The sequence below is a fragment of the Nonomuraea sp. SYSU D8015 genome, assembly GCF_008065375.1.
Taxonomy (GTDB): domain Bacteria; phylum Actinomycetota; class Actinomycetes; order Streptosporangiales; family Streptosporangiaceae; genus Nonomuraea.
This window is the reverse complement of sequence record NZ_VJYI01000034.1, coordinates 1-57,105: the sequence shown is the minus strand read 5'-3', so window position 1 is coordinate 57,105 and position 57,105 is coordinate 1. Positions and strand designations below refer to the sequence as shown.

General features: G+C 70.3%; 52 protein-coding genes (1 of these 52 only partly in view). 32 read left to right on the top strand and 20 right to left on the bottom strand.

The annotated features are described in order from the left end of the window. Positions 1-377 carry the beginning of an adenylyl cyclase gene (locus ID574_RS54325; protein WP_223168073.1) on the bottom strand. The gene continues 1,510 nt to the left of window position 1, outside the view, so the window shows 377 of its 1,887 coding nt (coding positions 1-377); the start codon lies at positions 375-377; the stop codon falls past the left edge of the window. Positions 378-626: 249 nt separating this feature from the next. On the opposite strand from ID574_RS54325, the gene ID574_RS54320 reads away from it, so the two are divergent. The 6 genes from ID574_RS54320 (at position 627) to ID574_RS54295 (ending at position 5,776) form a co-directional block, all read left to right on the top strand. Then, positions 627-1,211, top strand: coding sequence for a mycothiol transferase (locus ID574_RS54320; RefSeq protein ID WP_188196946.1), 585 nt, complete (start codon positions 627-629; stop codon positions 1,209-1,211). Positions 1,212-1,375: 164 nt separating this feature from the next. Continuing rightward, a complete protein-coding gene (locus ID574_RS54315; protein WP_188196945.1) occupies positions 1,376-1,726 on the top strand; it encodes a bifunctional 3-phenylpropionate/cinnamic acid dioxygenase ferredoxin subunit in 351 nt (116 codons plus the stop codon). Continuing rightward, on the top strand, positions 1,723-2,910 hold the full coding sequence (locus tag ID574_RS54310; protein ID WP_188196944.1) for an NAD(P)/FAD-dependent oxidoreductase: 1,188 nt from the start codon (positions 1,723-1,725) through the stop codon (positions 2,908-2,910). The genes ID574_RS54315 and ID574_RS54310 overlap by 4 nt, the downstream gene beginning before the upstream one ends. A gap of 14 nt (positions 2,911-2,924) precedes the next feature. After that, positions 2,925-4,010 carry an S-(hydroxymethyl)mycothiol dehydrogenase gene (locus ID574_RS54305; protein WP_188196943.1) on the top strand — a complete coding sequence of 362 codons (1,086 nt, stop codon included), beginning with the start codon at positions 2,925-2,927 and terminating at the stop codon, positions 4,008-4,010. Beyond that, entirely contained in the window at positions 4,010-4,633 is a 624-nt protein-coding gene (locus ID574_RS54300; RefSeq protein ID WP_188196942.1) for an MBL fold metallo-hydrolase, read from the top strand. The genes ID574_RS54305 and ID574_RS54300 overlap by 1 nt, the downstream gene beginning before the upstream one ends. 27 nt (positions 4,634-4,660) lie before the next feature. Continuing rightward, positions 4,661-5,776: an aromatic ring-hydroxylating oxygenase subunit alpha gene (locus ID574_RS54295; protein ID WP_223168072.1), complete on the top strand. Its 1,116-nt coding sequence runs from the start codon at positions 4,661-4,663 to the stop codon at positions 5,774-5,776. Here the strand turns inward: ID574_RS54295 and ID574_RS54290 are convergent. Then, positions 5,773-6,546 carry an IclR family transcriptional regulator gene (locus tag ID574_RS54290; protein ID WP_223168071.1) on the bottom strand — a complete coding sequence of 258 codons (774 nt, stop codon included), beginning with the start codon at positions 6,544-6,546 and terminating at the stop codon, positions 5,773-5,775. The two genes, ID574_RS54295 and ID574_RS54290, sit on opposite strands and share 4 nt — an antisense overlap. Before the next feature lie 127 nt (positions 6,547-6,673). On the opposite strand from ID574_RS54290, the gene betA reads away from it, so the two are divergent. Beyond that, positions 6,674-8,314, top strand: a complete 1,641-nt coding sequence (gene betA / locus ID574_RS54285; protein ID WP_188196941.1) for a choline dehydrogenase — start codon at positions 6,674-6,676, stop codon at positions 8,312-8,314. Positions 8,315-8,363: 49 nt separating this feature from the next. Here betA and purU read toward each other — a convergent pair whose 3' ends face one another. After that, on the bottom strand, positions 8,364-9,227 hold the full coding sequence (purU, locus tag ID574_RS54280) for a formyltetrahydrofolate deformylase (RefSeq protein WP_188196940.1): 864 nt from the start codon (positions 9,225-9,227) through the stop codon (positions 8,364-8,366). Positions 9,228-9,452: 225 nt separating this feature from the next. Here purU and ID574_RS54275 point away from each other — a divergent pair, with 225 nt between their 5' ends. The 11 genes from ID574_RS54275 to ID574_RS54225 all read left to right on the top strand — a co-directional run bounded on the left by ID574_RS54275 (position 9,453) and on the right by ID574_RS54225 (position 25,125). Continuing rightward, positions 9,453-10,913, top strand: a complete 1,461-nt coding sequence (locus ID574_RS54275) for an aldehyde dehydrogenase family protein (RefSeq protein WP_188196939.1) — start codon at positions 9,453-9,455, stop codon at positions 10,911-10,913. 24 nt (positions 10,914-10,937) lie between these two features. Next, positions 10,938-11,999, top strand: coding sequence for a quaternary amine ABC transporter ATP-binding protein (locus ID574_RS54270; RefSeq protein ID WP_188196938.1), 1,062 nt, complete (start codon positions 10,938-10,940; stop codon positions 11,997-11,999). Continuing rightward, positions 11,996-13,993, top strand: coding sequence for an ABC transporter permease subunit (locus ID574_RS54265; protein WP_188196937.1), 1,998 nt, complete (start codon positions 11,996-11,998; stop codon positions 13,991-13,993). The genes ID574_RS54270 and ID574_RS54265 overlap by 4 nt, the downstream gene beginning before the upstream one ends. Before the next feature lie 42 nt (positions 13,994-14,035). Further along, a complete protein-coding gene (locus ID574_RS54260) occupies positions 14,036-15,016 on the top strand; it encodes an ABC transporter substrate-binding protein (protein ID WP_188196936.1) in 981 nt (326 codons plus the stop codon). Between the two features lie 180 nt (positions 15,017-15,196). Beyond that, on the top strand, positions 15,197-17,599 hold the full coding sequence (locus ID574_RS54255; RefSeq protein WP_188196935.1) for a GcvT family protein: 2,403 nt from the start codon (positions 15,197-15,199) through the stop codon (positions 17,597-17,599). A gap of 13 nt (positions 17,600-17,612) precedes the next feature. Continuing rightward, a complete protein-coding gene (gene glyA, locus ID574_RS54250; RefSeq protein ID WP_188196934.1) occupies positions 17,613-18,869 on the top strand; it encodes a serine hydroxymethyltransferase in 1,257 nt (418 codons plus the stop codon). After that, on the top strand, positions 18,866-20,098 hold the full coding sequence (locus tag ID574_RS54245; protein ID WP_188196933.1) for a sarcosine oxidase subunit beta family protein: 1,233 nt from the start codon (positions 18,866-18,868) through the stop codon (positions 20,096-20,098). Before glyA ends, ID574_RS54245 begins: the two co-directional genes overlap by 4 nt. Before the next feature lie 9 nt (positions 20,099-20,107). Continuing rightward, a complete protein-coding gene (locus tag ID574_RS54240) occupies positions 20,108-20,386 on the top strand; it encodes a sarcosine oxidase subunit delta (protein WP_188196932.1) in 279 nt (92 codons plus the stop codon). After that, on the top strand, positions 20,383-23,193 hold the full coding sequence (locus ID574_RS54235; RefSeq protein ID WP_188196931.1) for a sarcosine oxidase subunit alpha family protein: 2,811 nt from the start codon (positions 20,383-20,385) through the stop codon (positions 23,191-23,193). The genes ID574_RS54240 and ID574_RS54235 overlap by 4 nt, the downstream gene beginning before the upstream one ends. Further along, the gene (locus tag ID574_RS54230; RefSeq protein WP_188196930.1) at positions 23,186-23,752 is read left to right on the top strand and encodes a sarcosine oxidase subunit gamma; all 567 of its coding nucleotides are present in this window, start codon (positions 23,186-23,188) and stop codon (positions 23,750-23,752) included. The genes ID574_RS54235 and ID574_RS54230 overlap by 8 nt, the downstream gene beginning before the upstream one ends. Next, positions 23,749-25,125: an L-serine ammonia-lyase gene (locus ID574_RS54225; RefSeq protein WP_188196929.1), complete on the top strand. Its 1,377-nt coding sequence runs from the start codon at positions 23,749-23,751 to the stop codon at positions 25,123-25,125. The genes ID574_RS54230 and ID574_RS54225 overlap by 4 nt, the downstream gene beginning before the upstream one ends. A 102-nt stretch (positions 25,126-25,227) precedes the next feature. Here ID574_RS54225 and ID574_RS54220 read toward each other — a convergent pair whose 3' ends face one another. The 8 genes from ID574_RS54220 to ID574_RS54185 all read right to left on the bottom strand — a co-directional run bounded on the left by ID574_RS54220 (position 25,228) and on the right by ID574_RS54185 (position 35,092). Next, positions 25,228-27,084, bottom strand: coding sequence for a PA domain-containing protein (locus ID574_RS54220; protein ID WP_188196928.1), 1,857 nt, complete (start codon positions 27,082-27,084; stop codon positions 25,228-25,230). Positions 27,085-27,216: 132 nt separating this feature from the next. Continuing rightward, the gene (locus ID574_RS54215) at positions 27,217-28,653 is read right to left on the bottom strand and encodes a class I SAM-dependent methyltransferase (protein WP_188196927.1); all 1,437 of its coding nucleotides are present in this window, start codon (positions 28,651-28,653) and stop codon (positions 27,217-27,219) included. A gap of 83 nt (positions 28,654-28,736) precedes the next feature. Beyond that, complete coding sequence (locus ID574_RS54210) at positions 28,737-29,699, bottom strand: glycoside hydrolase family protein (RefSeq protein WP_188196926.1); 963 nt, start codon at positions 29,697-29,699, stop codon at positions 28,737-28,739. Positions 29,700-29,702: 3 nt separating this feature from the next. After that, positions 29,703-30,602 (bottom strand): carbohydrate ABC transporter permease, encoded by a 900-nt coding sequence (locus ID574_RS54205; protein WP_188196925.1) that lies wholly within the window; start codon positions 30,600-30,602, stop codon positions 29,703-29,705. After that, positions 30,599-31,741 carry a carbohydrate ABC transporter permease gene (locus ID574_RS54200; protein WP_223168070.1) on the bottom strand — a complete coding sequence of 381 codons (1,143 nt, stop codon included), beginning with the start codon at positions 31,739-31,741 and terminating at the stop codon, positions 30,599-30,601. Before ID574_RS54200 ends, ID574_RS54205 begins: the two co-directional genes overlap by 4 nt. 60 nt (positions 31,742-31,801) lie before the next feature. After that, positions 31,802-33,109, bottom strand: a complete 1,308-nt coding sequence (locus tag ID574_RS54195) for an ABC transporter substrate-binding protein (RefSeq protein WP_188196924.1) — start codon at positions 33,107-33,109, stop codon at positions 31,802-31,804. A gap of 47 nt (positions 33,110-33,156) precedes the next feature. Continuing rightward, positions 33,157-34,218 carry a LacI family DNA-binding transcriptional regulator gene (locus tag ID574_RS54190; RefSeq protein WP_188196923.1) on the bottom strand — a complete coding sequence of 354 codons (1,062 nt, stop codon included), beginning with the start codon at positions 34,216-34,218 and terminating at the stop codon, positions 33,157-33,159. Positions 34,219-34,408: 190 nt separating this feature from the next. Continuing rightward, positions 34,409-35,092 (bottom strand): TetR/AcrR family transcriptional regulator, encoded by a 684-nt coding sequence (locus ID574_RS54185; RefSeq protein ID WP_223168069.1) that lies wholly within the window; start codon positions 35,090-35,092, stop codon positions 34,409-34,411. 104 nt (positions 35,093-35,196) lie between these two features. On the opposite strand from ID574_RS54185, the gene ID574_RS54180 reads away from it, so the two are divergent. The 4 genes from ID574_RS54180 (at position 35,197) to ID574_RS54165 (ending at position 38,042) form a co-directional block, all read left to right on the top strand. Next, a complete protein-coding gene (locus tag ID574_RS54180; protein WP_223168068.1) occupies positions 35,197-35,937 on the top strand; it encodes a CPBP family intramembrane glutamic endopeptidase in 741 nt (246 codons plus the stop codon). A gap of 49 nt (positions 35,938-35,986) precedes the next feature. Further along, the gene (locus ID574_RS54175) at positions 35,987-36,169 is read left to right on the top strand and encodes a hypothetical protein (RefSeq protein ID WP_188196921.1); all 183 of its coding nucleotides are present in this window, start codon (positions 35,987-35,989) and stop codon (positions 36,167-36,169) included. 94 nt (positions 36,170-36,263) lie between these two features. Continuing rightward, complete coding sequence (locus ID574_RS54170) at positions 36,264-37,679, top strand: hemolysin family protein (RefSeq protein ID WP_188196920.1); 1,416 nt, start codon at positions 36,264-36,266, stop codon at positions 37,677-37,679. A 72-nt stretch (positions 37,680-37,751) separates the two neighbouring features. Next, positions 37,752-38,042: a hypothetical protein gene (locus ID574_RS54165; protein ID WP_188196919.1), complete on the top strand. Its 291-nt coding sequence runs from the start codon at positions 37,752-37,754 to the stop codon at positions 38,040-38,042. 102 nt (positions 38,043-38,144) lie between these two features. Here the strand turns inward: ID574_RS54165 and ID574_RS54160 are convergent, their stop codons facing one another. From ID574_RS54160 to ID574_RS54145, 4 genes are all read right to left on the bottom strand, one after another. Next, complete coding sequence (locus ID574_RS54160) at positions 38,145-39,362, bottom strand: acyltransferase family protein (RefSeq protein WP_223168067.1); 1,218 nt, start codon at positions 39,360-39,362, stop codon at positions 38,145-38,147. Continuing rightward, positions 39,343-39,552, bottom strand: a complete 210-nt coding sequence (locus ID574_RS54155; protein WP_188196918.1) for a hypothetical protein — start codon at positions 39,550-39,552, stop codon at positions 39,343-39,345. Before ID574_RS54155 ends, ID574_RS54160 begins: the two co-directional genes overlap by 20 nt. Before the next feature lie 219 nt (positions 39,553-39,771). Continuing rightward, a complete protein-coding gene (locus ID574_RS54150) occupies positions 39,772-41,070 on the bottom strand; it encodes a family 43 glycosylhydrolase (RefSeq protein WP_188196917.1) in 1,299 nt (432 codons plus the stop codon). 167 nt (positions 41,071-41,237) lie between these two features. After that, positions 41,238-42,155: an endonuclease/exonuclease/phosphatase family protein gene (locus ID574_RS54145; protein ID WP_188196916.1), complete on the bottom strand. Its 918-nt coding sequence runs from the start codon at positions 42,153-42,155 to the stop codon at positions 41,238-41,240. Positions 42,156-42,256: 101 nt separating this feature from the next. Here ID574_RS54145 and ID574_RS54140 point away from each other — a divergent pair, with 101 nt between their 5' ends. Then, complete coding sequence (locus ID574_RS54140) at positions 42,257-42,904, top strand: hypothetical protein (RefSeq protein WP_188196915.1); 648 nt, start codon at positions 42,257-42,259, stop codon at positions 42,902-42,904. A gap of 37 nt (positions 42,905-42,941) precedes the next feature. Here the strand turns inward: ID574_RS54140 and ID574_RS54135 are convergent, their stop codons facing one another. Continuing rightward, positions 42,942-43,346 carry an MFS transporter gene (locus ID574_RS54135; protein WP_223168066.1) on the bottom strand — a complete coding sequence of 135 codons (405 nt, stop codon included), beginning with the start codon at positions 43,344-43,346 and terminating at the stop codon, positions 42,942-42,944. 179 nt (positions 43,347-43,525) lie between these two features. Between ID574_RS54135 and ID574_RS54130 the strand changes: the two genes are divergently transcribed. After that, on the top strand, positions 43,526-43,936 hold the full coding sequence (locus ID574_RS54130; RefSeq protein WP_188196914.1) for a hypothetical protein: 411 nt from the start codon (positions 43,526-43,528) through the stop codon (positions 43,934-43,936). A 99-nt stretch (positions 43,937-44,035) separates the two neighbouring features. On the opposite strand, the gene ID574_RS54125 is transcribed toward ID574_RS54130, so the two are convergent. Beyond that, complete coding sequence (locus ID574_RS54125; protein WP_188196913.1) at positions 44,036-45,307, bottom strand: cytochrome P450 family protein; 1,272 nt, start codon at positions 45,305-45,307, stop codon at positions 44,036-44,038. 191 nt (positions 45,308-45,498) lie between these two features. Here ID574_RS54125 and ID574_RS54120 point away from each other — a divergent pair, with 191 nt between their 5' ends. From ID574_RS54120 to chrA, 6 genes are all read left to right on the top strand, one after another. Next, entirely contained in the window at positions 45,499-45,936 is a 438-nt protein-coding gene (locus tag ID574_RS54120; protein ID WP_188196912.1) for a nuclear transport factor 2 family protein, read from the top strand. 333 nt (positions 45,937-46,269) lie between these two features. Beyond that, positions 46,270-47,568 (top strand): MFS transporter, encoded by a 1,299-nt coding sequence (locus ID574_RS54115; protein ID WP_223168078.1) that lies wholly within the window; start codon positions 46,270-46,272, stop codon positions 47,566-47,568. Between the two features lie 454 nt (positions 47,569-48,022). Next, complete coding sequence (locus tag ID574_RS54110) at positions 48,023-48,277, top strand: hypothetical protein (RefSeq protein ID WP_223168065.1); 255 nt, start codon at positions 48,023-48,025, stop codon at positions 48,275-48,277. A gap of 237 nt (positions 48,278-48,514) precedes the next feature. Continuing rightward, positions 48,515-49,000 carry a Chromate resistance protein ChrB gene (locus tag ID574_RS54105; RefSeq protein WP_188196910.1) on the top strand — a complete coding sequence of 162 codons (486 nt, stop codon included), beginning with the start codon at positions 48,515-48,517 and terminating at the stop codon, positions 48,998-49,000. After that, positions 48,997-49,428, top strand: a complete 432-nt coding sequence (locus tag ID574_RS54100) for a chromate resistance protein ChrB domain-containing protein (protein ID WP_188196909.1) — start codon at positions 48,997-48,999, stop codon at positions 49,426-49,428. Before ID574_RS54105 ends, ID574_RS54100 begins: the two co-directional genes overlap by 4 nt. Continuing rightward, positions 49,425-50,834, top strand: coding sequence for a chromate efflux transporter (gene chrA / locus ID574_RS54095; RefSeq protein WP_188196908.1), 1,410 nt, complete (start codon positions 49,425-49,427; stop codon positions 50,832-50,834). The genes ID574_RS54100 and chrA overlap by 4 nt, the downstream gene beginning before the upstream one ends. A gap of 3 nt (positions 50,835-50,837) precedes the next feature. Here the strand turns inward: chrA and ID574_RS54090 are convergent, their stop codons facing one another. Genes ID574_RS54090 through ID574_RS54080 form a run of 3 tightly spaced genes read right to left on the bottom strand, consistent with a single transcriptional unit; the run spans position 50,838 to position 53,280 of the window. After that, positions 50,838-51,749, bottom strand: coding sequence for a M56 family metallopeptidase (locus ID574_RS54090; protein ID WP_223168064.1), 912 nt, complete (start codon positions 51,747-51,749; stop codon positions 50,838-50,840). Further along, entirely contained in the window at positions 51,746-52,111 is a 366-nt protein-coding gene (locus tag ID574_RS54085) for a BlaI/MecI/CopY family transcriptional regulator (protein WP_188196907.1), read from the bottom strand. The genes ID574_RS54090 and ID574_RS54085 overlap by 4 nt, the downstream gene beginning before the upstream one ends. Continuing rightward, positions 52,108-53,280 (bottom strand): MFS transporter, encoded by a 1,173-nt coding sequence (locus ID574_RS54080; protein WP_188196906.1) that lies wholly within the window; start codon positions 53,278-53,280, stop codon positions 52,108-52,110. Before ID574_RS54080 ends, ID574_RS54085 begins: the two co-directional genes overlap by 4 nt. Positions 53,281-53,523: 243 nt before the next feature. Between ID574_RS54080 and ID574_RS54075 the strand changes: the two genes are divergently transcribed. Further along, positions 53,524-56,430: an ATP-binding protein gene (locus ID574_RS54075; RefSeq protein ID WP_188196905.1), complete on the top strand. Its 2,907-nt coding sequence runs from the start codon at positions 53,524-53,526 to the stop codon at positions 56,428-56,430. Positions 56,431-56,664: 234 nt separating this feature from the next. Further along, positions 56,665-56,979 (top strand): helix-turn-helix domain-containing protein, encoded by a 315-nt coding sequence (locus ID574_RS54070; protein ID WP_223168063.1) that lies wholly within the window; start codon positions 56,665-56,667, stop codon positions 56,977-56,979. Positions 56,980-57,105 lie beyond the last annotated feature (126 nt).

Below are 57,105 nucleotides of genomic sequence, written 5' to 3'. Positions count from 1 at the left end.
TCGGTCGGCGAGGCGCCCAGGCCGGCGATCTCGGTGTAGTAGCCCACCTTGATCTGGAGCGGCTGCTCGGCGGTGCCGTACGTGCCGGGTTTGAAGAGGTACGCATGGCGCGCGCTGCCCATCTCGTCGTCGACCCGGGCGGCGTGCGCCGCGTCGAGGGTCGCCTGGATCTCGCCGACCGGCATGCTCGGGTCGAAGACGGTGACGTTCGGCCCGAGATCGGGGACGCCGGGGGTCGTCGATGCGGCGGTGGCGGGCGTTCCCGCCGTCATGACGGCGGTCGCCAGTACGAGACCGAACGTCAATGCCCGGCCGATGGGCAGGCGGCCGGGGCGCCGCCTCGTGAGACTCCCGTCCCCGGGAGGCTGGGTCGTCATACGGTCCGTCCTTTCCGCTGCCTCTGCAGCGCTCGGCCGAGGGGGTTCTCAGACGGGCGGCCGGACACCGCCGGACCCGCGAGAGAGCGCTCTCTCACATACGGTCGGACGTTTCTACCGCGCGGACCGCTTGTATCACAAGAGCACGGCCGCTCCATCTCGGTGCCCGCGCGCAGTTGCTGGAGCGGTCTCTGGAGCTCTGACGGGCTCCGGACGCAGAACGTCCGGAATGGGCTCTACGGTTGCGGCATGGCTGACGACGATTACTGGTGGGAGCCGCCCCTCGCGGGCACCGAGGCCGAGCACCTCGTCGGCGCCCTCGAGCGCCTGCGCACAACCTTCCGCTGGAAGACCGACGACCTCGACGCGACCGGGCTGCGGACCCGCGTCGGCGCCTCCTCGCTGACGCTGGGCGGGCTGCTCAAGCACCTCGCGCGTGCCGAGGACGCGATGTTCGGCCCCAAGCTCAGCGGCGCGCCGCTCGGCACGCCGTGGGACACCGCGGACTGGGACGCCGACCCCGACTGGGACTTCACCTCGGCCGCCGACGACAGCCCCGAAGACCTCTACGCACTCTGGGACGCCACCGTCGAACGGTCCCGGGCGAAGCTCGACGCGGCCCTGGCCGCCGGCGGGCTCGACCAGCTCGTCCACCTCGCCTACTCCGACGGGCGCCGTGTCAGCCTGCGCCGGCTGGTCTGCGACCTGATCGAGGAGTACGGGCGGCACACCGGCCATGCCGACCTGCTCCGCGAGGCCGTGGACGGGCTGGTGGGGGAGGATCCTCCGGCCGGATGGCAGCCGAAGTCGAGCTGGCCACGCCTGCGCAGCTGACCGGCGTACCGGCCTCCCCGTGACCTGCGGGTAGCGGGTGGGAAGCCCAATCAGAAACCATGCACCAAGTCCCCGCAAACCGGTCTTGACATCCGCATTCCGCACCCTCAGTCTGTTGCGTATAGCGCTAGACGTTTCTCTTTGTGAAACCGGGGTGTGACACGATGATCCCTGCGTGCCCTCTCGCGTCACTGCCGCGAGGAGAGGCCCTCCGCCTCGACGTCGATCCGCCCATCGCGGTCTTCCACACCGACGACGGTGACCTCTTCGCGATCGACGACACCTGCACTCACCAGGATGCCTCGCTGGCGGACGGATGGCTGGAGGGCTGCGAGGTCGAATGCCCGCTGCACGCCTCGCGCTTCGACCTGCGCACCGGGATGGTGGACGCCCCGCCCGCGAAGCGGCCGGTCCGCACGCATCAGGTCGTCGTGGAGGACGACGTCATCTACGTCGTGCCGTCGGACGCGCCGCCCAACCTGCCGCCGGGTGTCACCGTGAAGGGCCAGGCGTGAACACGGTCTGCGTGGTCGGCGCCTCGCTCGCCGGGTTGCTGACGGCCCGCGCCCTTCGCGATCAGGGCTACGAGGGACGGCTCGTCGTCATCGGGGAGGAGCGGCACCGGCCCTACGACCGCCCCCCTCTCTCCAAGGACTTCCTCAAGGGCGTGATCGGCGAGGCCGACCTGGCCCTGGAGGACGACGGCGAGGATCCCCGCATCGAATGGCGGCTCGGCGTGGCCGCGACCGGCCTGGACGCGGTCTCCCGCCGGATCACGTTGAGCGACGGCACCTCCCTGGTGGTCGACGGCATCGTGATCGCCACCGGCGCGGCCGCGCGGACGCTCCCGCGCACCGAGGGTCTGCGCGGCGTGCACACGCTGCGCACCCTCGACGACGCCCACGCCCTGCGCGCCGAGTTGGAGAGCGCCGGGCGACTGGTGGTGATCGGCGGCGGTTTCATCGGCGCCGAGGTCGCCGCCACGGCCCGCGAGCTCGGCCTCGGCGTCACCCTCGTGGAGTCGGGACCGGCGCCGCTGGCCGGCGTCGTCGGTCTCACGATGGCTCAGGCCATCGCCGCCCTGCACGAGCAGCGCGGCGTCCGCCTGATCGCCGGCGCCCGCGTGACCGAGGTGACGGCCACGGAGCGCGCGGGCTCGCTCCGCGCCGACGGCGTACGGCTGGAAGACGGCACGCATCTGCCTGCCGACGTCGTGGTGGTCGGCATCGGAGCGGTGCCCAACACCGCCTGGTTGCGGGGGAGCGGCGTCGAACTGGGCGACGGCGTGCTCTGCGACGAGGGAGGCGGCACCTCCGTCCCGGGGATCGTCGCCGTCGGCGACTGCGCGGCCTGGTGGGACCCCGCGCAGGGCCGTCACCACCGGATCGAGCACTGGACCGGCGCCCGGCAGCGGGCCGCCGTCGCGGCGGCGACACTGTTGTCCGGCGGCACCGCCCGCCCGGCGCCCCCGCGCCCGGCCTACATCTGGTCCGACCAGTTCGACATGAAGATCCAGTTCATCGGGCGCGCCGACGAGGCGGACACCGTGACCGTGGAGGAAGGCGATCCGGCCGACGGCAGGTTCCTCGCCGTCTACCGGCAGGCCGATCGGCCGGTGGCGGTGCTGGGCGTCAACCAGGTCCGGCTGTTCACCCGTTGGCGTCGCCAACTCGAGACCATGCCGGTGCAGGCCGGCTAGCACAGGAGTAAGACATGGCTCATGAAGTACGCGGCGTGGTCGCGACGGGCAAGGGCAAGCCGGTCAGCCTGGAGACGATCCTCGTGCCGGATCCGGGCCCGGGCGAAGCGCTGGTGAAGGTGCAGACCTGCGGCGTCTGCCACACCGACCTGCACTACCGTGAAGGCGGCATCAGCGACGACTACCCGTTCCTGCTCGGCCACGAGGCCGCCGGTGTGGTGGAGGCCGTCGGCCCCGGCGTCGCCGACGTCGCGCCCGGCGACTTCGTCATCCTCAACTGGCGCGCCGTGTGCGGGTCCTGCCGTTCCTGTCTCAGGGGCCGCCCGCAGTACTGCTTCAACACCCACAACGCCACCCAGAAGATGACGCTGGCGGACGGCACGCCGCTCAGCCCCGCCCTGGGCATCGGCGCGTTCGCCGAGAAGACGCTGGTGGCCGCGGGCCAGTGCACGAAGGTCGACCCGGCCGCCTCCCCGGCCGCCGCCGGACTCCTCGGGTGCGGCGTGATGGCCGGCCTCGGCGCGGCAGTGAACACCGGCGGCGTCGGCCGCGGCGACTCGGTCGCGGTCATCGGCTGCGGCGGCGTCGGCAACGCGGCGATCGCCGGGGCCCGGCTGGTCGGCGCCACCACGATCATCGCCGTCGACGTGGACGACCGGAAGCTCGACTGGGCTCGCGGCTTCGGCGCGACGCACACCGTCAACGCCAAGGAGAGCGACCCGGTCGAACGGATCAGGGAGCTCACCGGCGGTTTCGGCGCGGACGTGGTGATCGACGCGGTCGGCCGGCCGGAAACGTACAAGCAGGCGTTCTACGCCCGCGACCTGGCCGGGACCGTGGTGCTCGTGGGCGTCCCCACTCCCGAGATGACGCTCGATTTGCCGCTCCTCGACGTCTTCGGCCGCGGCGGCGCGCTCAAGTCCAGCTGGTACGGCGACTGCCTGCCGAGCCGCGACTTCCCCATGCTGATCTCCCTCTACCTGCAGGGCCGCTTCGACCTCGACGCGTTCGTCACCGAGACCATCGGCCTGGGCGACGTCGAGGAGGCCTTCACCAAGATGCACCACGGCGAGGTGCTGCGCTCCGTGGTGGTGCTGTGATGCGGATCGAGCGCCTGGTCACCTCCGGCACCTTCAGCCTGGACGGCGGCACGTGGGACGTCGACAACAACGTCTGGCTGCTGGGTGACGACGACCAGGTCCTCGTCGTCGACGCGGCCCACGACGCCGCGGCGATCGCACGTGCCGTGGGCGACCGCCGGGTCACCGGGATCGTCTGCACGCACGCCCACAACGACCACGTCGACGCCGCGCCCGAGCTGGCCGCGCGCACGGGGGCGCCGGTGCTGCTGCACCCGGACGACGAGGTGCTCTGGAAGCTCGCGCACCCCTCCGCGTCGCCGGACCGGCCGCTGGTGAACGGGCAGATCCTGCGCCTCGGGGACTGCGCCGTCCACGTCCTGCACACCCCCGGGCACGCCCCGGGAGCCGTGTGCCTGTACGTGCCCGAGCTCGGCGCGCTGTTCTCCGGCGACACCCTCTTCCAGGGTGGACCGGGAGCCACGGGCAGGTCGTACAGCGACTTCCCCACGATCATCTCGTCCATCAGCCAGACCCTGCTCACGCTCCCCGCCGAGACGGTGGTGCACACCGGGCACGGCGACGACACCACCATCGGAGCCGAGGCTCCGCAGCTAGAGGACTGGATCCGCCGAGGGCACTGACCCGGCCCGTACCCAGAGGAGACTTCCGTGACCACCGCAACGACCTCCAGCGTGATCCCCACCCTGCCGGGCCGCTACTACACCGATCCGGAGATCTTCGCGCTGGAGCAGAAGGAAATCTTCGAGGCGATGTGGTTCTGCGCGGTACGCTCGTCCGACGTGCCCAAGCCGGGGTCGTTCAGGACGGTGCAGGTCGGCACCGAGAATCTGATCATCAGCCGGGCGCGTGACGGGTCGATCCGGGCCTTCTACAACGTCTGCCGGCACCGCGGCGCGACCCTGTGCACGGAGGAGTCCGGCGAGGTCAAGCGGGCCTTCCAGTGCCCCTACCACGCGTGGACGTACGACCTGGACGGCAAGCTGATCGCGGCGCCCAACCTGACCAAGATGGCCGACCTGGACCGGGTGAAGTACGGGCTGGTGAAGGTGCACGTCCGGGAATGGCTCGGCTACGTGTGGGTCTGCCTGGCCGACGACCCGCCGTCGTTCGAGCAGGACGTGCACGGCGCGGTGGCCGAGCGGCTGGGCGCGCTCGAGCTGATCGACAACTACGACGTGGCGAACCTGGAGGTCGGCCGGCGGATCGTCTACGACGTCAAGGCCAACTGGAAGCTCATCGTCGAGAACTTCATGGAGTGCTACCACTGCGCCACGATCCACCCTGAGCTGACCGAGGTGCTGCCGGAGTTCGCCGACGGGTACGCCGCTCAATACTTCGTCGGCCACGGCGCGGAGTTCGGCGAGCAGATCGAGGGCTTCACCGTGGACGGCTCGGAGGGGCTCGACCGCATCCCGACGCTGAGAGATGACCAGGACCGGCGCTACTACGCGATCACCATCAAGCCGCAGGTCTTCGTCAACCTGGTGCCCGACCACGTCATCCTGCACCGCATGTTCCCCCTCGCCGTCGACCGCACGGTGGTCGAGTGCGACTGGCTCTACCTGCCGGAGGTCGTGGCCAGTGGCAAGGATCTGAACAAGTCGGTCGAGCTCTTCCACCGGGTCAACGAACAGGACTTCGACGCCTGCGAGCGCTGCCAGCCCGCGATGAGCTCGCGCACGTACCGCGACGGCGGCGTCCTGGTGCCCAGCGAGCACCACATCGGCGCCTTCCACGAATGGGTCCAGGACCGGGTCGGCTAACCCGCGTAGCCGAGCCGCCGGCTGATCTCGTCGGCCCCGCCGATGAGGAGGGGCGCGAACTCCTGGATGCGCTCGAGGCTGAAGCGGTAGGCGGGCCCGGAGGCGCTGACCGCGGCGACGACCTCGCCGTGGTAGGCGCGGATGGGCGCCGCCATGGTGTTGAGCCCGTCCTCCAGCTCCTCCAGGCAGAAGGCGAAGCCCGCCTGGCGCGCCTCGGCGAGCTGCTTCTCCAGCGCGTCGACGTCGATGATCGTCCGGGCCGTGAGGCCGTCCAGCGTCACCTCCGACAGCAGCCGGGCGCGCTCTTGGTCGTCGAGGTGGGCGAGCAGCACCTTGCCGCTGGAGGTGGCGTGCAGCGGGGTGATCTGGCCGACCCAGTTGTAGGCGGTGACCGCCGACGGGCCGCGGACCTGGTCGAGGTTGACCGCGTACGTGGAGCGGAGCACGGCGATGTTCACCGTCTCGCCGATCTCCTCGGCCAGCCGGTGGCAGACCGGCCGGGCCCGCTGGATGATGTCCATCTGCGTGCTGACCCCGCCCGCCAGCCGGATGATGCCGAAGCCGAGGCGATATTTGCCGCGGTCCTCGGCCTGCTCCACCAGGCCGCGCGCCTCCAGCGCGCCGAGCAGCCGGAAGGCGGTCGACTTGTGGACGTCGATCTCCGCGGCGACCTCGCTCACGCCGGCCTCGCCCCGGCGGGACAGGATCTCCAGCACACTGATCGCCCTGTCGACGGACTGCACGCCCCCGCTGCCCGAGTCGTTGCTCATAGCGAAACTGTAAGTGCTACGGGGAACCTGCGTCGAACGTACGACCAAAAGATCTCATGTTGCATCTAGTGAAACACGGTGCGTATAGCGATACGATTCGGTGAAACGTGCGATGAGACGAGGCACTATGACGTCACACCAGTACGACTTCGTCATCGTCGGAGGCGGCTCGGCGGGCTGCGCCCTGGCCAACCGGCTCTCCGCGGACCCTGCCACGCGCGTGCTGGTCCTGGAGGCCGGCCGCCCGGACTATCCGTGGGACGTGTTCATCCACATGCCCGCGGCCCTGCCGTTCCCCATCGGCAACCGCTTCTACGACTGGCAGTACGAGTCCGAGCCCGAGCCTCACATGCACGGCAGGCGGATCTACCACGCCCGGGGGAAGGTGCTCGGCGGCTCCAGCAGCATCAACGGCATGATCTTCCAGCGGGGCAACCCGATGGACTACGAGCGCTGGGGCGCCGACCCCGGGATGAAGAACTGGGACTACGCCCACTGCCTGCCCTACTTCAAGCGGATGGAGAACTGCCTGGCCGACCCGGGCACCCCCTTCCGCGGCCATGACGGGCCCCTGGCGCTGGAGCGCGGGCCCGCGACCACGCCGCTCTACACGGCGTTCTTCGAGGCCGTCCAGCAGGCAGGCTACCCGCTCACCGACGACGTCAACGGCTACCGTCAGGAGGGCTTCGCCCGCTTCGACCGCAACATCCGCCGCGGCCGGCGGCTCAGCGCCGCCCGCGCCTACCTGCACCCGGTGCTCAAGCGCCCGAACCTCACGGTCAAGACCCGCGCGTTCGTGTCGAGGGTTCTCTTCGAGGGCACGCGGGCGGTCGGCGTGGAGTACGACGGCGGCACCGTACGCGCCAAAGAGGTCATCCTGTGCGGCGGCGCCATCAACTCGCCGCAGCTGCTGCAGCTGTCGGGCGTCGGCAACGCGCGTGAGCTGTCCGCGCTGGGCATCGGCGTGGTGCACGACCTGCCGGGCGTCGGCGAGAACCTGCAGGACCACCTGGAGGTCTACATCCAGCACGGCTGCTCCGAACCGGTCTCGATGCAGCCCAACCTGCAGAAGTGGCGCCATCCGTGGATCGGCGCGCAGTGGCTCTTCCTGCGCAAGGGGCCAGGGGCGACCAACCACTTCGAGGCCGGCGGCTTCGTCCGCAGCAACGACGACGTCGACTATCCCAACCTGATGTTCCACTTCCTGCCCATCGCGGTCCGCTACGACGGCTCGGCGCCCGCGGGCGGGCATGGCTACCAGGTGCACGTCGGGCCGATGTACTCCGATGCCCGCGGCTCGGTGAAGATCAAGAGCGCCGACCCCCGGCAGCACCCCGCCCTGCGGTTCAACTATCTGTCCACCGCGCAGGACCGCCGGGAGTGGGTGGAGGCCGTCCGGGTGGCCAGGAGCATCCTCGGGCAGCCCGCGCTGGCCGAGTTCAGCACCGGGGAGCTGTCGCCGGGGCCGTCCGTCGAGACCGACGAGGAGATCCTCGACTGGGTCGCGAAGGACGGCGAGACGGCCCTGCACCCGTCCTGCACGGCCAGGATGGGGATCGACGAGATGTCCGTGGTGGACCCGGAGACCATGCGCGTGCACGGCGTCGACGGGCTGCGCGTGGTGGACGCCTCGGTCATGCCGTACGTCACCAACGGCAACATCTACGCGCCGGTCATGATGCTGGCGGAGAAGGCGGCCGACCTGATCCTCGGCAACACCCCGCTCCCGCCCGAGACCGTCGAGTTCTACCGGCACCAGAAGAAGTGAAAAGGAGGCGGTGCGGGACGCCCCCCACCGCCTCCTGCTCGTGCGTCGGTCAGCGGAAGACGACCGTGCGGTCGCCGTTGAGCAGCACCCGGTGCTCGCTGTGCCACTTCACGGCACGGGCCAGCACGTGGGCCTCGACGTCCCGGCCGGCCGCGATCAGGTCGTCGGGGTCGAGTTCGTGGTCCACCCTGGCGACGTCCTGCTCGATGATCGGACCCTCGTCGAGGTCGGCCGTGACGTAGTGCGCGGTCGCGCCGATGAGCTTCACCCCGCGCTCGTGGGCCTGGTGGTACGGCTTGGCGCCCTTGAACCCCGGCAGGAAGGAGTGGTGGATGTTGATGGCCCGGCCTTCCAGGCGCTTGCATGTCTCGTCCGACAGGATCTGCATGTAGCGGGCGAGCACCACGAGGTCCACGTCGTACTTCTCGACCAGCTCCAGCACCCTGGCCTCCGCCTCGGCCTTGGTCTCGGGCGTCACCGGCACGTGGTGGAACGGCACGCCGTAGGAGGCCGCGAGCGGCTCCAGGTCGGGATGGTTGGAGACGATCGCGGGGATCTCGATGTTCAGCCCGCCCACCTGGCGGCGGAAGAGCAGGTCGTTCATGCAGTGGCCGAACTTCGACACCATGATGAGCGACCTGGTGGGGGTCGCGGCGTCGTTGAGCCGCCAGGTCATCTGGAAGGAGTCGGCGACGTAGGTGAAGCCGGCGCGCAGCTCCTCCAGCCCGTGCTGGGCCGTGAAGTGCACGCGCATGAAGAAGCCGCCGCCCCTGCGGTCGTTGAACTGCTTGCTCTGCAGCATGTTGCCGCCGTGCTGCACCAGGAAGCTGGTCACGGCGTACACGATGCCTGGCTTGTCGGTACAGGAGACCGTGAGGATGAACTCGCGTCCAGGATCGGGCCGAGGAGACATCGCACCCCCTAGTGTTGCGTATGGCGCAAAATGGTGACGTATACGCAACAGGGTCCATCTCCGGGGCCGCCTCAGTCAAGAGGGCATGCTGTGGCGCAGCGGAAATAACGGCGAGCGATTCGTCAAGTGATTTCTGCTAGCTCTTGACGAATGCCGGGAGAGCGGTCAATCCTGTTCCTCAATCAGCATTGACTTGCGCCATACGCAACGATCAAAGGTGTGCCGATGACCGATCTCTATATCGGCGGCACGTGGACCAAGCCGGCCGAAGGCGGACAGCGGGCCATTCACTCGCCTGCCGACGGCAGTCTCGTTACCACGGTCGCAGAAGCCACCGCGACCGACACCGTGGCGGCGATCCAGTCTGCCAGGCAGGCCTTCGACCGGGGCCCGTGGCCCGCCACCCCGGCCCGTGAGCGCGGCGCCCTGCTGTTCAGGGTGGCTGACCTGCTCGAGCGCGACCGCGCGGAGTTCGCCCGCGCCGAGTCAGGCGACACCGGCAAGCGCCTGGTGGAGAGCGAGTACGACGTCGACGACTCCGTCGCGTGCCTGCGCTACTTCGCCGGCGTGGCCGGCACCGACGCGGGCCGCGTGGTCGACACGGGGCGCGATGACGCGATCAGCCGCATCGTTTACGAGCCGGTCGGGGTGTGCGGCCTGATCACGCCGTGGAACTACCCGCTGCTGCAGGCCACCTGGAAGGTGGCGCCCGCACTCGCCGCCGGCGACACCTTCGTGCTGAAGCCCAGCGAGCTGACCCCGAGCACCGCGATCCTGCTGATGCGCGCGCTGGAGGAGGCCGGCCTGCCGGCGGGCGTCGCCAACCTGGTCCTGGGCGCCGGGCCGGCGGCGGGCGCGCCGCTCGCCGAGCACCCGGACGTGGACCTGGTGTCGTTCACCGGCGGTGTCGACACCGGACGGCGGATCATGGCGGCGGCCTCCGCCACGGTCAAGCGCGTGGCGCTGGAGCTGGGCGGCAAGAACCCGAACATCGTCTTCGCCGACGCGGACTTCGAGACCGCGGTCGACTTCGCGCTCACCGCCGTGTTCCTGCACTCCGGCCAGGTCTGCTCGGCCGGGGCCCGGCTGCTGGTGGAGGACTCGCTGCACGACGCGTTCGTCGACGAGGTCGTCCGGCGCGCGGAGCTGATCCGGCTGGGCGGGCCGTTCGACCCCGAGGCCCACACCGGCCCGCTCATCTCCGCCGCGCACCTGGCCAAGGTCGAGGAGTACGTGGCGGCGGGGGTCGCCGAGGGCGCCGTCCTGCGCTGCGGGGGACACCGGCTCGACGGCCCCGGCTTCTTCTACCGGCCCACCGTGCTGGACGAGTGCAAGCAGGGCATGCGCGTGGTCCGCGAGGAGTCGTTCGGCCCGGTGCTCACCGTGGAGCGCTTCACCACCGAGGACGAGGCCGTCGGCCTGGCCAACGACACCGAGTACGGCCTGGCGGGCGCCGTATGGACCCAGGACGCCGGCAAGGCGCAGCGGGTGGCGGGCCGGCTGCGGCACGGCACGGTGTGGATCAACGATTACCACCCTTACGTACCCCAGGCCGAGTGGGGTGGCTTCAAGCAGTCGGGCATCGGCCGCGAGCTCGGACCGACCGGCCTGGACGAATATCGCGAGATCAAGCATGTGTGGCAGAACACCCGCCCGCGCCCCCAGCGGTGGTTCCCAGCGAACTGACGCTCCGACGACCAAGAGGTAGTCATGACCGTGCCGTCAGTGGCCGAACGTAGTGGACTCGACATCGACGCCCCTCCCGTCCTGTCCGTGCGCGGACTGTGGAAGGTGTTCGGCCCCAAGGCCGAGAGCGTCGTCGGCAGCTCGCTCACGCGTAAGGAGCTCAAGGAGCAGACCGGCTGCGTCGCCGCCGTCCGCGACGTCTCGTTCGAGGTGCGCCGGGGCGAGGTCTTCGTCGTCATGGGCCTGTCCGGCTCGGGCAAGTCCACCCTCGTTCGCTGTCTGACCCGGCTGATCGAGCCCACGGCCGGCGAGGTCCTGCTCGACGGCGAGGACGTGCGCAAGGCCGACCACCGCCGGCTGCGCGAGCTGCGCAGGCACCGCATGGCCATGGTCTTCCAGCACTTCGGCCTGCTGCCGCATCGGTGCGTGCTCGACAACGTCGCCTTCGGGCTCGAGATCCGCGGGGTCGCCAAACAGGACCGGTACGCGCGCGCCCGCGAGGTGGTCGCCCTGGTCGGACTCAATGGCTTCGAGAACTCCTACCCCGACCAGCTCTCCGGCGGCATGCAGCAGCGCGTCGGCCTGGCGCGGGCGCTCGCGGCCGACCCCGAGGTGCTGCTGTTCGACGAGCCGTTCTCGGCGCTGGACCCGCTGATCCGGCGCGAGATGCAGAACGAGGTCATCCGGCTGCACCACGAGGTGGGCAAGACGATGGTCTTCATCACCCACGACCTCGCCGAGGCGCTCAAACTCGGCGACCGGATCCTCATCATGCGCGACGGCGAGCTCGTCCAGGTGGGCACGCCCGACCAGGTGGTGGGAGCGCCGGCCGACGACTACGTCAGGGACTTCGTCAGCGACGTCCCACGCTCGCACGTGCTGACGCTCCGGTGGATCATGCGCCCGCCGCAGTCCGGTGAGCCGCTCGACGGGCCCGAGCTCGGCCCCGACGTGGTCATCCGGGACGCCGTCCACGCCGTGCTGTCCGCCGATCGGCCGGTGCGCGTCACGGACGGAGGGAGCCTGCTCGGCGTGGTCACCAGCGCGGAGATGCTCGAGGTGATCGCCGGGGGTCAGGACCGATGACGGCCGCCTCCGCCACGACCTCGTTCGCCGCCCGGCTGCCCGCCCGCCGGTACCTGGTCGCCCTGGTGATCGCCTTCTGGGCGGCGGGCTGGGTGCTGCTGCGCGGGCGCGACACGCTGGCGCTCGGCGGAGCCGAGCTGACGCCGCTCCACTCCTGGCTCAACGCGGCGATGGACGCCATCGACGACAGCCGCAACAGCAATCCGATCTTCCTTTACTTCATCAACTACATCCGGCTCTTCCTCGACGAGGCCGTGACGTTCGTCCAGGCCCTCATCAGCCAGCCGGCCATGGACCGGCCGCTCCCCGTGCTCGGCTGGCTCGGCGTGGTCGGCCTGGCCACCGCGATCGCCCTGCTCTACGGCAACGTGCGGGTGGCGCTGCTGACCGCCGCAGGCTTCCTCTCCTTCGGCGTGCTCGGCCTCTGGCAGGAGAGCATGGACACGCTGGCGCTCACGCTGACCGCGGTGGCGTTGTCGCTGGCCGTCGGTGTCCCGCTCGGGGTGTGGGCGGGCCTGAGCGACCGGTTCCACCGGCTGGTCACCCCCGTGCTCGACTTCATGCAGACCATGCCGACGTTCGTCTATCTGGCGCCGCTCACCCTGTTCTTCCTCATCGGCCCCGCCAGCGCGACGGTCGCCACGATGATCTACGCGATCCCGCCGGCCATCCGGATCACCGCGCACGGCATCCGGCAGGTCTCGCCCGACACGCTGGAGGCAGGCGCCTCGCTCGGCGCCACCTCCGCCCAGGCGCTGCGGCACGTGCGGCTGCCGATGGCCAGGCAGACGATCATCGTCGGCGTCAACCAGACCATCATGGCCGCCCTGTCCATGGCGACCATCGCGGCGCTCATCGACGCGCCTGGCCTGGGCCAGACGGTCCTGAAGGCGCTGCAGACGCTCGACGTCGGCACCGCGTTCAACGCCGGGCTGGCCATCGTCATCATGGCGGTGGTGCTCGACCGGGTGACCTCGGCGGCCAGCCGCCGCGTGGAGGCCGCACGCCGGGCCGGGCGGTTGCGCACGGTGCGGGGCCGCCGCCTGGAGGTGGCGGGCGTCCTCGGCGTCGCCGCCGTGCTGGGCTACCTGTCCTACACCTACGTCTGGGCGGCGGAGTTCCCGATCGAGGCCAACCTCGGCTCGTACGTGCGCCGCGCCGCCGACGCCGTGAGCCTGTGGGCGCAGGACAACCTGGTCGCCTACACCGACATCGTCAAGAACCTGCTCACCAACGGCCTGCTCAACCCGTTCCAGACGGTGCTGGCCGGCTCTCCCTGGTGGCTCGTCACCGCGGTCGCCGTGGCCGTCGCCCTGCTGGTGGGCAGCGCGCGGGCCGCGCTGGTCACCGCGGTGGGCCTGCTGCTGGTGGTGGTGCTCGGGCTGTGGCAGGACAGCATGGTCACGCTCGCCTCGACGCTCGTCGCGACCGTCCTGGTCATGCTGCTCGGCATGGTGGCCGGGGTGTGGATGGGCCGCAGCGACCGGGCCGACATGGTGCTCCGGCCCGTGCTGGACGCGGGCCAGACCATGCCGGCCTTCGTCTACCTGGTGCCCATCCTCGGCCTGTTCGGCCCGACGCGGTTCACCGCGATCATCGCGGCCGTGGTGTTCGCGGCGCCGGTCGCCATCAAGCTGGTCGCCGAGGGCATCAGAGGCGTCTCCGCGACCACGGTCGAGGCCGCCACCTCGGCGGGGGCGAGCACCTGGCAGCTCATCTCCAAGGTGCAGCTGCCGATGGCGCGAAGCGCCGTGACGCTGGCGGCCAGTCAGGGACTCATCTACGTGCTCTCCATGGTGGTCGTCGGCGGCCTGGTCGGCGCGGGAGCGCTCGGCTACGACGTCGTGGCCGGATTCTCGCAGCACCAGCTGCGGGGCAAGGGGCTCGCCGCCGGGATCGCGATCGTCGTGCTCGGCATCGTGCTCGACCGCGTCATGCGGGCCGCCACCCAGCGCGCCGACCAGGCGGCGCACGGCGGATCACATCAGCACTGAAAGACACCGGCCGCCGGCCGGAGGGAAACACAGGAGGACCAGGTGTCAGTGACAAGAAGCGGAAAGGTACGGGCCGCCGTGCTCGTGACCGGCGCAGGCCTCCTGCTCACCGCGTGCGGAGGGGCGAAGGTCGGTGAGGCCCAGCCCGCGGCCGGCGGCGGTGGCGCGAAGGCCTGCGGCACCGTCAACCTCGCGATCAACCCGTGGGTGGGCTACGAGGCCAACGCCGCGGTGATCGCGTACGTCGCCGAGAAGCAGCTCGGCTGCAAGGTGGTCAAGAAGGACCTGAAGGAGGAGGTGGCCTGGCAGGGCTTCGGCACCGGCGAGGTCGACGCGGTCGTCGAGAACTGGGCTCACGACGACCTCAAGAAGAAGTACATCGAGGACCAGAAGGTCGCCGTGTCCGCCGGCCCGACCGGCAACAAGGGCGTCATCGGCTGGTACGTGGCGCCGTGGATGGCCAAGAAGTATCCCGACATCACCGACTGGAACAACCTCAACAAGTACGCCTCCCTGTTCAAGACCTCGGAGTCCGGCGGCAAGGGCCAGCTCCTCGACGGCGATCCCTCGTTCGTCACCAACGACGAGGCCCTGGTGAAGAACCTCAAGCTCGACTACAAGGTCGTGTACGCGGGCAGCGAGACGGCGCTCATCACCGCCTTCCGCCAGTCGGAGAAGCAGCAGAAGCCGATCATCGGCTACTTCTACGAACCGCAGTGGTTCCTCTCCGAACTCAGGCTGGTCAAGGTCAACCTGCCCGCCTACAAGGAGGGCTGTGACGCCGATCCGGAAAAGGTGGCCTGCGACTATCCGCCGTACGAGCTCGACAAGATCGTCAGCAAGAAGTTCGCGGACTCGGGCAGCCCCGCCTACACCCTGATCAAGAACTTCACCTGGACGAACGAGGACCAGAACCTCGTGGCGAAGTACATCGCCGAGGACAAGATGACGGCCGACGAGGCGGCCGCCAAGTGGGTGGCCGACAACCCCGACAAGGTCAAGGCCTGGCTGCCGAGCAGCTGAGATCCGCCCTTGCGCCCGGCCAGGTCGACGACTCGACCCGGCCGGGCGCGCGCGTGTCCGCCGGGGGCCGCAAATCGTACGGAATCCGACAGAACGCACCCTTGACACCTGGAACGCAGCGAGCGACGCTTGTTGCGAAAAGTGCGCTTGGTTGCATATATCGCAACAACGGAGGTGGCTATGACGGGCCCGAGCGTCGTCATCATCGGCGCGGGCGTGGTCGGCGCGGCTCTCGCCGACGAGCTGTCCGCCCGCGGCTGGACCGACGTGACCGTCGTCGACCAGGGAGACGTGCCCGCCACCGGCGGATCCTCCTCGCACGCCCCCGGTCTGGTGTTCCAGATCAACGGCTCGAAGACCATGACCGAGATGGCCCGCTACACCGTCGAGAAGTTCGTCGAGCTGGACAGCTTCCTCCAGGTCGGCGGGCTCGAGGTGGCCACCACTCCCGAGCGGCTCGCCGAGCTGCGCCGCCGCCAGGGCTGGGCCGCCTCCTGGGGGGTCGAGGCCCACCTGCTCTCACCCGAGGAGAGCGCGGCCAAGCACTCCCTCCTCGACGCCGGCAAGGTGCTCGGCGGGCTGTACATCCCCACCGACGGCCTGGCCAAAGCGGTCAAAGCGGTCGACGCGCAGCTCTCCCGGGCCCGGGAGCGCGGCGTGCGGGTGCTGCCCCGGCACGAGGTGCTGGACGTCAGGACCGAAGGCGGCCGGGTCACCGCGGTGGTGACCGATCAGGGCGAGATCCCCGCCGAGATCGTGGTGTGCTGCGCCGGGATCTGGGGCCCGCGGGTCGCCCGCATGGTCGGCATGCGGCTGCCGCTCACGCCGCTCGCCCACCAGCTCGCCTGGACGGGACAGGTGCCCGATCTGGCCGGTCAGACGGTCGAGGCCTCGCGGCCCATCCTCCGCCACCAGGACGCCGACCTGTACTACCGCGAGCGCTTCGACACCCTCGGCATCGGCTACTACGGCCACCGCCCCATGCCGGTCGACGCCGACGACATCCTGTCCGTCGACACCGCCGAGGTCATGCCGTCGGTGCTCACCTTCACCCCCGACGACTTCGCCGACGCCTGGTCGGAGACCCAGGAGCTGCTCCCGTCCACCCGCTCGGCCAAGATCGAGGAGGGTATCAACGGGCTGTTCTCCTTCACCACGGACCACCTGCCGCTGATGGGCGAGTCACCCGAGGTCAAGGGCTTCTGGGTGGCCGAGGCGGTCTGGGTCACCCACTCCGCCGGAGTCGGCCGGGCGATGGCCGAATGGCTCGTCGACGGCCACTGCACCTCGTTCGACCTGCACGAGTGCGACGTCAACAGGTTCGAGCCGCACCAGCTCGCGCCCGACTACGTGAAAGACCGCGGCTGCCAGAACTACGTCGAGGTCTACGACGTCATCCACCCGCTCCAGCCGATGGAGCATCCCCGCCCGTTGCGAACCAGCCCTTTCCACCCTCGCCAGCAGGAGCTCGGCGCGTTCTTCCTGGAGGCCTCCGGCTGGGAGCGCCCGCAGTGGTACGGCGCGAACGACCCGCTGCGGCAGGGCCGCGAGATCCCCGTCCCCGGCGACTGGGCGGCCCGGTACTGGTCGCCGATCGTCGGCGCGGAGGCGCAGGTCACCCGCCAGTCCGTCGCCATGTACGACATGAGCGCGCTCAAGCGGCTGGAGGTCAGCGGCCCGGGAGCCGTCGCCTTCCTGCAGCGCCTCACCACCGGTGACGTGGACAAGTCGGTCGGCTCCGTGACGTACTGCCTGCTGCTCGACACCGACGGCGGCATCCGCAGCGACGTCACCGTGGCCCGCCTCGGCCCGCAACACTTCCAGGTCGGCGCCAACGGCAACCTCGACCTCGACTGGTTCGAGCGGCACCGCCCCGCCGACGTGTTCGTCCGCGACGTCACTCCCGGCACGTGCTGCATCGGCGTCTGGGGGCCCAGGGCGCGCGACCTCGTCCAGCCGCTCACCACCACCGACCTGACCGCGCTGCGCTACTTCCGCGGCACCCGGACCTACATCGGCAACGTGCCCGTCACGATGCTCCGCCTGTCCTACGTCGGCGAGCTGGGCTGGGAGATCTACACCACCGCCGACCTCGGACTCAAGCTGTGGGACACCCTCTGGGAGGCGGGCCGGGACCACGGCGTCATCGCCGCCGGCCGCGGCGCCTTCACCAGCCTGCGGCTGGAGAAGGGGTACCGCTCCTTCGGCACGGACATGACGTTCGAGCACGACCCGTACGAAGCCGGTCTCGGGTTCGCGGTCAAGCTGGACAAAGGCGACTTCATCGGCCGCGACGCGCTGCTCGCCCGCAAGGAGTCGGTCACCCGCCGGCTCGCCTGCCTGCTCACCGGCGAGGTCGTCATGGGCAGGGAGCCGGTGTACGACGGCGAGCGCGCGGTCGGCTACGTCACCAGCGCCGCCTACGGATACACGATCGGCAAGGCCATCGCCTACGCCTGGCTGCCCGCCTCCCTCGCCACCCCGGGCCAGAGCCTCCACATCGGCTACTTCGACCGGCGCGTCGAAGCCGTGGTGGCCGAGGAGCCCCTGTTCGACCCGGCGATGACCCGGCTGCGCGGTTAGGAGAGGACGTCACATGATCGACACCCCGCTGGACGTGGTGGACCCGGAGGTCCACGCCGCCATCGAGGCGGAGCTGTCCCGGCAGCGCTCGACGCTGGAGATGATCGCGTCGGAGAACTTCGCGCCCCTTGCCGTCATGGCCGCCCAGGGCTCGGTGCTCACCAACAAATACGCCGAGGGCTACCCGGGCAGGCGCTACTACGGCGGTTGCGAGCACGTCGACGTGATAGAGCGGCTCGCCACCGACCGGGTCAAGGCGCTGTTCGGCGCGGAGGCGGCCAACGTGCAGCCGCACTCCGGTGCCCAGGCCAACGCCGCGGCCATGGCCGCCCTGCTGGAGCCCGGCGACACCATCCTCGGCCTCGACCTGGCCCACGGCGGCCACCTCACGCACGGCATGCGCATCAACTTCTCCGGACGCCTCTACCGGGTCGTCGCCTACCACGTACGCGAGAGCGACCACCTGGTCGACATGGACGAGGTCGAACGGCTGGCCCGCGAGCACCGGCCGAAGCTCATCATCGCCGGCTGGTCGGCCTACCCCCGGCAGCTCGACTTCGCGGCCTTCCGCCGGATCGCCGACGAGGTGGGCGCCTACCTCATGGTCGACATGGCGCACTTCGCCGGCCTGGTCGCGGCCGGCCTGCACCCCTCTCCCGTGCCGCACGCCCACGTGGTCACCACCACCACGCACAAGACCCTCGGCGGCCCGCGCGGCGGAGTGATCCTGTCCACCGAGGACCTCGCCAAGAAGATCAACTCCTCGGTGTTCCCGGGCCAGCAGGGCGGGCCGCTGGAACACGTCATCGCAGCCAAGGCCGTCGCCTTCAAGATCGCGGCCGAGGAGGCGTTCCGTGACCGGCAGCGGCGCACGCTGGAGGGCGCGCGCATCCTGGCCGACCGGCTGCTGGCCCCCGACGCCGTCGCCGCCGGGGTCAAGGTGCTCACCGGAGGCACCGACGTCCACCTCGTCCTGGTGGACCTGCGCGACTCCGAGCTGGACGGCAAGCAGGCCGAGGACCGGCTGCACGCCGCCGGCATCACGGTCAACCGCAACGCCGTGCCGTTCGACCCGCGCCCGCCGATGGTCACCTCCGGGCTGCGGATCGGCACGCCCGCCCTGGCCACGCGCGGCTTCGCCGCCGACGACTTCAAGGAGGTCGCCGACGTCATCGCGAGCGCCCTGACCCCGGGCGCCGACCTGTCGTTCCTGCGCGGCAGGGTCGAAGCCCTCGCCGGCAAGCACCACCTCTACGGAGAGGCCCGATGACCCCCCGTCCCCCCGGAGCCCACCTGCCCGAGCACCCCGACCGGCTGTGGAGCGCCGCCGAGCCCAAGGCCGCCTACGACGTGGTGATCGTCGGCGGTGGCGGCCACGGTCTGGCCACCGCCTACTACCTGGCCAAGAACCACGGCATCACCAACGTCGCGGTCGTGGAGCGCGGCTGGCTGGCCGGCGGCAACATGGCCCGCAACACCACCATCATCAGGTCCAACTACCTGTGGGACGAGAGCGCCGGCATCTACGAGCACGCGCTCAAGCTCTGGGAAGGGCTGGAGGAGGAGCTCGGCTACCCGCTGCTGTTCAGCCAGCGCGGTGTGCTCAACCTCGCGCACAGCCTCCAGGACGTCCGCGACAGCGTACGCCGGGTGGAGGCCAACCGGCTCAACGGCGTCGACGCCGAGTGGCTGGACGCCGCGCAGGTCAAAGAGGTCTGCCCGATCGTCAACGTCTCCCCGGACGTCCGCTACCCGGTGCTCGGCGCGACCTTCCAGCCGCGCGCGGGCATCGCCAAGCACGACCACGTCGCGTGGGGCTATGCCCGGGCCGCCGCGGCGCTCGGCGTCGAGTTCATCGAGAACTGCGAGGTCACCGGGCTGCGGGTGAGCGGCGGCCGGGTCACCGGCGTGGACACCACCCGCGGCGCGATCGCCGCCGGCCGGGTGGCGCTGTGCGCCGCCGGGCACACCTCGGTCGTCGCCGCCACGGCCGGCATCGACCTGCCGCTGCAGAGCCATCCGCTGCAGGCGCTGGTCTCCGAGCTGCTGGAGCCCGTGCACCCGACGGTCGTCATGTCCAACGCCGTCCACGTGTACGTCAGCCAGGCCCACAAGGGAGAGCTGGTGATGGGCGCGGGCATCGACGCGGCCAACTCCTACCGCCAGCGCGGCGCCTTCCACATCATCGAGCGGCAGATGGCCGCGGCGCTGGAGCTGTTCCCGGTCTTCGCCCGGGCGCACGTGCTGCGCACCTGGGGCGGCGTCGTGGACGTCTCGCCGGACGCCTCGCCGATCATCGGGCTGACCCCGGTCGACGGCCTGTACATCAACTGCGGGTGGGGCACCGGCGGCTTCAAGGCCACCCCCGGCGTGGGCTGGTGCTTCGCCCACACGGTGGCCCACGACGACCCGCACCCCCTCGCCGCTCCCTTCTCCCTTGACCGATTCGTCACCGGGGCGCTCGTCGACGAGCACGGCGCCGCCGCCGTCGCCCACTGAGGACGTCACATGCTGCTGATCCCTTGCCCGTGGTGCGGCCCTCGCGAGGAGGCCGAGTTCCACTACGGCGGCCAGGCCCACGTCGCCTACCCGGAGAACCCGGCCGCGCTCTCCGATGAGGAGTGGGCCCGCTACCTGTTCTTCCGCGACAACCCCAAGGGTGTGTTCGCCGAGCGCTGGAGCCACTCCGCCGGCTGCCGCCGCTGGTTCAACGCCCTGCGCGACACCGCGACCAACGAGATCCACGCCGTCTACCGCGTCGGCGAGCCGCGGCCGGTGACCTCATGAGGCGGGAGAACGGCGGCCGGATCGACCGCTCCCGAACCCTGCGCTTCCGGTTCGACGGGCAGGAGTACACCGGCCACCCCGGTGACACGCTCGCCTCCGCGCTGCTAGCGGGCGGCGTGCGCCAGATCGCCACGAGCGTCAAGCTGGGCCGCCCGCGCGGCGTGTTCTCCGCCGGCAGCGAGGAACCCAACGCGGTCGTCCAGATCGAGGAGCCGTTTCCGGAGCCGATGCTTCCCGCCACCACCGTCGAGCTCTACGACGGCCTGGTCGCGAGGAGCCTGGCCGGGCAGGGACGGCTCGCCACCGAGCCGGACCCGGCCCGGTACGACGCGGTCCACGCCCACTGCGACGTCCTCGTGGTCGGCGCCGGCCCGGCGGGGCTGGCCGCCGCCCGCGCCGCCGCCGGCGCCGGCGCCCGGGTCATCCTCGCCGACGAGCAGCCCGAGCCCGGCGGCGCCCTCCTCGGCTCGCCGGACGAGGTGGACGGCGTGCCCGGCGCCGAGTGGGCGGCCGCGACCGCGGCCCACCTGGAAGGGCTGCCCGACGTGCGGGTGCTGCGGCGCACCACCGTCTTCGGCTACTACGACGACAACTACCTGGTCGCCGTCGAGCGGCGGACCAACCACCTCGGCGCGGCGGCCCCCGCGCACGTGGCGCGCGAGCGGGTCTGGCGGATCAGGGCGCGGCAGGTGGTGCTGGCCACCGGCGCGCACGAGCGGCCGATCGCCTTCGCCGGCAACGACCTGCCCGGTGTGATGCTGGCCGGCGCGGCCCGCACCTACGTCCATCGATACGGGGTGCTGCCGGGCCGCCGGGCGGTGGTGTTCACCGCGAACGACAGCGCCTACGCCGCCGCCCTCGACCTGGCGGAGGCGGGCGTCGAGGTGGCGGCCATCGTGGACGTGCGGACCGCGCCCGGCGAGCGCTGGGCCGCCCGGGCGCGCGAGCGCGGCATCGAGCTCCTGGCCGGGCACGTGGTGACGGCCGCTCGGGGCGACGGGCAGCTCTCCTCGGTCCTGGTCGGCGCGACCGGCGACGGCGGCCGCTCGATCGACGCCGACCTGCTGCTCGTGTCCGGCGGGTGGAATCCGGTCGTGCACCTGTTCAGCCAGTCGGGCGGCACGCTCCGCTACGACGAGGCCCTTGGCACGCTCGTCCCGGGCGCCTCCCGTCAGGCGGTCCAGCCGGCGGGTGCCGCCGGAGGCGTGTTCACGCTGCCCGGCTGCCTGGCCGACGGCGCCGCCGCAGGCGCCCGCGCCGCCGGGCCGCACGCCGGGCCGCACGCCGCGGAGGCGCCCCGGGCGGCGGAGCCGGAGGCGACCAACGCGCCGGCGTACTGGCTGGTCCCGGCGAACGACTACTCGGCGCACTTCGTTGACCTGCAGCGGGACGTGACCGTGGCCGACATCCACCGGGCGACCGGCGCGGGACTGCGCTCCGTCGAGCACGTCAAGCGTTACACCACCGCCGGAACGGCCCACGACCAGGGCAAGACGTCCGGGCTGCTCACCTCGGCGGTCGTGGCCCACGCCCTCGGGACCTCGGTGGCCGAGCTGGGCACCACCACGTTCCGCGCGCCGTACCTGCCCGTGAGCTTCGCGGCGCTGGCCGGTCGCGACCGCGGCGCGCTGCACGACCCGGTCAGGGTGACGGCGCTGCACGAGTGGCACGTCGCCCACGGGGCACTGTTCGAGAACGTCGGCCAGTGGAAGCGGCCCTGGTACTACCCCCGCCCCGGCGAGGACATGGAGACCGCGGTGCTGCGCGAGTGCCGCGCCGCGCGCGAGAGCGTGGCGGCGATGGACGCCTCCACGCTCGGCAAGATCGACGTGATCGGGCCCGACGCCGGGGAGTTCCTGGACCGGCTCTACACCAACCTGATGAGCTCGCTGAAGGTCGGCTCCGTCCGCTACGGCGTGATGTGCCGGCCCGACGGGATGGTGCTCGACGACGGCACGGTCATCCGCCTGGCCGACGACCACTTCCTCGTCACCACCACGACGGGCAACGCGGCCATGGTGCTCGACTGGATGGAGGAGTGGCTGCAGACCGAGTGGCCCTCGCTGCGGGTCCACTGCACGTCCGTCACCGAGCAGTGGGCCACGGTCGCGCTCGTCGGCCCGAGGTCGCGCGAGGTGCTCGCCGGCCTCGCGCCCGGGCTGGCGGTGAGCGCGGCCGACTTCCCGTTCATGACCTGGCGGGAGGCGGACGTGGCCGGGATCCCGGCGCGGGTGTGCCGGATCAGCTTCTCCGGCGAGCTGGCGTTCGAGATCAACGTGACCTCCTGGGACGGCCTGCGCCTGTGGACGGCCATCATGGACACCGGGCTCGTGACCCCGTACGGCACCGAGACCATGCACGTGCTGCGCGCCGAGAAGGGCTATCCCATCGTCGGCCAGGACACCGACGGCACCGTCACCCCGCACGACCTGGGCATGTCGTGGGTGGTGTCGAAGAAGAAGCCCGACTTCATCGGCAAGCGCTCGTTCACGCGGGCCGACACCTCGCGGGCGGACCGCAAGCAGCTCGTCGGGCTGCTGCCGGAGGACCCGGGGTTCCTGCTGCCCGAGGGGACCCACCTGGTCTCCACGGCCACGCTGCCGGAGCCGCCCGTGCCCATGCTCGGCCACGTGACGTCCAGCTACCGCAGCGCCGCCCTGGGCCGCACGTTCGCCCTCGCCCTGGTGAAGGGCGGGCAGGGCCGGGTCGGGGAGCGGTTGTACGCACCCGTCGCCGGCACGCTGGTGCCCGTCACCGTCACCTCCCACGTCCTGTACGACCCGGAAGGAGCCCGCCGTGATGGCTGAGCGCAGGAGTCCGGCCGCGGCCCACGCCGACCGGTTCGAGGCCGCGTCGCGGGGAGAGGGGCTGCGGCTGGCGGAGCTGCCCTTCCTCACCCACGTCAACGTGCGGGTCGATCCGGCGAGCCCGGCGGCCGGGGACATCGCGGACGTGTTGGGAGCGCCGCTCCCGGAGGAGCCCTGCACCGCCGTCACCGCGGCCTCCGACATCACCGTGGCCTGGCTCGGCCCGGACGAGTGGCTGGTGGTCGCGCCGGAGGGTTACCAGCCCGAGCTCCTGCGCAAGGCGCTCGGCGAGCGGCACGGGTCCGTCGTCGACGTGTCGGCCCAGCGCACCACCCTGCTCGTGGCGGGTCCGCACGCGCGTGATCTGCTGGCCCACGGGTGCGCCCTCGACCTGCACCCGAGCGTGTTCGGCCCGGGCAGGTGCGCGCAGACCACGCTGGCGCGGGCCCAGGTCGTGCTGCTTCCCCGGCAGGACGGCTTCCTCGTGCTGGTCCGCTCGTCCTTCGCGGCCTACATGGCGGAGTGGCTCCTCGACGCGGCGACGGAATACGTGACATGAGCATCGGCGTCTTCGACCTGTTCAAGGTCGGCATCGGGCCGTCGAGCTCGCACACCGGCGGCCCGATGGCCGCCGGGCACAAGTTCGCACGGGGCCTGCACGACGACGGCCTCCTGCCGCGGGTGGCGCGTGTCGAGGCAATCCTGTACGGCTCCCTCGGTCTGACCGGCAAGGGCCACGGCAGCGACAAGGCCGTCCTGCTCGGCCTGTCGGGCGAGAAGCCCGAGCTCGTCAACGTGGACACGGTCGAGGACCGCCTGGCAGAAATGCGCTCCTCGGGCACGCTCCAGCTGTACGGCACACATGAGATCCCCTTCGTCGTCGGCGAGGACCTCGTCTTCGAACGCAAGATCAGCCTGCCCGGGCACCCCAACGGCATGCGCTTCACCGCCCTGGCCGCCGACGGATCGGTGCTGCGCGAGAAGGTCTACTACTCGGTGGGCGGCGGCTTCGTGGTGGACGAGAACGCCACCGGTGCCGACCGCATCAAGCCGGACGACACCGTCCTGCCCTATCCGTTCACCACCGCCGAGGACCTGCTCAAACACTGCTCCGCCACCGGCTTGTCGATCTCGGGGCTGATGCTGGAGAACGAGAAGGCCTTCGGACGCACCGAGCAGGACATCCGCGCCGGCATCCTGCGGCTGTGGCGGGTGATGTCGGAGAGCGTGCGGCGCGGCATCTCCAAGGAGGGCGTGTTGCCGGGCGGCCTGAAGGTCAGGCGGCGGGCCCACCAACTGCACCGCCGGCTGCAGGCCGAGCCCTCGGGCGCCGATCCGCTGCAGGCGATGGACTGGGTGTCGCTGTTCGCGCTGGCGGTCAACGAGGAGAACGCCGCAGGCGGCCGCATCGTCACCGCCCCCACCAACGGCGCGGCGGGCATCATCCCGGCGGTGCTGACGTACTACACGCGCCTCATCCCGGGCGCCGACGACGACGGGGTGATCCGCTTCTTCCTGACCGCCGCCGCCATCGGCGTGCTCTTCAAGGAGAACGCCTCCATCTCCGGCGCCGAGGTCGGCTGCCAGGGCGAGGTCGGCTCCGCCTGCTCGATGGCCGCCGCCGGGCTGACCGAGGCGCTCGGCGGCACCCCGGAGCAGGTGGAGAACGCCGCCGAGATCGGCATCGAGCACAATCTCGGACTGACCTGCGACCCGATCGGCGGCCTGGTGCAGATCCCGTGCATCGAGCGCAACGCGGTCGCCTCCATCAAGGCCATCACCGCCGCCCGCATCGCCCTGCGCGGCGACGGCCGCCACTTCGTCTCGCTGGACAAGGCCATCAAGACGATGCGCGACACCGGCCGGGACATGCTCGACAAGTACAAGGAGACCTCGCGCGGCGGCCTCGCGGTCAACGTCATCGAGTGCTAGGCCGGCTTCTACTATTCGCCTTAGTCACTGCGGGACGGCGCTGCCGCCCCGAGGGCAGGCTCGGAGCGGCAGCGCGTCTACTCGGTGCGAGGGCGCCGAGGGTCAGCCGCCGGTATAGCGGAAGATGTAGAGGCCGTGGTCGCGGTCGCTGGCGGCGACGTACTCCTGGCCGTCGTGCTCGAACACCTGCACGCCCCAGAAGTTGTTGCCTCCCTCGTCCACGAAGTGGCCCACCTCCTGGATCTTGCCGTCCACGATCCGCGTCACGCGCAAGCCCGCGGAGTAGTAGGAGAAGTAGGCGAGGTCCGCCTGCTTGGCGGAGGTCGCCACCTCGTGGACCGACAGGTCGCCGTGGCCTTCCGCGAAGGCCGGATCGTGCGCCTCGGGCACCGCGTAGGTGTCGAGTTCCTTCATCGTCCGCCGGTCGTACAGGTGCACGTACCCCCAGCCGTCGAAGTACGACGAGAAGGTGAGCGTGTCGCCGGTCGTGCCGAGCGGCACGGGAAGCTGCGCCGGGCCCGTGCCGGCGAGGCAGTCGGCGTTGCTGTACGGCTGGTTGAAGATCGCGAAGCCCTGGCCACGGGGCGCCACCCCGAAGGTCGGGATGTCTCCATGGACGTCCATGCCCAGGGCGGCGTCGCAGGCGTCGGTGCCGGTGCGGTTGAAGACGAGGATCGCGTCGTAGCCGCCGGCGGCGATGACCGCGGCGACCTTTTCGGTGAACGTGCACACGCCGCGCTCCACCACGGCGATGTCCTCGGCGTTGGGGTCACCGGCGGGGACGGCCGGGCTGCCCGGACAGGCCAGGCCGGCGAACTTGGCCACGCCCGTCAGCGTCTGTCCCGGCGTGAGCTTGGTGGTGCCGCTGCCCTGGCCTGCGCTGATCGCCGTGCCGTCGGTGAGGTTCGAGGTCTTCAACGCGTACGGGGAGAAGTCCTCGTCGGCGGCCAGGACGTATCTGTCGTCGAGGGTGAACTCGGCCTGGTGGGCGTTGCCCTCCGGCCTGACGCTCAGCCCGCTCTCGGCCGCCTCGGGGTCGGGGTCGGCGAAGGTGCTGTCGGCCAGCAGCGAGATGTTGCGCGGGTCGGTGACGTCGATCTGGACGTAGCCGCCGTCCCAGTACGACAGCAGCATGACCTGCCTGCCGCCGATCTCCTTCACCACCATGTCGTGCAGGAAGATCTCGTCGAGGCCGGGCTGCGTGATGCCGGGGAACTTCTCGTCGATGTCGTACTCTGCGATGACCGCAGGCTTCTTCGGGTTCGTGATGTCGAGGATGTCGACGTCGGGGCCTTCCTCGTTGTCCACGATGACGGCGTAGGCCTTGTTGCCGGCGTCCCAGGCGAAGACGCTGTGGATCTCGTTCGCGTCCTTCTTGCCGGCGCCCGCGACGGTCTCGTCGCCGATGCCGACCGCGAGGGGAGTCGGGTGGGCGGGGTCAGTGACGTCGTAGATGTTCAGGCCACCGACCCCGGTCTTGCCCTTGCAGACCTCGTTGTTCGTGACGAGGATGTCGCCGGTGAACGCCGGCGTGTCGACGCTCAGGGCCTGGACGCCCTCGCCGGGCGCGCTGCCTTCCTTCGCGACGATGAACGCGACTTCCTTCGGCTGGGCCGGGTTCTTGATGTCGACGACGTGCACGCCGTTGTACTTGCAGGTCGCGCCACCCCATGCGGCCAGGTAGGCGTAGCCCTCGTGGACGCCGACGTCGGCGATCTTCTCCGGCTCGACGTTCTTCAGTGCGAGCTTGCTGACGAGCTCGACGTTGGCCTTCGAGGCGGGCAGGTGGCCGTGATCGCCGCCGTGCTGGTGGTGGTTGTGTGTGATCTTCGCGTGGTCTATCGCGCCGTCGGAGCTGGTAGCCCCGTCGTGTGCGGCGGCGGGCGGCACCAGAGCCGCCAGGCTCGTGCCTACGGCGATGACCGCGGCTGCCGCAAGACGGCTGGCTTTGTGTCGCATCGGGGGTGTTCCTCCATTGGTGGCAGAGGACGAAATAAAGGGAACATAAAGCGCGATACGGCCAGTCCGGAAGACTACGGTCGAGATTAGTAGGAGACTTACAGGCAAGTGGGGTAATTGTCCACTTTATGATCAAATGCGAACTATGGGTTTGCGGTAGACGTGAGTCTCGAAGTTCAGACTCAGCTCGCACTTCGTACGGAAATAGTGCTCCTCGGCCTCCCGATACTGCTCCTTGGCCGCCTCCAGGGAGCGCACGAAGGACAGAAGGCCCCACCCTTCCTCCCTCCCCAGCAGGATCTCGTCCTCGCCGAAGACCGGCTCGGAGCCTCCGGTGTTGCGTACGGTCGTCACGAACCGGGTCTCCGGCTCGAAGCCGAACTCCGCGGCCCGTCGTGGCAGGTCCGTCAGGATGGCGCGGTCACCGGGATAGTGGTGATCATGTGTCTCGATCATGCGGCGGATCCGGTCGGGGCCGGTGAAGCTGTCGTCGTTGACGTCGACCACGTACAGCACTCCGCCCGGCCGCAGCACCCGCCACATCTCCAGCAGCGCCAGGTCGGGGTTGCGCAGGTGGATGAAGAGGAAGCTCGCCGTGATCACATCGTGCGAGGCGTCCGGCTCGCCGGTGGAGTACGCGGTGCCTTGGCGGAGCGTGAGCTCGGGGAAGGCCGAGCGGGCTCGCGCGCGGAGCTGGGGCGAAGGTTCGACACCCCGGACCCGGTAGCCGGCGAAGACGGGGTGCCGGGCGAGCGCCGCCAGCCGGTCTCCGGGACCCGAGCCGATGTCGAGCAGGGAGGCGGGTGCGGCAGGGAAGGAGGTGGCCGCCAGGCGGGGTGCCTGCTCGGCGGCCACCAGCCGGCTCTGCGCGGTCAGGCGGGGCATCTCCTCGGCCAGGGACAGCGGCTCCAGGTAGAGGTTCTCCGCGCCCAGGCGATCCCGGGCCGGCAACTGGTCACGCCCGCTGTCGGCCAGGAACTTGACCAGGGAGGGAACGGGGATCTTGAGGCCGTTGTCCGGCGACCTCTTTCCGAGGGCGCGGTAGGCGAGGTACAGCTCCTCCAAGGCGTCCCTGCCTTCGACGGTCATCACCGTCACCGCGTCGCCGTCCGCCCCGAGGTCGGTGTGCCTGACGAAGCCGCGTCTGGCGTACCGTTCGGCCAGCTGCCGGTGCTCGCCCCTGAGCACGATGAAGAAGCGGGCAGGCCGCAGCGACTCCATCACCTGCCGCATCATCGAGGTGCCGAGCTGCTCGGTGACGAGCCCGCCCCGGTACGCGGGAAGCTCCACCCTCTTGCCGATCTGCACCGATAACCCGTCGACCTCGGGCAGACGCAGGTCGGCCAGCTCGGGCGCACCCGGCTCATAGACGTACGCCGCCAGCGCTCCGATGATCTTGTCGCCGGACATGGCGCACAGGTGAAGGCCGGCGGGATCCCTGTCGTGGTGCGCCATGTCGTCGCCGAACCCCTGCTCGGACAGGAACACACGCCGGCGGAGGTCGACGATTCTCTCGCCGGCCTCCTGCCATTCAACCCATCGCGCCTGGACGCCTGCGTCGTCGTACATGGCTGCGGAACCCCCTTGGATCACCGAGTGCGGACGGCGCGAGGCTAACGCAAGGTTGTTGCGTTCCACTTGTGGCTCAGTGGCTACCGGTGGGCCGCGCTGCGGTCCACGGCAGGCACCAAGCCCGAATCCGGCGTGCTAGTGACGGGGACCGGGTCGGCGAGCTCGCCGACGAAGCAGCCGTCGACGAGGTCGCGGAACGCCATCAGGTGCCAGCGGCCGTCGTGCCGGACCAGGCGCCCAGCGTAGAGCGAGGGTTCGGGGAACAACCGGGCGGTGGAGATGTCGAAGGGGCCGTGGAGGCTGGGCCCGGTGACGCTGAAGATCCCCCCGGAGCCGTGACGGCGGCGCGCGTCCTCGTCGAGTTGGGCGCTCGCACACGAGAAGATCAGCGTGGGCGTGCCGTCGACGACTTCGGCCTGGATGACCTCGATGTGGCCGAACCCGGCGCCGGGCTCGGTCAGTGGCGGCTGGACGTGCCACTGCTCCAGGTCGGTGGAGGTGCAGTGTCCGACGACGCCGCGGCTGCGCCAGTCGCCGTGGGCGGCGCGGGCGGTGACGTACATGTGCCATCGGCCGTCCTCGCCCCGGAAGACGAAGGGGTCGCGCCAGGCTTCTTCGGGCCAGGCGGACTGGCCGTGCTTCTCGTACCAGCGGGGGTCGGCCTCCAGGACGGTGTGCGGCGGGTGTTTGTGCCAGACGAGGAGGTCGGTGGAGGTGGCGATGCCGACACGTTGGACGTGGCCGCCGTCCTGCCGGGTGGTGCCGGTGTAGAACATCCACCACCGACCGGCGTCGTCGCGTACGACGCTGCCGGTCCAGGTTGTCCAGTCGTCGAACGCCGGGGAGTCCGAGACCGTCAGGGCGTCGGGGAGGACCGTCCAGTCCCGCAGGTCGGCGGAGACGGCGTGGCCGACGCTCGGATGGCGGTGACGGCGGTCGGGATCCCCGAGGCCGCGCGAGGCCCGGAGGTAGAACACGTGGTGGAGCCCACCGTCGTAGGCGTACCACGAGTCCCAGACCCAGCTGTCCGCCAGTCGCAACATTGATTACCCCTTGATTCCGCTGCTGGCCACGCTGGCCACGAAACTGCGTTGGAAGATGACGAAAAGCACCATGATCGGCAGTGTGACCAGGGTGGTGTAGCCCATGATCTGGCCCCAGGGCACACCCTCGGCAGTGTTGGACTGGAAGAAGTAGTCCAGGCCGACGGGGAGCGGCCGCAGGCCCTCCTCCTGGACGACCATCGTCGGCCACAGGTAGGAGTTCCAGATGGGCAGGAAGGTGAGGATGGCGCTGGTGGCGAAGGCCGGTCCGCTCAGCGGGACGACGATGCGCCGGTAGACGGTCAGGAAACTGGCGCCGTCGATGAAGGCGGCCTCGTCGAGCTGACGCGGGATGGACTTGAAGTACTGCACGAACAGGAAGATCGAGAATGCGTTGGCGATGAACGGGACGATCTGCACCGCGTAGGTGTTGATCCAGCCGGTGGTGAGCTCGGGCGTGCCGGAGGCGAACGAGAGATAGGGCAGATTGTTCACCCAGTACAGCAGCGGGATCGCGAGCGCCTCGAGCGGCACGATGAGGGTCGCGATGAGCACCCCCATGACGATCCCCTGCCCTCGCCAGCGCATCCGGGCGATGCCGAAGGCGGCCAGGCTGTTGACCAGCAGCCCGAGCCCGACGACGAGGAACGAGATGAGCAGCGAGTTGGCGTAGAAGCGGGCGAGCGGGACCCGGCCGAACAGTCCTTGGTAGTTGTCGAGACCGACGTCTCCCACCGGCAGGAACGCCCGGATCGAGTCGAGGTCTTCGAAGATCTGCAGCTTGCCTTTGAAGCTGGACACGATCATGAAGATCATGGGCAGCAGGAAGGCGAGCGAGAACAGCGCGCCGGCGATGTAGAAGACCGTGCGGGCGAGGGTCCGGCGGGCCTTGATGGTGGTCATGCGTCCTTCTCCCTGGTCAGCCGGCGCTGGATGAGTGCGACGCACAGCACGAGCACGAAGAACACGAAGGAGATGGCCGAGGCGTACCCGATGCGCTGCTTGCCGTAGCCCTCGACCAAGGCCTGGTAGACGAGGGTGGAGGTGGAGTCCAGCGGCCCGCCCTTGGTCATGACGTTGATCTGCGTGAACAGTCCGAGCGCGGCGATCGTGATGGTGACCAGGACGAACACGAAAGTGTGCCGCAGCCCGGGCCAGGTGACGGCGGTGAACGTGCGCCAGGGGCCCGCGCCGTCCATCTTGGCGGCCTCGTACAGCTCGGCCGGGATGGTCTGCAGCCCCGCCAGCCAGATGATCATGTGGAAGCCGACGGCCTGCCAGATCGACATGACGATGATGGCCGGCAGCGCGGTGGACGGGTCGGCGAGGAAGGCGATCGGGTCCCAGGACGGGTAGACGGCCTTGATCGCGTTGTTGATCAGTCCGTCCTTCTCGTAGATGAAAGCCCACAGGATCGACACCACGACCATCGACATCACCACGGGCAGGAAGAACACCGTGCGGAAGAACACCCGCCCCCGGAACCTGCTGTTGACCAGCAGCGCCAGCAGCAGGCCCAGCCCTCCTTGGACGGGGACGACGACGAGGGCGAACACGGCGGTGTTGCGCAGCGACTTCCAGAACAGCGGGTCGCCGGCGAGCCAGAAGCTGCCGCTCTTGCCGTCGGCCGCGACGGAGTCCGACAGCACCGACATGCCCTCGTAGGGGCTCCCGCTGCCGTTCTTGGTCAGGCTGCGCAGGGCGGTGCGGACGGTGCCGTCGGGCCCCGCGAGCTCGCGGACGCGGGCCTCGTCGAGAGTGACCTGCTTGATGCTCAGCAGCTCTTCGAAGTTGGACAGGCCGACCCAGCGGGTGGGTTGCGGCGAGGAGAGCTTGGCGTCGGTGAAGCCGAGGCTGAGGGCCAGGGCTATCGGGATGATCAGGAAGATCAGCAGCAGGAACATCGCCGGGGCGGTGAAGAGCCGCCCCGTCCTCGCCTCGGCCTTGCGGCGGTCGGCGGGCCGGCCGGGCCGCCGGCTGGGGCGGTCCCGCATGTAGGTGACGGATCGCTTGGGTCTGCCGCGGGCATGCGTCAGGGACACGTTGACCTCACAGGTGGGGCGGGTCCGGGGCGGGTGCGGCACGCCCCGGACCGGGGCCGATCACTGGTAGTTGTCGTTCTCGGCCAGGTTCTTGTCGATGGCGTCGACGGCGGTGTTCAGCGCGTCCTGCACGTTGGCGCCGGCGATGATGTCGGCCGCCGCCTTCTCGAAGGTCTTGGCGATGAACGGGTAGGCGGGTGTCGGCGGGCGGATGAGCGCGTACTTGCGGGCGAGCTCGATGTAGGTGCTCTCCTTCGTGCCTTCCTTGAACTTCTCGCCCATCGCCTGCGCGCCGGCGGAGGCGGGCAGGTTGCCGAGCTGCTCGCTGAAGGCCGACAGGTACTTGTCCTGCAGCCCGAAGGCGATCCAGCCGTTGACCGCCTCGGGGGTCTGGCAGGTCGCGGACATCCCCCACTGCCAGGAGCCCGCGCCGATGTAGGGCTGCTTGCCCAGGTTCGGCGGCGGCAGGACGACGATGTCGTCGAACTTCTTCATCGCGTCGCCGACGCCCCAGGAGCCGTTCCACTGCATCGCGACCTTGCCCTGCAGGAAGTCCGTACGGTCGGCGGACTCCTTGGGGTTGGCCAGCTTGTTCTTGAACAGGCCCTGGAACCACTCGCCCCACTTGACCGCCTGCGGGCCGTTCAGCACACCCTCGGCGGTGGAGAAGTCGGTGCGGTTGATGAGGTCGCCGCCGAAGGATTGAAGGAGCGGCGAGTAGGCGTAGGGGTACCACTCACCGGTCCAGCCGGTGCCGAGGTCGAGGGGGTAGTCGTACTTGCCCGACGCCTTGAGCTTGGCGAGGGCCGCGTCGAGCTCCTCCAGGGTCCACGGCTGGTCGACGGTGGGGATCCGGATGTCGTTGTCGTCGAGGATCGACTTGCGCGTCAGGATGCCGAGGGCGGCGTCGTAGAAGCCGACCGAGTACAGCTTGTCGTTGTAGACGCCCTTGACTCCGGGCAGCAGCGGGTCGGTGAGCTTGGCGTCGAGGGTCAGCGGCTGGAGGTAGTCGGCGTACGCCCAGCTCGGCATGACGGGAGCGTCGACGTCCAGGAGGCACGGCAGGCTCTTGGACGCCGCGGCCGACACGACGGCGTCGTTGTAGGAGGCCTGGGGGAACGCCTGGACTGTGACCTCGTACTTGTCCTGCGAGGCGTTGTAGTCGTCGGTGACCTGCTGGACCAGCTTGAGCTCGACCTCGTTGCCGGCGTTGTGCGTCCACATGGTGACCTTGGTCTTGCCGCCGGACGTGGCCGCGGCGGAACCGGTCGGCCCCGCGCTCGTCCCGCCGCCGCCGCAGGCGGCGAGCGCCAGCGCACCGGCGACGCTCAGGGCGGCCACGGGGAGGCTCCGGGCTAGTATTGACATGATGCCCTCCAAGCGAGGCAACGGCTGCGCCGTTGCGTGGGTATTGCTCACCTCCGCGCGCTGGCCCTGACCCGACCAGTGCGCGGAGCGGCGACCGAGTCTCGGACGACCAGGCCGCCATTGATGCGGACCTGGCTGACCCCCAGGTCCTCCGCCGACTCGATACGCTCGATGAGCCGGCCCACCGCCCACTTGCCCATCTGGCGATGGGGCAGCGCCACGGTGGTCAGTCCGGGGCGGAGCGCCTCCGACACCAGGACCTGGTCGTCGAACCCGACGATCGACATGTCCTGGGGCACACGGATGCCCCGCTCGAAACAGGCCATGTAGACCCCCATGGCCATGCGGTCGGTGAAGGCGGCGACCGCCGTCACCTTCGGGAACTGCTCGAGCAGCCGTTGCATGGCCGCGTAGCCGTCCGCGGCGTCGGCGTTCTCGGTCAGGACGACGCGCCGCGGGTCGTCGTCCCATCCGTGGCGCGCGGCGACGTCCTCGAACGCCTTGGTCCGCAGCCTGGTCGCGGGGTATCGCATGGTGTGACAGATCCACCCGACGTGCCGGTGGCCGGCGCGGGCGAGCTCTTCCAGGACCTCGGTCTCGCCGCCGTACTCGTCGGGCACCACCCAGTCGATGTCGTGGTCCGGGCACAGCGCGTCGACGAGAACGGTGGGCGCGGGTAGTCGCGCCGGTAAGGCGAGCTCCCGGTGGAAGTAGGAGGCGATCAGGATGCCCGCGACCTGGTGCTCCTGCAGCAGGAGCAGGTTCTCGGCGATGGCTTCCGGGGTGCCTGCGTCCTCCGGGGTGCCGGCCTCGATGAACAGCAGGTCGTAGTCGTGCTCGCGCGCGGCTGACTGCGCGGCTTCGAGCATCGCCCCGGCGTAGGGCAGGGTGGCCACGCCCAGGCTCAGCAGGCCCAGCAGAGGAGCCGACTGCCTGCGGAGACTGCGGGCGGCTCGGTTGCCGCGGTAGCCCAGCTCCGCCGCCGCCATCCGGACCCGCTCGGCGGTCGCCTCGGCCACCCGGCCTTCGGCCTTGCCGGACAGGACGAGCGACGCGGCCGCGACCGACACCTCGGCCCGGAGGGCGACGTCCTTCAGAGTGGCTGTCATGGCTCCTCGTTAATCGATTGACGTTAATCGATTGACGGAACAGTACGTCCACGTGTCGGCCACGTCAACAGCCGTTACCAGTACGTGACGGGGCCTGCGTCCTGTGCTGTCTGACCAGGGGCGACCCGGTTGCGGATTGCCTGGCCCGCGCGTCGGGGCAGCTGTGGGGCGGAGATGCGGGCCCGGCGCCCTATCTCCGCCTGCCGTAGCGCTGGGGTCTGGCGGGTTGAGCGCGGGGAGCACGTGACGGTCCACTTGGTAGTGGAGTCGGCTCGGCGAGGGCCTGGTGCCAGAGGCGAATTGCGGCTTGCAGGTGGCCAGTGGTGTCGCGGTCGCTTGGTGGGTCGAGCAGGGTGCCGTGAAGTTGTCCCTCGATGCCTTGGACGGCCAGCAGCGCGCTCAATCCGGGATCAGGGCCACCGGCTCGAAGGCGGCGCAGTTCGCCGGCCAGGGCGTGGGCGATCTGCTGTTCGGCTTGGCGGAAGCGGGCGACCAGGCCGGGTGTACGGGGGGCTTGGTCGAACAGCAGCCGGTGCAACGCGGGCCGATCGGTGTGCAGCGCGGCCACGCATCCCACCAGGTCGGTGAGCAGATCGTGCAGGGACGGGCGATGCTCGGCGGCGCGGGCGAAGACTTGGGCGACCTGCTCGGCGCTCTGGGCGAGGTGGCGCTCGGCAAGAGCCACCAGCAGCGCGTCCTTGTTCGGGAAGTACTGATACAGCGATCCGATGGACACCCCGGCGCGTTCGGCGATCTTGTTGGTGGTGGTGTCGGCGTAGCCGTGGCGCTGGAAAAGCTGAGCGGCCGCCTCCAGGATCGCTGCGACCGTCTCGCGGGAGCGCTGCTGGCGGGGTTGTTTACGCGGTGTGAGCACGAGCCTCCAATGCGAGTACCGAAAACTGAGAATAGCTCGCATTATTGATGGCGGGCCGATCACCCGCCTCTCCCCGCTTCCCCGCTCTGAACGGAGACGTCTTCGTGCTGCCCGACCTCCTAAACTACGGCGCCCGGATCCTGCCCGGCCTGCTGTTGATCGGCGCGTCTTTCGCACTGGCGCGCGCCGAGCGGGACCCGCTGCTGCGCATCCTGACCCTCGTCTTCGGCTTCGTCCTGGTGAGGGATGCGATGACGCCGCTCGGGTTCTGGCGATTGGGCACCGCGGGAGAGGTGCCGTGGCTGCGCTTCACCGACCAGGCGGGCGTTCTGCTGGTGTTCGCCCTGGGCACGGTGGCGGCGACCGCGGGCGTGCTGTGCCTGGACGGCGGGCTTCGCTCGCTGGTGCGCTGGGGCAGGCTCACTCCGGTCACGCTCGCCTGCGGGCTGGGCGGCGGCGTGCTGGCCGCCGCGCCGGTCCTGCTGCTTTCACTGCCGACGCCGCTGTCCGAACGCGGCGGGGCGGTCGCGGTCACGCTGCTGCCGGTGCTGTTGCTGTTCAGCCTGGCGGGCAACCTCGCCGAGGAGGTGCTGTTCCGGGGGTTGCTGCAGGGACGGCTGGAGCAGCACGCCGGCGCCGTCCGCGCGGCCGTGCTGTCGGCCCTGCTGTTCGCGGCCTGCCACGTCTTCCTGGCCTCGACGGTGACCGACGTCGGCTGGCCGCTGCTGGCCTTCACCCTGTACGAGGGGCTGATCTGCGCCTTCCTGCGATTGCGCAGCGGCGTCATCGCCGCCGCCCTCGCACACGGAACAGCGATTTTCCTGCTGGCCGGCGCGTTGGTCTGAGCCGCCGCCAACGTCACCAGGTCCGGCGGGAAGATCATCGCTCACCGCGATGCCGCTGCCCCTTCCCGCTGCCCCCGGCCGCGGCCTCGCAGCGCCATGGCAGGCTCGTGCCGTCGAGGTGGGCTGGGCGCTGGCGCTCAGTGCCGCGCTCCCGCTGATCGTCGACGGCGAGCACGACACGGCGGCTGCCGACCAGTCCGCGCCGCCGGCCCCGCCTCGGTCGCTCGGGTGAGGGAGGTGTTGCCCGCTCCTGGCCGCCAGCGGCCCCGGCCGGCACAGGCCAGGTGTAGCGACCTGCGAGGTCGCGGGGAGCAGACGTCCGTCACGTGGGCAGGTCGGACCCGCCGGGGTTCCCGTTGGCGGCCGACGGCGATGAACTGGATGGTGCGGGAGCGGCACGGCGGCTGGAACAGCGCGGCGCCGGCGGCAAGATCGTTGCCCGCCTGGCCCGCGACCCCAACCGGTTCCTGGCCACCATCCAGCTCGTCATCACGTTGTCGGGCTTTTTGGCCTCGGCCACCGCGGCGGTCACCCTCGCTCAGCCGCTGGTGCCGCTGCTCGGCTTCCTCGGCGCCGCCGCCGGCCCGGTCGCCATCGTGTTGGTCACGATCGTGCTGCCGTTCCTGACCCTGGTCTTCGGCGAGCTCGCCCCCAAACGCGTGGCCATGCAACGCGCCGAGACCTGGGCGCTGCTGGCCGCCCGGCCGCTCAACTTCATCGCCACCCTGTCGCGCCCCGTGGTGTGGGCGCTGGCCAAATCCACCGACCTGGCCGTCCGGCTGATGGGCGGCGACCCCAACCGGCACCGCGAGGAGATCAGCCCCGAAGAGATCCGCGACCTGGTCGCCACCCACCGCGGCTTCACCCCGGAACAACGCCTGATCATCTCCGGCGCCGTCGAGATCACCGAACGCGTCCTGCGCGAAGTCCTCATCTCCCGCCGCCAGGTCTTCACCCTGAACGCCGACACCCCCATCGACCAGGCCCGCCGCCTGCTGGCCGGCTCCGGCCACTCCCGCGCCCCCATCATCGGCAGCCGCGGCCTGGACGAGGTCATCGGCATCGCGCACCTGCGCGACCTGCTCACTGACGAGGCCGCCGTCACGGCCGCCGACGTGGCCCGCCCGGCGCTGCTGCTGCCCGACAGCCTGCCCGTCTCCGACGCGCTGCGCCGCTTCAAGGCCGAACGCCAGCAGTTCGCCCTCGTCATCGACGAGCGCGGCTCCATCGACGGCATCGTCACCCTCGAAGACCTCCTCGAGGAGGTGGTTGGCGAGATCTACGACGAAACCGACCGCGACATCCTCACCATCGACCGCGAGGCCGACGGCAGCCTGCTGTTGCCCGGCACCTTCCCCGTCCACGACCTGCCCGACCTCGATGTGCACCTGGAAGAGCGGCCCGATGGCGACTACACCACCATCGCCGGCCTCATCCTGGCCCTGCTCGGCCACGTCCCCACCGCACCCGGCGAGAGCGTCGCCACCAGCGGCTGGCAGCTGCACATCCTGGCCATCCAGGGCCACGCCATCACCCAGGTCCGTCTGACGCCGGTGCCGGAACCGGCCCGGGCACCCTCGTCGATGCCGGGCCCGCCGCTTGACCGCTCGCGCGTGCATGCCCGCGCCGGGGTGCGGACCGGGCCGCCGATCCCCGCTGGTCCGCCGCAGACCTCTGCGACCAGCGCTGGGAAGTGCATTTGGCAGCGGGGCCGTGCCCCTGGCAGGGGCATGATCCTATGAGTAGCCGTCCTGTCATGTCCGAGGCCTGACCGTCCGCCTCGACGACGGACGCGACGGCACCAGATACGTCAAGTGGGTCGCCGCCGGCACCCCGGAGATCGGCCTGCCCGGCGAAGCCAAACGCCTGGCCTGGGCGCAGCGCTGGGCCTGCTCCACGACGCCCTGCCGACGGGCCGGTGCCCGTTCGACTGGAGCATCCAGCGGCGGCTCGAACGCGCCGACGAGCGCATCGCCGACGGCGAGGAACCGGCGGACTGGTTCCCGAGCACCGGCATCTCGACCTCGCCGAGGCCCGGGCGCTGCTCGGCGCACCGCCCGCGATACGACGCCGCCTACTACCGCCTGCTCTACGACCTGGCATGACCGTCCGCGCCCCGCAGGGACGGCCACGCCGTATTCGTCTCCCCAGGGCAGTGCCGATGGCCCGGGTCACGCTGGCCTACGCCCAGGCCCGGCCGCGATGATTCACGCTGCCGTGCCCGGCTCGCCGGCGTGCCGCTCGGAATCATGCCGGTCGGTCAAGCGTCGGCCCATCCGCTGCAGCGGCCGCTCCACGAAGCGGTACGTCACCCAACTGACCGGCACCAGCAGGGCTAGCACGACCACGCTGATGCCGATCTGCGCCGGCAACGCCGCCCAGCGCATCTCCCCGACCAGGCGCATGACGATCAGCAGGATCGGCAGATGCACCAGGTACAGGGAGTAGCTGATGACGCCCAGCCAGACCAGCATGGCCGGCACCCGCCGGCTCCGCAGCGCCATGGCGGCCGCGAAGGTGAGACCCGCCAGTACGACGGTCAGGCTCCACACCTGTGGTCGCACCCACCACCAGCCGGCGTTGAGTGCCCATACCGGCGTCGCCGCCACCAGCACCGCCGCGATGCCCACCGGCCACAGCCGCCCCCGGCCGCGCTCCCACCGGTGGATCGCCGTGCCGGCGAACATCACCGCGACGATCGCCGCGCCGAACCAGGGCACCCGGCTGCTCAGCAGCAGCAAGGCCAGCGCCATGACGCCCAGCACGACGGCGGCGACCCTGGCCGCGCGCCGCAACAGTATGCACGCCAACCCAGTGGCGAACACGGCCAGCGACAGCCAGGCCAGCCACGCACCCGACAGCGGCGGCGCCGACAGCACCACGCCCGCCACCGCCCCGGCCAGGGCGAACAGTACCGGCAGCAGGCCCCGCCCCTCCCGTACCCCGGCCGCGAACAGCGCACCCGTCAGCAGGTAGAAGACCATCTCATACGACAGCGTCCACATGGTGTTCAGCACGCCGCCCGCCCCGACCACATCCAGCAGCATCGTGGCGTGCGCGGCCACCGCCGAGGCGTCCCGGGGCACCTCCGCCCGCAGCGCGATCCACGGCGACAATGCCAGCACCACGCCGATGACCGCCAGATACAGCGGATACAGGCGAAAGACGCGGCCGATCCAAAAGGCTCGCAGGTCGCGGTGCCGTTCCAGCGAGTGCGGGATGATGTAGCCGCTGACCAGGAAGAACACCAGCACCCCGTAGACGCCCAAGTTGAAGGAAGTGGGGCGTAACCAGGGCATGGCCCACGTCGTCAGATGCTCACCCACCACCGCCAGCGCACCGACGCCGCGCAGCGCGTCCAGCCACGCCAGTCGCGACGGCGCCATCGGCGCGGCTTGGCGGGCATCAGCAGGGGTGGTCAGCACAGCCCCAACGTATCCGGGTGCCGGGCCCGTGCCCCATGGTGGTGACGGTTAGTGACCTCTGCCGGGGACGGACGTGATAGGCCACACCAGTGACCCAATCACCGGTGTCCTCGCTGCGGCGGAACACCAGGTTCGTCGCCGTCATGTCGTACTTCACAGGCGCATCCACCAGCGGATCCTGCTCATCCATACCACCCGGGGGGCGAAGGACGGCCTTCCACCCGGTTCCGCCCCGACGAGCGCGACGCCCGCTGACCGACGACTTCGGGGGTCTTCTCGACGGCGCTGTGCCAGGCGAGATCGGCCCGTGATGGTGATCGGCTTGGCCATATGTTCATCATGTGACGAGCAGTCGTGTTGTCCTGCGCACAGCCAAAGGCGAGGCTCCCCTATGGCGTCGGCCTCCGGATCAGGCGATCTCGATGTAGTCCAATTCGGCCCAGCGCGTCTGGTGCTGGAAACGCAGGGTGTTCCAGCCGGCGGCGAGCGTGAGCTGGGCCGGCACCTGTGTCCAGTTGTCCCAGCCGCGGTTGGGGTAGCTCAGCGTGAACTGCGCCGACCCGTTCACCGTCACCAGGTGCTGCGCGTCGCCGTACCCGGCGGCGTAGGCCACGTACGCCGTGTAGGCCCCGCTGACCGGCGCGTACACCCGTACGTCGACCCAGCTGTCCGCATGGTCGATCTTGGCGACGACGGCGCCCTGTGACGCGCCCGCCGCGCCGGTGCGGACCTCGGCATGGTTGAGCGTGCCGCGCTCGGCCTCGTAGCGCACCCGGCTGCCGCGGACGACCGGGTAGTCGTTCGCCCAGCCCAGCTCCGCGGTGTACATGTGGCGCGCGTCGTTCACCCAGCCGTGGAAGAAGACCCGGTCGCCGAGCACGTCGGTCCCGCCGGGGCCCTGGACCGCGCCGTCGAAGGTGGCGGTCGTCATCAACGGCCGGTACGCCTTGGTGTAGGGCCCGGTGAGCGACGGGGACACGGCGTAGCCGGTGAAGTAGCCGTTGCCTGTGTAGGAGCCGCCCGAGTAGAAGAGCACGTACTGGGAGGGCCGCTTGACCAGCACCGGAGCCTCGATGACCCCGGCCTCCTCCGGCCGGTCGTTGCGGATGAGCTCGGTGCGGCCGCCGACGAAGGTGACGCCGTCCGCGCCGACCTGCTGCAGCCACAGGACGGTGGGCCGGCCGACGGCGTTGCCGTCGTTCTTGTAGACCAGGTACCTCTTGCCGTCGGTGTCGACGAAGCTGGACGGGTCGATGTCGCCGCCCTCGCTCGCGTCGCAGACGAGCGGCCCGTTGCCGACCGGCTGGAAGGGGCCGAGCGGGTTCGCAGAGGTCGCGGCGCCGATGCACATCCGTCCGGTCGCGGTGCTGGGGGCGGTGAAGTACATCAAATAGCGGCCGTCGGGAAGGCGCGAGACGTCGGGCGCCCAGAAGCCGCCGTCGCCCGCCCAGGACGGCTTGGCGGGCAGCGCGTCCCCGCGTACGGTCCACGGGCCGGTGGCGGACGGCGCGCTGGCTACCGGGATGCGCCCGGCCCGACTGCTGGTGGAATAGGCGTAGAAGGTGGAGCCGACGTGGATGACGTCAGGGTCCGGGAAGTCGGCGCGGATCACGGCCGTCGGGGCCACGGCGGCCTCCGCGGACCCGGCCGCCGGCAACCAGGCCGCGGCGGCGGTGAACACCAGGGAGAGACGGCCGAGCAGCCGCATGGGGGACCTCCGATCATCGCGTAATCACGGGTATAAGCCATTCCGGCGCCGCGCGGAAGTGATTCTTTCCAGATCTGGTCAGGAGAGCTGGATGATCGTTGTCAGACGGCGGAGCGCTGCGCCCGACGCGAGAGCGGGGGCCGCCTGCCGGGCGGTCGCGTCCGGGATCAGAGGCTGATGTGGGCGGCGATCGGTAGGTGATCGCTGCCTGTCCTGGGAAGCGATCGGATCTCGGTCACCGTCATCGCGCGGGTCAGGATCTGGTCGATGCGCGCCAGTGGGGCGCGGGCCGGCCAGCTGAAGGCGAAATCGCGAGGTGGCGCCGCCATCAGCGAGACCACCGGGTGCAGCCCCCGGTCGTCGACGGTGCTGTTGAGGTCGCCGAGCAGAAGGACGCGGTCGACCGGCTCGGCGGCCAGCACCGCGCCGAGCCGATGGGCACTCTCGTCCCGGCGCACGGAATCGAATCCTCCCAGACCGAACCGCACCGAGGGCAGGTGAGCGACGTAGAGCGCGATGTCGCCGTGCGGGGTGCGGGCGACCGCGCGCACCCCGCGGTTCCAGTCCAGGCCGACGTCGTGCGGGCGGATGTCCACCGGGGCCGCCTCGGCGAGGGGATAGCGGGACCAGAGCCCGACCGTGCCGTGCACCGTCCGATACGGGTACTCGGCGCTCAGCGCGGCGTCCCAGGCCGGCAGCGCCGCCGGCACGAGCTCCTCCAGGCCGATCACGTCCGGCCGGGCGGCGATCAGCGTGCGCGCGGTGCCGGCCGGGTCGGTGTTCTCGTCGCTGACGTTGTGCTGCACCGCGACCAGGCGATGCGGCTGGTCCCCGCGCGGCAACAGGTGCCCGCCGAACTGGGCGAACCAGGCGGCGGCCGGCACCAGCGCGGCCAGCGCGCCCAGCGCCGAGCGCCGCCACCAGGCCAGGCCGAGCAGCACCGGGACGACCAGCGCGAGCCACGGCAGGAACGTCTCGGCCAGACTGCCGAGGTGACCGATCCCGTTCGGCACGGACCGGGGGAAGGAGAGGACGACGGCGGTCAGCGCCGCGAGCGTGACCAGGACGATACGGAAGATCGGCACGGCGCGATCCTCGCAGGTTTCCGCCGCCCTACGTCATTTCGTACGCGCCTCGGCTCGCCGAGGAGCTGAAACCTTCGGCCGTCTCAGCCGTTGGAGCAGATATGGGCAGACTCGTCCTGGTTGCTACGGCGGTCGTACTCATCGGTGCTGCCGGCGGGAGCGCCGATTCCGCCGTCGCCACGTTGCAGCCCATCCGCGTGGCACCCGTGCACTCGATAGAGGAGCTCGCCGATCGCCTGCACGCCTACGAGTCGGACGACACGTCGCGGCCCCACAGGGCGTACAGCATCTTCGAGCTGTGCACGGGCCGGCCGAATCCGCCCGCCGAGCCTCGCGGTTTGCCGGTCCACGTCGCCCGGCTCGCCACCGACCCGCCGCTGGACATCCGTTTCATCCGGGCCCCCACCCCGGCGACCGCGCGTGACCTGATCGATGCCGCCACGCGAACCGCTCAGAGCTGCGCCGGCCCACCTGTCGAGGAGCTGGGCGCCGTCATGCACGGAGAGGTGGGCGTCGCGCCTTTCCGCTACGGCGGCTGGTCCGGTGTCCAGGTCGTGTCCAACGTACGCGCCAAGCGGCCGACCGCACTCCTGTACAAGCCGATCACGACGGGACGGGTCGCGGCGAGCCGTGGCTCCTGGATCGTCGACATCGAGTGGGAGGTGCGGGGAAGCTTCGGCTTCGCCCCGCGCAGCTGGACGACCCGGGGTCTGCGCGCTGCCGAATGGGCCTTGTCGCTGGTCGGTTGAGACGGCGGCTTCTTCCGGTACGGCGCCAGCCGGCTGATCAGCTCGATCCCTTGTCGACCTTGAGCCGCGAGGACAGGGATGGGCGCGTCGAGCAGCAGGCCCTGACTGACGCTTTCCGCCCGTGCTTGATGGAGTCCTCGAACTTTTCCAGGGTGACGCCGCGGGTCTCGGGGACCACCGAGTGGATGAAGACCCGAGCGAGCACGCCGAGGCCGGCGAAGATGAAGAACGTCGGCGCAATGCCCAGCGCCTGCACGACGGGCGGGAACCCGAACGCCACACCGGCGTTGGCCATCCAGAGGCCGAAGACGCACACTCCCACGGCGAAACTACGGATCTTGAGCGGGAAGATCTCTGCCAGCAGCAGCCACACCAGCGGCCCGATCGTGCCCTGCATCGCGAACACGAAGAGCACTCCTGGCCGGCCGCCGTACCGGGGCATTCGCTCACTTTCACTGAGCATCGCGACCGCAGCCCGTCGACGTGGACGAGGACGTCCCGGCACCCAGCGACGGTTGACCAGCTGGTTAACCAGCGGACAGGTCGAAACTTTACCCATTATTCGGATGACCGGTATGGTGACCTTCGGTAAAGATCCGTTTACCCTCGTGAGGTTGAAGCATGACCCGTAAGAAGCTCACATCCGTCCTGCTCGGCTCCGCTGCTGCGGCGGCGATGCTGCTGACCCCTGCAACGGCGGCCTCCGCACAGGCCGGCACCGTACAGGTGAAGGCAGCCGCCGCGTCGGCCCAGGCCGGGGTCGAGCGCGACAGCGTCAGGTGCTCCAAGCCCAGGAACAGGTGGGCCAACTACTCGTGGGGCGAGGGCACCACGACCGCGACCATCTACTTCAACAACCATTGCAACCACAAGGTCAGTGTGAAGATCACGTTCGTGAGGAAGGGCTCGGTCGGCGACAAGGCCGCCAAATACCGTTGCATGACGGTCAACGCCAACACCAAGGGCAAGAAGAAGTTCTACGCCGCCGTCTACAAGCCGTACTCCGTGACCCGCGTCGCGCGCTGCAGCTGAGCCGGCCTCTCGGAACCGCTCCCCGGATGCGGACATCAGGCGGGGGCGCGAGCGGCGGGAGACGCTGCTCGCCGCCGCCCGTCGCGTCACTCCGCCTACCTACGTGAAGTCGTGGGCCGGCTCTGATCTGCACGAGGTCCCGCCGGACACGTCCCGGGCGGGACCGAGAACCACCGGCAGCCTGACCGGCCCCTCGGTGATGATCGAGGAGTTGTAGACGATCTCGTCCGCCTCGACCGCCAGGCGCAACTCGGGGAACCTGCCGAACAACGAGGCCAGCGCGATGCGCATCTCGAGCCTGGCCAGCGGCGCGCCGAGGCAGAAGTGCGGACCGCGGCCGAGCGCCAGATGCATGTCCGGCTCCCGCGTGACGTCGAACCGCTCGGCGTCCCGGCCGAACCTGGCCGGATCCGTGCCCGCGCCGGCGAGGCCGACCATGATGGCCTCGCCGGCCGGAATCGTCACCCCGGCGAGCCGCACGTCGTGCCGCGGGTAGCGCAACATGATGCCGACCACCGAGGTGCGGCTGCGCAGCGTCTCCTCGACCACCTGCTCCCAGGCGATCTCCGTACCCGCCAGCGCGAGCTGCTTCGGGTCCGAGCACAGGGCGATGACGGCGTTGCCGATCAGGTGCACGGTGGTCTCGTGGCCTGCGATCAGCATCTGCCACAAGATCCACATCATCTCTTCCACGGAGAGGCGGTCGCCGTCGTCCTCTTGCGCGCGGATGAGCCCGGTGGTGAGGTCGTCGCCCGGTTGGCGGCGCTTGCGCTCGATGAAGGCGGCCAGGTAGCCGAGTATCCCGTTGTGTGCGGCGATGGACTCCTCCGGAGTGGCGGTGTGCGACAGCAGCACGTTGCCCCATTCGCGGATCTGGGGCCGCTCGTCCTCGGGAACGCCGAACAGTTCGCAGATCACCGTGAGCGGCAGCGGCGCGTTGAAGGAGCGCACGAGGTCAACCACGCCGCCTTCGGCGGCCATCCGGTCGAGCAACGTGTCCGCCATCTCCTGGATGCGCGGGGCCAGCCCCCGCACACGGCCCGGTGTGAAGGCGTGGTTGATGAGACTTCTCAGCCGACGATGGTCGGCGCCGTCCTTGGTCAGGAGGTGATCGCCCTCGAAGAGCTGGCGCAGCGGCCAGTCGGGGGGAATGCTGCCGTCGTGCAGGGCGGTGAAGTTCTTGGGGTCCTTGCTGTAGACGGTGCCGTCATTCGTGAGGACCTCGTTGACCATGTCGTACGAGGTCACCAGCCAGACGGGCACGTTGCCCGGCAATTCGACTCGCACGACCGGGCCGATCTCGTCGCGATAGCGGCGGATCGTCTGGGATGTTCGCTCGTTCGGGGCCGGCAGTTGGAGGGGGGTCTGCATCGGCAACTCCTGTGATGGGATGTCATTTTCACTGTGCGTGTGACATGCGAACACGCCAAGTAGCGAACGGTCTTACTGCTGAGCCGCTTTCATGTTCCAACCAGGCCACATTTGCACGGCCCCGTGCCAAGGCGGGGATGGCAAAACATTTGTCCAAGACACCGGCGCGCAGTGACGGTGACAGTGGGGTCATGAGCCACAGCATCATCCAGAACGCCTTCCGGGCGTTCGCCGGCAGCGACCCCGATCGGATCTCCGCGGTGCTCACCGAGGACGCCGAATGGCTGTCGCCCCCGGGGAACGCCACTGCCGTCGCGCTCGAGGTGACCAACCACATGGTGGGCAGGGAGGCGATCGTACGCTTCTTCGCCGAGGACTTCCCGCGCCTGTTCGTACGCGACGTCAGCGTCACCTTCCACGGGTCCCACACCGACGGCGAGCGGGTGACGGCGGAGGCGACCATGACGGCGACGCTCGCCAACGGCAACCACTACACCAACGACTACTGCTTCGTCTTCGAGCTGCGGGACGGGCTGATCCACCGGGCCCGCGAATACGTGGACACTGCCCGCGGGCACCGCATGATCTTCGGCGAAGTTCCACAGCAGCCACCCCCGACCTGGCCGTGATGCGCTCGCCCTCCCGCGAACCAGCCGGCCCCCTACGGGGAGCTCTACCTCACGGCCTCGGCTTCCGTTGGGTTGGCGGCCGAGACCCCGGCAGAAGAGGCGTGGATGGTCGGCCGCACAGTGCGGTGAAGACGTTCTCGGGTACGAACAGCGGCACCAGGAAACTGAGCACCTCCACCGGCTGTTGACCTTGGACAAATCGCCATAAACAATGGCAGCACGAAAGATCAACCGCGAGCACCGGACGAGCCCCCGCCGGCGCAGGGTTGTCGTGCGAACGGATGTCGGCGCGGCCACTCCGGTCCGACACTCAGCGAGGTCGTCTTGCCTGAAATGCCGGCGCCGACATCAAGATCATGGATACCGCGCGGGCATCCGCTGTCGTGGGCGACGCTCGCGGTGACCACCGGCGCGATCCTGATGACCGCCGTGGACGGCGGCATCCTGCCCGCTGTCCTCCCCGCCATCCAGGAGGAGTTCGAACTTAACTCCACGCAGGCGGGGCTGGTCAACTCGGTGTTCTTCGGCGGCCTGATCGTCGGCGCCCTGCTGTTCGGCTGGGTCTCCGACCGGATCGGCACCGGCTACCGGCGGACGTGGACGTGGAACATCGCGATGCTGCTCGCCATCCTGGGCGGCGCCCTGACGTTCGGACTGGCCGGCAGCTTCGTGGCGTTCCTGCTGCTGCGGATCCCGATGGGGATCAGCCGGGGCGGCTCCGAGCCGGTCAACGTGGCGCTGGTGAGCGAGTGGTGGCCCAAGGAGCACCGCGGCTTCGCCGTCGGCGTGCACCACACCGGATTCCCGCTCGGCCAGTTCCTCACCGGCGCCCTCATCGCCGCCGTGCTCGGGTTCGCCGGCTGGCGTGAGGCCTTCCTGCTCATCCCGCTCCTGGGGATCCCGATCATCGTGGCGCAGGCGCTCCTCGGCACCAGGCGCAACCAGGAGAAGGTGTACGACTGGATCGACCGCAGCGGCCTCACCCGCCCGCTGCCCGAGCTGTCCACCCGGCTGCCCGGCGGCATGCTCTCCCCGGTCAAGCAGGCGCTGAGCAACGCCAACGTGCGGTGGTCGGTTGTATTGATCTTCCTGTTCCTGTGGGCCGAGGCGGGTGCGGTGACGTTCCTGGCGGTGCAGCTCACCCAGCACGGCATGGGGTTCGCCGAGGCCGCCTTCCTGTCGGGGGTCTCCGGGCTGACGGGGTGGCTCGGGCAGGTGGTCTGGGGCATGTGGTCGGATCACGCCGGCCGCAAGTTCGCCATCCGCTTCCTGGTGATCGGGTGGGCTCTGACCCTGCTGGCCATGATCTTCATCACCAGCGTGGCGACCGCGTGGATCATCCTGCTCGCGTGGGGACTCTTCCGTAATGCGCCGTTCCCCGTCACGTACGCGTTGCTCATCGACTCCGTGCCGAGGGCGGCCGGCACGGCGATGGGCATCATGATCGGGATCGCTCTGGGGGTGTCCGGCGTGCTCGCGGCGGCGGTGTCGGGTTGGATCATCGATCAGTACGGGTTCACCGTGCACTACACCGTGCTCGCCGCGATCTGCCTGCTCGGCCTGCTCCCTCTGTCCCGGATGACCGAGACCGTGGGGAGGCGCGCACCGATGGCGGCCGAGCAACAGGCGTGAGGCCGGCACTGATCGAGCCAGGCGCACGCTTGAGTGTTCCCGAACCGCAGCCATCCACGTCCTTCCGGGACCGGTCCCGTCGGCGATGTGGAAGGTTGTGTGAAGATGACGAGCGAGCACGGGTCCACGCCGTCCGAGGAGGGTCACGAACCGCCTCGGCCCAACAGCCGGGATACGCCACGTCCGTGGTCGTGACCCTCTCGGCCAGGACGCGATCGCGAACTGGACGCCTCTGCCAACTCCGCCCCTGACTGTGAAGATCGCTTCGACGCTGTGGATCTGCCTTGGGTCGGTGCCGGCCATCGGCACGATTTTCTATTTCGTACATCCGCGAGCGGTCCCTCAGAGCACAGGTGCGCTGGGCAGCAGCGCCCGCTGTCCCATGGCGGGGGCCGGCTGCACTGGTCCTCCCGCCTGTCGCCGCGCGGCTCGCCCGCCGACGGGCACGGCCGCTGTGACAACCGCCCTGTTCGCCTGCACCGTCACCGCGCTCATCCTGCAGGTCGCCGACCATCCTGCCGCTCTTCTCGCCGCGGCTGGAGTCATCCGGCTGTGTCTCGGCCTGACCGAAGGCGTCCCAGACGGGCAGGCACTCAAGTACGTGCCCTACCGGCGCGGAGGCGCGGGCGCAGCACTGTTCAGCGCGACGAGGATGAGCTTGGAAACACTCGTCCTGGCGGCTGTCACCGTCCCCTCCCACGACACATAGTCCCGGAATGTCCTCAGAGTCGTCCTGGGCGGCCGGATGCAACCTGGCGGCCCTACCGCTGGCCGCCGGTGCGCCGTCCTGGGCCGGGATCGGAGCTCAGCCCGGCCTCCTCGCGTCGAGGTGCGAGGCGCAATGCGGGGTCGAGAAGCCGACTCGAGGAATTCCCGCCTGCGCTTACCCTTGAACTTTACAGGCAACGGTGGTTACAGTAACCATGGTTGCAGATAGGAGGGTGCCATGGATCCGGTGGCGGGTACGGCGGGGCAGTGGGTGCTGTTGGCGTACCGCATCCCGCGCCAGCCGTCGACGTTGCGGATCACGATCTGGCGCAAGCTGGACCGGCTCGGCGCGGCGCGGCTGGGCGACGGGCTGGTGGCGTTGCCAGCCGATGCCCGGACGCGTGAGCAGTTGGAGTGGGTCGCTGAGGAGATCGGCGAGATGGGCGGCAGCTCCACCGTCTGGCTGGCCGTACCCGGCAGCGTGTCGCAGGAGAAGGCCATCGCCGCGGAGATGCGGCGGGCGCGGGCGGCCGAGTATCGCGCGGTCGTCGACCAGGCGGAGGAAGCGGCGCGGGCCCGGCCCGGGGAGCGCAGCCGGGTGGCGAAAAGACTGCAGGCCGAACTACGCAGGATCGGCCGCCGCGACTACTTCCCGCCCGCCGAGCGGGAGGCCGCGCAGCAGGCCGTGCGCGTTCTGGCGCAGGTGACGGAGGGTGCCGGATGAAGTGGGTCACGCGCGCTGGAGTGCACATCGATCGGGCGGCATGCGCCTGGTTGATCCGCCGCCATATCGATCCTGAGCCGGAGTTCGTGTTCGTCGACGACCCGGTTTCGGCGCCCGCCGACGCGACCCCGTTCGACATGCGCGGGGCGGAGCTGTCGCATCACGGCGGCGACTGCAGCTTCGAGACCATCCTGCGGCGCTACGGTCTCGACGATCCGGTGTTGTGGAAGCTGGCCGAGATCGTGCACGAGGCCGACATCGACGACGAGCGGTTCGACGCGCCCGAGGCGCGTGGGCTGGACATGGTCCTGCGAGGGCTGTCGATGACGTGCGACGACGCCGGCGTTCTGGCGATCACCGGGCCCGTCTTCGACGGCCTGTACGAGTTCTACAAGCGTGCGCTGCTGCTGGGTCGTGAGCCGGCATGACGCAGGACGCTTCCCAGGACGCCATCCGCTCGACCCCTGATGACGAGGTGCCCGTGAACACAGATGTGCGTCAAGATGTGATCCCGTTCCGGCAGGCCGTGCGCGCCTGGTTCCTGATCTCGTTGCAGACCTTCGGCGGTCCCGCCGGGCAGATCGCCGTCATGCAGCGCACCCTCGTAGAGGAGAAGCGGTGGATCGGCCAGCAGCGCTTCAACCATGCCCTGAACTACTGCATGCTGCTGCCCGGGCCTGAGGCGCAGCAGTTGGCGATCTATGTCGGCTGGCTGCTGAACGGCACTCGGGGCGGTTTGGTGGCGGGCACGCTGTTCGTCCTGCCGGGCATGCTGGCGTTGCTGGTCCTGTCGGCGGTGTACATCCTGTGGCAGGACACCACGCCGGTCACCGCGCTGTTCGCCGGGATCGCCCCGGCGGTGCTGGCCATCGTCGCGCAGGCGGTCATCCGGGTCGCCAAGCGGTCTCTGATCCACCCGGTGTTCGTGGCCGTCGCGGTGGCCGCCTTCGTTGCGCTCGCGCTGTTCGGCGTGCCGTTCCCCGTCGTCGTGGCCGTTGCCGCGCTCGTCGGCTGGACCGTGCACAGGCTGGCTCCGCACGTCGTCAAGAGCGGAAACGAGCATGGTGGCGATGGCGGGCCCGCGCCGCTGATCTCTGATGACGCGCTCCACCACGCCCAGCCGAGCTGGCGTTCCGCGGGGAAGATTCTCGCCGTCGGGCTGGCCACGTGGTGGGTGCCAGTGGCCGCCGTCGCCTTGTTCCTGGGCACCGACAGCGTCTTCACCACCCAAGGACTGTTCTTCTCCGGCACCGCGCTGGTCACCTTCGGCGGCGCGTACGCGGTGCTCGCCTTCGTCGCCCAGCGCGCCGTGGAGACCTACGCCTGGCTCACCCCGGGCGAGATGGTCCGCGGGCTGGCCCTGGCCGAGACCACCCCAGGCCCGCTCATCATGGTGGTGCAGTTCGTCGCCTTCCTCGGCGCCTACCGCGATCCCGGCGCCCTCACCCCATGGGCCGGCGCGCTGCTAGGGGCGCTGCTGACCACGTGGGTGACCTTCGTGCCCTGCTTCCTGTTCATCTTCCTCGGCGCCCCGTACGTGGAGCGGTTGCGTCACAACACGGCCATCAGCGCCGCGCTCACCGGGATCACCGCCGCGGTCGTCGGCGTCATCGCCAACCTGGCGCTCTACTTCGCCGAGCACACGCTCTTCGCCAAGACCTTCACCTGGGCCTGGGGCCCGTTCAGCGCCCAGCTGCCCGAGCCGCAGACGGTAAGCCCGATCGCCCTCGGGATCACGGCCGCGGCCCTGGTCATGACGTTCGTTCTACGGTGGCCCATGCTCCGCGTCCTGGCCGTCTGCGCAGCCCTCGGCTTGGCCACGGTGCTGCTGTAGGCGTCACAAGGGGAGGAGGAAGAGGCTGAGCGGGGTGCTGGCCACGGTCAGGGCGACGGTCAGGAGCATGACGCGTATCGGCCATGGCGTACGAGATGGCATGGTCAGGCGGGCGATGCGGGCGTCGAGGTCGTGACCGGCTCCGCCGAGCGTGCCGGGAGGCGAGGCGATGCGGTCGCACGTGCGGAAGCGGTGGAGCGCCGTCGCCAGGGTCCGGCGGTCGTGCTCGCGGGCCGCGCGGTCGTCGGCGCGCATCTCGACCAGCAGTGCCACCGCGTCCAGCATGGCGCGGACGTGGCGGCTGGCGGGAAAGGCGCGATGCAGGGCGGCGAACGGGAGGATCACCAGGTCGTGGCGCTCGTGGGCGTGCGCGCGTTCGTGGGCCAGCACCGCGCGCAGCTCCTGATCGGTGAGCAGGTCCAGACTGCCGGTGCTGATCACGATCGCGGCCTTCCGCCCGGGCACGCAGTACGCGGCCACCGCCGGATGCGCCACCACCAGGGCTTCCTGGAGCTCGGGATGGGGATGGGCGATCAAGCCGAGCAGCGACCGCTGCCGGCGCCGCAGGGTCGCGACGGAACACGCGCTGCGGGCGAAGACGGCCACGATCCAGACGGTCACCGCGATGCCGCAGGCCGTGAGGAGAAGATGGAAGGCGGTGATCCCGGTCGGCAGGTCACCGCGTGCCAGGTCGTGCCCGAAGCTGACGACAGCGGGGACGATGCCGAGCCGGTAGGGCGCCAGGCCGATGGCGAGCGCCGTGCCGATCACCGACAGGACGAGGGTCAGGCCGACCGCCTGCCAGATCAGCAGCGAGGTGCGGGGCGTCCTCCAGGTGAGCCGCGAGCGCGACATGGCCGCCATGGACGAGACGGCCGCCAGGAGGGTGAGCACGTGGTGGGCGGCATAGGTCACAACGGCTCCTCGCCGTGGGGGAGGGCTTGGCGCAGCGCTTCGGCTTCTTCCGGGCTGACCGAGCGGGCGAAGTGGCTGAGCGCGGCGATGCGGTCGCCGGTCTCGCTGAGCGCCGAGAGCATCAGCTCCGCGACGTACGCCTCCCGGCCGGCCGCGGGCCGGTAGCGCCAGGTGCGGCCGTCGTCGTCGCGTTCGCGGCGAATGAACTCCTTGCGGACGAGCCGGTTCATGACGGTCATCACCGTGGTGTAGGCGAGGTTCCGGTCGCTGAGCCGGTTGACGACCTCGCGCACGGTCAGCCAGGCGTCGGTGCTCCACAGCACTTCCATGATCGAGCGTTCCAGCTCGCCGAGGCTGTTCACGCCCCCTCCTCACGTCCTGCGGGCTCCGGGGCGGGTACGGCGAGCACGGCCGCGACCGCCAGCGCCGCCGATGCCGCCCCGACCAGGTACGGTAGCGCCGTCCCGAGGTCGAACAGTAACCCGGCCGCGGCCGGTCCGACGATCCTCGCCGCGGCCCCCGCGGACTGCCCCGTGCCCAGCCGCGCCCCACGCTGCTCCGGCGGTCCGGCGGACGCCAGCAGGCTGGAGACGGCCGGGGTGAGCAGGCCGTGCCCGGCGGCCAGCACGCAGACGGCGGCCAGGCACTGCCACCAGGTCGCGGCCAGCGGGATCGCCACCATGCAGGCGGCCATCGTCACCGCGCCGATCGCCGCGACCCGCGCGTCACCCCAGCGACGGGCCAGCCACGCCACCAGCCCCGCCTGAACGGCGGCCATCGCCAGCCCGGCCGCCGCGAGCGCCAGGCCGATCGAGGTGGCATCCCAGCCGTACCGATCGCGGCCGAGGAACGCCAGCGTGGTCTCCATCCCGACGAAGGCGGCCATCGCCAGGAACCCGGTGCCGGCCAGCAGCGCCACCGGCCTGCGCATCCCCTCGTCATGGCCGGGACCGGACGCCTCTCGACGGTCCGGCGCCGTCCGAGGGCCATCCGGCTCGGGCAGCCAGGCGAGGGCGGCGGCGAGGTTCACCGCCGCCAGCCCCGCCGCCGCGTACGCGCAGGCCGCGAACCCCAGCGGCGCCAGCGCGCCGCCGAGTGCCGGCCCGATCACGAACGCCATCCCGATGGCGGCCCCCATCCGCGCCATCGCTCCGGTACGCCGCTCCTCGGGCACCGCATCGGCCAGGTACGCCTGCGCCACCGAGATGCTCCCGCCGCACGCCCCGGCGAGCAGCCGGCAGACCAGCAGCCACGCCAGGGAGGCGGCCAGGCCGGTGAGCGCCATCGACACCGCCGACCCGGCGAGCGCGAGCAGCACCAGGGGCCGCCGGCCGTACCGGTCGGACAACCTGCCGAGCACCGGAGCGGCGGCGAGCTGCGCCACCGAGTAGGCGCTCATCAACGCCCCGAACCACAGTCCGGTGGCTCCGAGGCCGGCGGCGTAGAACGGCAGCGCGGGCAGGATCAGCGTGAAGCCGAGCAGGTCAACGAAGACTGTGGCCGAGACGACGACCTGCGCCGAGCGCCGCATCACGTCCCCTTCTCATGCTGCCGCTACTACAGCGTGTAATGCTACAGCGTGTAGTAGACAGATCCCTCAGAAATATGCGACAAACGCTGATGAACGAACTCACGGCCTCGTGGAGCGACTTCCCTTTTGGTCAATTCGTCCCCCAGCACCTTCTCTGTTGAGAGAATGTGACGCACGGGGCCAAACGGCGGGGACATCGGGGAAATGACGACGAGTGCGCAGGGGGCCAGTCATGGATCCCCGATGCCGCCGATGTGGCGGGGGAACGCGACGACGTCCTCCCACCGCCCGGCACACCTGGTCGGACGCGAACCGGAGCTGGCGGTGCTGCGCGATGCCATCGCGCAGCTGCGAGCCGGCACCGGCGGCGTGGTCCTGGTCGAGGGTGAGCCCGGCATCGGCAAGTCGTCGCTGGCCGCCGCTGCTGCCGCCGCCGGTCAGGAGTCCGGCTGCACGGTGCTGACAAGTGCCGCCGATCAGGTCGCGCACCCGCTTCCGCTGCGGTTGCTGTTCGACTGCCTGGAGATCACACAGCGCACGTCCGATCCCCGCCGCGCCGAGATCGCGCGCTTCGCACGAGCCGGGGGGCCCGACGACTTCCTGAGCAACGCCGTCCACGCCACGGTCGCCGAGATGCTCATCACCTTGGTCGACGAGGTGTGCGCGGGCTCGCCGACCATGATGGTGCTCGACGATGTGCAGTGGGCCGACGAAGGCTCTCTGGACGTGTGCCGGCGCCTGGGCTCTACCGCGGTCCAGCTGCCGTTGCTGCTGGTCCTGCCCTTCCGGCCGGTTCCTCGCGAGCCGGGCATGCGGCGGCTGCGCGCCGCGCTGCGCGGCCGAGGCACGAGAACGATCTCGCTGGGGCCGCTGGATCCGGACGCGATCCACGCCCTGGTATCCGACATCGCCGGTGCGGAGCCGGGCCCTGCGCTGATCCGGCTTGCCGCCCAGGCGAGCGGCAATCCGCTGTACGTGCGGGAGCTGGTCGAGTCCCTGGTGCGTGAAGGCGAGGTGACCGTCGGCGCCCGTGCCGAGCTGCGGGAGCCCTCGTTGAGCACCGTCCCGAGGTCGTTGGCTGCGGCGTTGGACAACCGGCTGAGCTTCGTCCGGGCCGGCGCGCTCGACATGCTGCGGGTGGCCGCGCTGCTCGGCGGGGAGTTCGCGGTCACCGAGCTGGCAGCACTGCTGGGCCGGTCCGTCATCGACGTCTCCCCTGATCTCCAGGAGGCGATGGCGGCGGGGATCCTGGTCGATGCCGGTCAGCGGATGAGATTCCGGCATCCACTCATCCGCCAGGCGCTCTACGACGGCATGCCGACGGCGCTCCGCGTCGCGCTGCACCGGGACGCGGCCCAGAAACTGCACGACATCGGCGGTGCCGAGCCTCAACGGGTGGCGCAACAGCTCTTGGCGGCAGGCTTCGCCGGCGACCGCTGGTCTCGCCGCTGGCTCGCCGACACCGCGCCGACACTGGCGGTCCGGGCTCCGCACCTCGCGACCGAGCTGCTGCGACGGGAGTTGGACCACGGGGTCGCCGACGAGCCTGACCGTGCCGCCTTGAGCGCGGCTCTCGCCCACATCCTGGTCGGCACGGGGGAGCACGAGGAGGCCGCGACCCACGCCCGGCAGGCTCTTGCGGTGACGACGGAGCCTGCCGACCGAGGGGGGATGTACTGGACGCTGGCTCGCGCGCTGTTCAGTGGCGGTCACAACCACGCGGCCGTCGCGACCATCGAAGAGGCGTTGGAGCAGCCCGATCTGCCCACCGCCTGGCGTGCCCGGCTGCTCGCCTCACTGGCGATGTTCCAGCGGGCGGGATCGGGCGCGCTGGAGGCCGCGGACTCCACCGCCCGCCGCGCATTGGAGATGGGGGAGACCGCCGGGGACACGTTCGCCATCGCGTACGCGCTCACCGATCTGTGGCTCAACCACTCCGTACAGCGGCGGCATCTGTCCGCGCTGGAATTCGTGGACCGGGCGCTGGAGACGCTGAACAGCGCCGGCGACCACGCGGACCTGCGGGCGTACGCGCTGCATGCCAGGATCTTCAACCTGCAGAACCTGGCCCGGTGGTCGGATGCCGAGGCGGCCCTTCGTCAGGCGCGGCAGTTCCTGCACGACGCCGATCGAGCCGATGACGCCATGTCCAGCATCACCGCCGCGGTCCTCATGTACTGGCGGGGCCGGTGGGATGACGCGCTGGCGGAGCTCGGCTCGGTCGACCAGAGCGTCTCCGCGATAACGTACCGGGGGCTGCGCGAGCGTGGCCCCGTGTGGCTGTGGCACGGCTTGGCCGCCCTCATCGCCGTCCGCCGGGACGAGCGCGCCGAGGCCGACGCGCATCTGCGGGCAGGGCTGCGCCGGCCACCTGTCACGGTCGCCGATCGGGAGAACACCGACTTCCTGATGTTCGCGCAGACGCTCGCCGCCGAGCAGGACGGGGACCGGCACCTCGCGCTGTCGCACCTCGGCGGTCTTCTCGACCGGCGGCCCGGCGAAATGACGCTGATCCACCAGTGGCTGCCGACGTACGTCCGCCTGGCACTCTCCGTGGACGATCGAACGGCCGCCGCGGCCGCGCTGGAGGCCTGCCGGGCCGAGGCCGCCGCCGAGCAGGTCCCGGCTCGGGCCACGGCGGCCGCCGCCTGGTGCACAGGACTGTACGAGGGCGACCCGGCGCCGTTGCGATCAGCGGTGGACCACTACCGCGCCGTCGGCGTACCGGTGGAGCTGGCGGGGGCGTTGGAGGACCTCGCCGTCGCCCTCGCCGAGCAGGGGGACACGGCCGAGTCCAAGGAGGTCGTGGGGGAAGCGCTCGACGTCTACGGCGGGTTCGGCGCGGTCTGGGACATCCGCAGGGCCGAGGCGCGCCTGCGCCGGTACGGGATCCGCCGCGGCGTGCGCGGCGCCCGCGTCAAGCGGGCGGCGCACGGCTGGGACGCCCTGACCCCGACCGAGCACAAGATCGCCCTACTGGTGGCGGCCGGCCGCTCCACGTCCGACATCGCACAGAGCATGTTCCTCACTCGCCGCACCACACAGACGCACATCTCACGCATCCTCGCCAAGCTCGGGATACGCAGCCGGGTGGAGATCGCCCGGGAGGCGTTCAGCCGCGACCCCGAGGCCATTCCCGGCGACCTCTGACGCCGACCGCTGTCATTTGACAGATGTCTCGCGGCCTCGGACATCGGAGACTGGGGCGTACCGACCATCCGACCGGTCTTCTGCCGGTTCGTCACCCCGGCGGAAGCGGAGCAAGCCATGTCGTACGTCCAGGCCGCCACCGAGAGCGGTGCCGACACCACGCGCCTCCACCGGAACGGCGTCCGGTCGATGACACACCCTCTGCCGGACCAGCGAACGGGCCAAGGACCCGATGTGATCGAGAAGTCTGACTATCGATGGCACCTGCGCAAAGTCATGGCCAGCCGCGGCCTGTACGCCACCACGGACCTGCGGCCGCTCCTGGCCGAACGGGGGCTCGAACTGTCGCCCAGCCAGGTCTACCGACTGGTCGCCGAGCGGCCCGTGCGCCTGAACCTCCACGTGCTCATGGCCCTGATCGACATCCTGGACTGCACGATCGACGACCTCATCGAACGGGTGCCGGGCACGCGAGGCCGCCGCACGGCCGACGCCACGGCGGTCAGACGCCGCGGCACCGAGGTCGGATCCGGGCCGCAGGCGCCCTAGCTAGTGTCATACGCCTGAAATCCGTCGGTTAAGTTCATATGCTGGCGGACATGGCGCATTCAGGACCGACGGCAGTGGAGATCCATCTGACTGAGGCTGAGCGGGCTCGGCTGATCGGCATGTCCG

Bases quoted from the DNA above. Each gene is read 5' to 3' on its own strand.
- ID574_RS54265 (WP_188196937.1), top strand. From the start codon at position 11,996: ATGACGGCCGCCTCCGCCACGACCTCGTTCGCCGCCCGGCTGCCCGCC.
- ID574_RS54215 (WP_188196927.1), bottom strand. From the start codon at position 28,653: ATGTACGACGACGCAGGCGTCCAGGCGCGATGGGTTGAATGGCAGGAG.
- ID574_RS54140 (WP_188196915.1), top strand. From the start codon at position 42,257: ATGGGCAGACTCGTCCTGGTTGCTACGGCGGTCGTACTCATCGGTGCT.
- ID574_RS54205 (WP_188196925.1), bottom strand. From the start codon at position 30,602: ATGACCACCATCAAGGCCCGCCGGACCCTCGCCCGCACGGTCTTCTAC.
- ID574_RS54120 (WP_188196912.1), top strand. From the start codon at position 45,499: ATGAGCCACAGCATCATCCAGAACGCCTTCCGGGCGTTCGCCGGCAGC.
- ID574_RS54100 (WP_188196909.1), top strand. From the start codon at position 48,997: ATGAAGTGGGTCACGCGCGCTGGAGTGCACATCGATCGGGCGGCATGC.
- ID574_RS54190 (WP_188196923.1), bottom strand. From the start codon at position 34,218: ATGACAGCCACTCTGAAGGACGTCGCCCTCCGGGCCGAGGTGTCGGTC.
- ID574_RS54125 (WP_188196913.1), bottom strand. From the start codon at position 45,307: ATGCAGACCCCCCTCCAACTGCCGGCCCCGAACGAGCGAACATCCCAG.
- ID574_RS54300 (WP_188196942.1), top strand. From the start codon at position 4,010: ATGCGGATCGAGCGCCTGGTCACCTCCGGCACCTTCAGCCTGGACGGC.
- ID574_RS54245 (WP_188196933.1), top strand. From the start codon at position 18,866: ATGACCCCCCGTCCCCCCGGAGCCCACCTGCCCGAGCACCCCGACCGG.
- ID574_RS54210 (WP_188196926.1), bottom strand. From the start codon at position 29,699: ATGTTGCGACTGGCGGACAGCTGGGTCTGGGACTCGTGGTACGCCTAC.
- glyA (WP_188196934.1), top strand. From the start codon at position 17,613: ATGATCGACACCCCGCTGGACGTGGTGGACCCGGAGGTCCACGCCGCC.
- ID574_RS54270 (WP_188196938.1), top strand. From the start codon at position 10,938: ATGACCGTGCCGTCAGTGGCCGAACGTAGTGGACTCGACATCGACGCC.
- ID574_RS54135 (WP_223168066.1), bottom strand. From the start codon at position 43,346: ATGCCCCGGTACGGCGGCCGGCCAGGAGTGCTCTTCGTGTTCGCGATG.
- ID574_RS54150 (WP_188196917.1), bottom strand. From the start codon at position 41,070: ATGCGGCTGCTCGGCCGTCTCTCCCTGGTGTTCACCGCCGCCGCGGCC.
- ID574_RS54255 (WP_188196935.1), top strand. From the start codon at position 15,197: ATGACGGGCCCGAGCGTCGTCATCATCGGCGCGGGCGTGGTCGGCGCG.
- ID574_RS54305 (WP_188196943.1), top strand. From the start codon at position 2,925: ATGGCTCATGAAGTACGCGGCGTGGTCGCGACGGGCAAGGGCAAGCCG.
- ID574_RS54235 (WP_188196931.1), top strand. From the start codon at position 20,383: ATGAGGCGGGAGAACGGCGGCCGGATCGACCGCTCCCGAACCCTGCGC.
- betA (WP_188196941.1), top strand. From the start codon at position 6,674: ATGACGTCACACCAGTACGACTTCGTCATCGTCGGAGGCGGCTCGGCG.
- ID574_RS54320 (WP_188196946.1), top strand. From the start codon at position 627: ATGGCTGACGACGATTACTGGTGGGAGCCGCCCCTCGCGGGCACCGAG.
- chrA (WP_188196908.1), top strand. From the start codon at position 49,425: ATGACGCAGGACGCTTCCCAGGACGCCATCCGCTCGACCCCTGATGAC.
- ID574_RS54225 (WP_188196929.1), top strand. From the start codon at position 23,749: ATGAGCATCGGCGTCTTCGACCTGTTCAAGGTCGGCATCGGGCCGTCG.
- ID574_RS54195 (WP_188196924.1), bottom strand. From the start codon at position 33,109: ATGTCAATACTAGCCCGGAGCCTCCCCGTGGCCGCCCTGAGCGTCGCC.
- ID574_RS54290 (WP_223168071.1), bottom strand. From the start codon at position 6,546: ATGAGCAACGACTCGGGCAGCGGGGGCGTGCAGTCCGTCGACAGGGCG.
- ID574_RS54075 (WP_188196905.1), top strand. From the start codon at position 53,524: ATGCCGCCGATGTGGCGGGGGAACGCGACGACGTCCTCCCACCGCCCG.
- ID574_RS54155 (WP_188196918.1), bottom strand. From the start codon at position 39,552: ATGGATGAGCAGGATCCGCTGGTGGATGCGCCTGTGAAGTACGACATG.
- ID574_RS54130 (WP_188196914.1), top strand. From the start codon at position 43,526: ATGACCCGTAAGAAGCTCACATCCGTCCTGCTCGGCTCCGCTGCTGCG.
- ID574_RS54175 (WP_188196921.1), top strand. From the start codon at position 35,987: ATGCCGCTGCCCCTTCCCGCTGCCCCCGGCCGCGGCCTCGCAGCGCCA.
- ID574_RS54275 (WP_188196939.1), top strand. From the start codon at position 9,453: ATGACCGATCTCTATATCGGCGGCACGTGGACCAAGCCGGCCGAAGGC.
- ID574_RS54240 (WP_188196932.1), top strand. From the start codon at position 20,108: ATGCTGCTGATCCCTTGCCCGTGGTGCGGCCCTCGCGAGGAGGCCGAG.
- ID574_RS54115 (WP_223168078.1), top strand. From the start codon at position 46,270: ATGCCGGCGCCGACATCAAGATCATGGATACCGCGCGGGCATCCGCTG.
- ID574_RS54230 (WP_188196930.1), top strand. From the start codon at position 23,186: ATGGCTGAGCGCAGGAGTCCGGCCGCGGCCCACGCCGACCGGTTCGAG.
- purU (WP_188196940.1), bottom strand. From the start codon at position 9,227: ATGTCTCCTCGGCCCGATCCTGGACGCGAGTTCATCCTCACGGTCTCC.
- ID574_RS54315 (WP_188196945.1), top strand. From the start codon at position 1,376: ATGATCCCTGCGTGCCCTCTCGCGTCACTGCCGCGAGGAGAGGCCCTC.
- ID574_RS54105 (WP_188196910.1), top strand. From the start codon at position 48,515: ATGGATCCGGTGGCGGGTACGGCGGGGCAGTGGGTGCTGTTGGCGTAC.
- ID574_RS54080 (WP_188196906.1), bottom strand. From the start codon at position 53,280: ATGCGGCGCTCGGCGCAGGTCGTCGTCTCGGCCACAGTCTTCGTTGAC.
- ID574_RS54220 (WP_188196928.1), bottom strand. From the start codon at position 27,084: ATGCGACACAAAGCCAGCCGTCTTGCGGCAGCCGCGGTCATCGCCGTA.